This is a genomic window from Nocardioides sp. SRI_004 (genome assembly GCF_057586415.1).
Genome location: NZ_JBYCZV010000010.1, coordinates 1 through 55044 on the forward strand (window position 1 = coordinate 1; position 55044 = coordinate 55044).

At 73.4% G+C, this 55044-nt stretch carries 57 protein-coding genes and 1 tRNA gene (1 of these 58 only partly in view); 28 read left to right on the forward strand and 30 right to left on the reverse strand.

From position 1 onward, the window contains the following. The 3 genes from AC2YHB_RS14730 to AC2YHB_RS14740 all read right to left on the reverse strand — a co-directional run. A partial coding sequence (locus tag AC2YHB_RS14730; RefSeq protein ID WP_487354209.1) for an RDD family protein occupies positions 1-739 on the reverse strand: 739 nt, incomplete at its 3' end. A gap of 32 nt (positions 740-771) precedes the next feature. After that, on the reverse strand, positions 772-2400 hold the full coding sequence (locus AC2YHB_RS14735) for an FHA domain-containing protein (RefSeq protein ID WP_487354210.1): 1629 nt from the start codon (positions 2398-2400) through the stop codon (positions 772-774). Then, a complete protein-coding gene (locus tag AC2YHB_RS14740) occupies positions 2397-3290 on the reverse strand; it encodes a PP2C family protein-serine/threonine phosphatase (protein ID WP_242530332.1) in 894 nt (297 codons plus the stop codon). Before AC2YHB_RS14740 ends, AC2YHB_RS14735 begins: the two co-directional genes overlap by 4 nt. A gap of 267 nt (positions 3291-3557) precedes the next feature. On the opposite strand from AC2YHB_RS14740, the gene AC2YHB_RS14745 reads away from it, so the two are divergent. Then, positions 3558-5615: a helicase-associated domain-containing protein gene (locus AC2YHB_RS14745; RefSeq protein WP_308645483.1), complete on the forward strand. Its 2058-nt coding sequence runs from the start codon at positions 3558-3560 to the stop codon at positions 5613-5615. 9 nt (positions 5616-5624) lie between these two features. Further along, on the forward strand, positions 5625-7298 hold the full coding sequence (locus AC2YHB_RS14750; protein WP_207006712.1) for a DNA repair helicase XPB: 1674 nt from the start codon (positions 5625-5627) through the stop codon (positions 7296-7298). A gap of 77 nt (positions 7299-7375) precedes the next feature. Here AC2YHB_RS14750 and lon read toward each other — a convergent pair whose 3' ends face one another. From lon to AC2YHB_RS14770, 4 genes are all read right to left on the reverse strand, one after another. After that, entirely contained in the window at positions 7376-9712 is a 2337-nt protein-coding gene (gene lon, locus AC2YHB_RS14755) for an endopeptidase La (protein ID WP_487354211.1), read from the reverse strand. Between the two features lie 228 nt (positions 9713-9940). Further along, positions 9941-10627 carry a 3-oxoacid CoA-transferase subunit B gene (locus tag AC2YHB_RS14760; protein ID WP_179647983.1) on the reverse strand — a complete coding sequence of 229 codons (687 nt, stop codon included), beginning with the start codon at positions 10625-10627 and terminating at the stop codon, positions 9941-9943. Next, positions 10627-11322, reverse strand: coding sequence for a 3-oxoacid CoA-transferase subunit A (locus AC2YHB_RS14765; protein WP_207006714.1), 696 nt, complete (start codon positions 11320-11322; stop codon positions 10627-10629). The genes AC2YHB_RS14760 and AC2YHB_RS14765 overlap by 1 nt, the downstream gene beginning before the upstream one ends. Positions 11323-11484: 162 nt before the next feature. Further along, a complete protein-coding gene (locus AC2YHB_RS14770; RefSeq protein WP_487354212.1) occupies positions 11485-12672 on the reverse strand; it encodes a thiolase family protein in 1188 nt (395 codons plus the stop codon). Positions 12673-12744: 72 nt separating this feature from the next. On the opposite strand from AC2YHB_RS14770, the gene AC2YHB_RS14775 reads away from it, so the two are divergent. Then, on the forward strand, positions 12745-13635 hold the full coding sequence (locus AC2YHB_RS14775) for a LysR family transcriptional regulator (RefSeq protein ID WP_036551082.1): 891 nt from the start codon (positions 12745-12747) through the stop codon (positions 13633-13635). 1 nt (position 13636) lies between these two features. Here AC2YHB_RS14775 and AC2YHB_RS14780 read toward each other — a convergent pair whose 3' ends face one another. After that, a complete protein-coding gene (locus tag AC2YHB_RS14780; RefSeq protein WP_036551079.1) occupies positions 13637-14092 on the reverse strand; it encodes a MarR family transcriptional regulator in 456 nt (151 codons plus the stop codon). 63 nt (positions 14093-14155) lie between these two features. Between AC2YHB_RS14780 and AC2YHB_RS14785 the strand changes: the two genes are divergently transcribed. The 16 genes from AC2YHB_RS14785 to AC2YHB_RS14860 all read left to right on the forward strand — a co-directional run bounded on the left by AC2YHB_RS14785 (position 14156) and on the right by AC2YHB_RS14860 (position 28017). After that, positions 14156-14986, forward strand: coding sequence for a sulfurtransferase (locus tag AC2YHB_RS14785; protein ID WP_179647986.1), 831 nt, complete (start codon positions 14156-14158; stop codon positions 14984-14986). Between the two features lie 3 nt (positions 14987-14989). Then, the gene (locus tag AC2YHB_RS14790) at positions 14990-15331 is read left to right on the forward strand and encodes a hypothetical protein (protein ID WP_242530334.1); all 342 of its coding nucleotides are present in this window, start codon (positions 14990-14992) and stop codon (positions 15329-15331) included. Between the two features lie 100 nt (positions 15332-15431). Then, positions 15432-16259 (forward strand): amidohydrolase family protein, encoded by an 828-nt coding sequence (locus AC2YHB_RS14795; protein ID WP_036551072.1) that lies wholly within the window; start codon positions 15432-15434, stop codon positions 16257-16259. 58 nt (positions 16260-16317) lie between these two features. After that, positions 16318-16851, forward strand: coding sequence for an MSMEG_0572/Sll0783 family nitrogen starvation response protein (locus AC2YHB_RS14800; protein WP_051932988.1), 534 nt, complete (start codon positions 16318-16320; stop codon positions 16849-16851). Between the two features lie 20 nt (positions 16852-16871). Further along, entirely contained in the window at positions 16872-17948 is a 1077-nt protein-coding gene (locus tag AC2YHB_RS14805; RefSeq protein WP_487354213.1) for an MSMEG_0568 family radical SAM protein, read from the forward strand. 1 nt (position 17949) lies between these two features. Further along, positions 17950-19377 (forward strand): MSMEG_0567/sll0787 family protein, encoded by a 1428-nt coding sequence (locus tag AC2YHB_RS14810; protein WP_487354214.1) that lies wholly within the window; start codon positions 17950-17952, stop codon positions 19375-19377. After that, the gene (locus AC2YHB_RS14815; protein ID WP_487354215.1) at positions 19374-20276 is read left to right on the forward strand and encodes a carbon-nitrogen hydrolase family protein; all 903 of its coding nucleotides are present in this window, start codon (positions 19374-19376) and stop codon (positions 20274-20276) included. The genes AC2YHB_RS14810 and AC2YHB_RS14815 overlap by 4 nt, the downstream gene beginning before the upstream one ends. Further along, positions 20269-20574: an MSMEG_0570 family nitrogen starvation response protein gene (locus AC2YHB_RS14820; RefSeq protein ID WP_207006718.1), complete on the forward strand. Its 306-nt coding sequence runs from the start codon at positions 20269-20271 to the stop codon at positions 20572-20574. The genes AC2YHB_RS14815 and AC2YHB_RS14820 overlap by 8 nt, the downstream gene beginning before the upstream one ends. Further along, positions 20571-21905, forward strand: a complete 1335-nt coding sequence (locus tag AC2YHB_RS14825) for an MSMEG_0569 family flavin-dependent oxidoreductase (RefSeq protein ID WP_487354216.1) — start codon at positions 20571-20573, stop codon at positions 21903-21905. The genes AC2YHB_RS14820 and AC2YHB_RS14825 overlap by 4 nt, the downstream gene beginning before the upstream one ends. A gap of 10 nt (positions 21906-21915) precedes the next feature. After that, positions 21916-22788, forward strand: coding sequence for a carbon-nitrogen hydrolase family protein (locus AC2YHB_RS14830; RefSeq protein ID WP_036551063.1), 873 nt, complete (start codon positions 21916-21918; stop codon positions 22786-22788). 2 nt (positions 22789-22790) lie between these two features. Beyond that, the gene (locus AC2YHB_RS14835) at positions 22791-23882 is read left to right on the forward strand and encodes an MSMEG_0565 family glycosyltransferase (protein WP_487354217.1); all 1092 of its coding nucleotides are present in this window, start codon (positions 22791-22793) and stop codon (positions 23880-23882) included. A gap of 151 nt (positions 23883-24033) precedes the next feature. Beyond that, entirely contained in the window at positions 24034-24942 is a 909-nt protein-coding gene (locus AC2YHB_RS14840; protein WP_179647990.1) for a LysR substrate-binding domain-containing protein, read from the forward strand. Positions 24943-24949: 7 nt separating this feature from the next. Then, positions 24950-26053: a mandelate racemase/muconate lactonizing enzyme family protein gene (locus AC2YHB_RS14845; RefSeq protein WP_036551058.1), complete on the forward strand. Its 1104-nt coding sequence runs from the start codon at positions 24950-24952 to the stop codon at positions 26051-26053. 34 nt (positions 26054-26087) lie between these two features. Then, entirely contained in the window at positions 26088-26942 is an 855-nt protein-coding gene (gene catA / locus AC2YHB_RS14850; protein WP_487354218.1) for a catechol 1,2-dioxygenase, read from the forward strand. Positions 26943-26947: 5 nt separating this feature from the next. Beyond that, positions 26948-27223: a muconolactone Delta-isomerase gene (gene catC, locus AC2YHB_RS14855; RefSeq protein ID WP_036551053.1), complete on the forward strand. Its 276-nt coding sequence runs from the start codon at positions 26948-26950 to the stop codon at positions 27221-27223. After that, positions 27223-28017: an alpha/beta fold hydrolase gene (locus AC2YHB_RS14860; RefSeq protein WP_487354219.1), complete on the forward strand. Its 795-nt coding sequence runs from the start codon at positions 27223-27225 to the stop codon at positions 28015-28017. Before catC ends, AC2YHB_RS14860 begins: the two co-directional genes overlap by 1 nt. A gap of 25 nt (positions 28018-28042) precedes the next feature. On the opposite strand, the gene AC2YHB_RS14865 is transcribed toward AC2YHB_RS14860, so the two are convergent. Further along, a complete protein-coding gene (locus AC2YHB_RS14865; RefSeq protein WP_308645484.1) occupies positions 28043-28354 on the reverse strand; it encodes a chorismate mutase in 312 nt (103 codons plus the stop codon). A 378-nt stretch (positions 28355-28732) separates the two neighbouring features. Here AC2YHB_RS14865 and AC2YHB_RS14870 point away from each other — a divergent pair, with 378 nt between their 5' ends. Beyond that, on the forward strand, positions 28733-29914 hold the full coding sequence (locus AC2YHB_RS14870; protein WP_179647994.1) for an RtcB family protein: 1182 nt from the start codon (positions 28733-28735) through the stop codon (positions 29912-29914). Positions 29915-29974: 60 nt separating this feature from the next. After that, entirely contained in the window at positions 29975-30595 is a 621-nt protein-coding gene (locus AC2YHB_RS14875) for an HD domain-containing protein (RefSeq protein WP_242530338.1), read from the forward strand. 9 nt (positions 30596-30604) lie between these two features. On the opposite strand, the gene AC2YHB_RS14880 is transcribed toward AC2YHB_RS14875, so the two are convergent. Next, positions 30605-31360: a hypothetical protein gene (locus tag AC2YHB_RS14880; RefSeq protein ID WP_179647995.1), complete on the reverse strand. Its 756-nt coding sequence runs from the start codon at positions 31358-31360 to the stop codon at positions 30605-30607. Beyond that, entirely contained in the window at positions 31357-31680 is a 324-nt protein-coding gene (locus AC2YHB_RS14885) for a hypothetical protein (RefSeq protein WP_179647996.1), read from the reverse strand. The genes AC2YHB_RS14880 and AC2YHB_RS14885 overlap by 4 nt, the downstream gene beginning before the upstream one ends. 89 nt (positions 31681-31769) lie before the next feature. Here AC2YHB_RS14885 and AC2YHB_RS14890 point away from each other — a divergent pair, with 89 nt between their 5' ends. Beyond that, complete coding sequence (locus AC2YHB_RS14890; protein ID WP_036551040.1) at positions 31770-32138, forward strand: hypothetical protein; 369 nt, start codon at positions 31770-31772, stop codon at positions 32136-32138. Between the two features lie 33 nt (positions 32139-32171). Here AC2YHB_RS14890 and AC2YHB_RS14895 read toward each other — a convergent pair whose 3' ends face one another. After that, the gene (locus tag AC2YHB_RS14895) at positions 32172-32885 is read right to left on the reverse strand and encodes a GntR family transcriptional regulator (protein ID WP_308645485.1); all 714 of its coding nucleotides are present in this window, start codon (positions 32883-32885) and stop codon (positions 32172-32174) included. Positions 32886-33015: 130 nt separating this feature from the next. On the opposite strand from AC2YHB_RS14895, the gene AC2YHB_RS14900 reads away from it, so the two are divergent. After that, the gene (locus AC2YHB_RS14900) at positions 33016-33639 is read left to right on the forward strand and encodes an alpha-ketoglutarate-dependent dioxygenase AlkB (RefSeq protein WP_179647997.1); all 624 of its coding nucleotides are present in this window, start codon (positions 33016-33018) and stop codon (positions 33637-33639) included. Between the two features lie 99 nt (positions 33640-33738). On the opposite strand, the gene AC2YHB_RS14905 is transcribed toward AC2YHB_RS14900, so the two are convergent. The 6 genes from AC2YHB_RS14905 to AC2YHB_RS14930 all read right to left on the reverse strand — a co-directional run bounded on the left by AC2YHB_RS14905 (position 33739) and on the right by AC2YHB_RS14930 (position 37821). Continuing rightward, positions 33739-34137 (reverse strand): VOC family protein, encoded by a 399-nt coding sequence (locus tag AC2YHB_RS14905; RefSeq protein ID WP_179647998.1) that lies wholly within the window; start codon positions 34135-34137, stop codon positions 33739-33741. A gap of 52 nt (positions 34138-34189) precedes the next feature. Further along, the gene (locus AC2YHB_RS14910) at positions 34190-34921 is read right to left on the reverse strand and encodes a hypothetical protein (protein ID WP_179647999.1); all 732 of its coding nucleotides are present in this window, start codon (positions 34919-34921) and stop codon (positions 34190-34192) included. A 10-nt stretch (positions 34922-34931) separates the two neighbouring features. Beyond that, positions 34932-35723 carry a 3'(2'),5'-bisphosphate nucleotidase CysQ gene (locus tag AC2YHB_RS14915; RefSeq protein ID WP_179648000.1) on the reverse strand — a complete coding sequence of 264 codons (792 nt, stop codon included), beginning with the start codon at positions 35721-35723 and terminating at the stop codon, positions 34932-34934. Positions 35724-35809: 86 nt separating this feature from the next. Continuing rightward, positions 35810-36403 (reverse strand): aminoacyl-tRNA hydrolase, encoded by a 594-nt coding sequence (pth, locus tag AC2YHB_RS14920; RefSeq protein WP_179648001.1) that lies wholly within the window; start codon positions 36401-36403, stop codon positions 35810-35812. 125 nt (positions 36404-36528) lie between these two features. Continuing rightward, positions 36529-37176 (reverse strand): 50S ribosomal protein L25/general stress protein Ctc, encoded by a 648-nt coding sequence (locus AC2YHB_RS14925; protein WP_179648002.1) that lies wholly within the window; start codon positions 37174-37176, stop codon positions 36529-36531. A gap of 210 nt (positions 37177-37386) precedes the next feature. Continuing rightward, positions 37387-37821: a MarR family winged helix-turn-helix transcriptional regulator gene (locus tag AC2YHB_RS14930; protein ID WP_308645486.1), complete on the reverse strand. Its 435-nt coding sequence runs from the start codon at positions 37819-37821 to the stop codon at positions 37387-37389. Between the two features lie 93 nt (positions 37822-37914). Here AC2YHB_RS14930 and AC2YHB_RS14935 point away from each other — a divergent pair, with 93 nt between their 5' ends. Beyond that, positions 37915-38550: a maleylpyruvate isomerase family mycothiol-dependent enzyme gene (locus AC2YHB_RS14935; RefSeq protein ID WP_036551028.1), complete on the forward strand. Its 636-nt coding sequence runs from the start codon at positions 37915-37917 to the stop codon at positions 38548-38550. Positions 38551-38628: 78 nt separating this feature from the next. After that, complete coding sequence (locus tag AC2YHB_RS14940; RefSeq protein WP_179648003.1) at positions 38629-39795, forward strand: AAA family ATPase; 1167 nt, start codon at positions 38629-38631, stop codon at positions 39793-39795. A gap of 103 nt (positions 39796-39898) precedes the next feature. On the opposite strand, the gene AC2YHB_RS14945 is transcribed toward AC2YHB_RS14940, so the two are convergent. The 6 genes from AC2YHB_RS14945 to AC2YHB_RS14970 are packed head-to-tail and all read right to left on the reverse strand — an operon-like array spanning position 39899 to position 46401. After that, complete coding sequence (locus tag AC2YHB_RS14945) at positions 39899-40879, reverse strand: ribose-phosphate diphosphokinase (RefSeq protein ID WP_036551026.1); 981 nt, start codon at positions 40877-40879, stop codon at positions 39899-39901. A 33-nt stretch (positions 40880-40912) separates the two neighbouring features. Further along, positions 40913-42406: a bifunctional UDP-N-acetylglucosamine diphosphorylase/glucosamine-1-phosphate N-acetyltransferase GlmU gene (glmU, locus tag AC2YHB_RS14950; protein ID WP_487354220.1), complete on the reverse strand. Its 1494-nt coding sequence runs from the start codon at positions 42404-42406 to the stop codon at positions 40913-40915. 23 nt (positions 42407-42429) lie between these two features. Next, complete coding sequence (locus tag AC2YHB_RS14955; protein WP_179652001.1) at positions 42430-43071, reverse strand: LuxR C-terminal-related transcriptional regulator; 642 nt, start codon at positions 43069-43071, stop codon at positions 42430-42432. 11 nt (positions 43072-43082) lie between these two features. After that, positions 43083-44330 carry a sensor histidine kinase gene (locus AC2YHB_RS14960; RefSeq protein WP_036551023.1) on the reverse strand — a complete coding sequence of 416 codons (1248 nt, stop codon included), beginning with the start codon at positions 44328-44330 and terminating at the stop codon, positions 43083-43085. Then, the gene (locus AC2YHB_RS14965) at positions 44327-45649 is read right to left on the reverse strand and encodes an FtsX-like permease family protein (RefSeq protein WP_179648005.1); all 1323 of its coding nucleotides are present in this window, start codon (positions 45647-45649) and stop codon (positions 44327-44329) included. Before AC2YHB_RS14965 ends, AC2YHB_RS14960 begins: the two co-directional genes overlap by 4 nt. Continuing rightward, positions 45646-46401 (reverse strand): ABC transporter ATP-binding protein, encoded by a 756-nt coding sequence (locus AC2YHB_RS14970; protein ID WP_036551018.1) that lies wholly within the window; start codon positions 46399-46401, stop codon positions 45646-45648. The genes AC2YHB_RS14965 and AC2YHB_RS14970 overlap by 4 nt, the downstream gene beginning before the upstream one ends. Positions 46402-46621: 220 nt before the next feature. Here AC2YHB_RS14970 and AC2YHB_RS14975 point away from each other — a divergent pair, with 220 nt between their 5' ends. After that, a complete protein-coding gene (locus AC2YHB_RS14975; protein WP_179648006.1) occupies positions 46622-46801 on the forward strand; it encodes a DUF5999 family protein in 180 nt (59 codons plus the stop codon). A 3-nt stretch (positions 46802-46804) separates the two neighbouring features. Here AC2YHB_RS14975 and AC2YHB_RS14980 read toward each other — a convergent pair whose 3' ends face one another. Then, a complete protein-coding gene (locus tag AC2YHB_RS14980; protein ID WP_179648007.1) occupies positions 46805-47461 on the reverse strand; it encodes an enoyl-CoA hydratase-related protein in 657 nt (218 codons plus the stop codon). Between the two features lie 77 nt (positions 47462-47538). Here AC2YHB_RS14980 and AC2YHB_RS14985 point away from each other — a divergent pair, with 77 nt between their 5' ends. Then, on the forward strand, positions 47539-48555 hold the full coding sequence (locus tag AC2YHB_RS14985; RefSeq protein ID WP_487354221.1) for a hypothetical protein: 1017 nt from the start codon (positions 47539-47541) through the stop codon (positions 48553-48555). 32 nt (positions 48556-48587) lie between these two features. On the opposite strand, the gene AC2YHB_RS14990 is transcribed toward AC2YHB_RS14985, so the two are convergent. After that, positions 48588-49565: a hypothetical protein gene (locus AC2YHB_RS14990; RefSeq protein WP_179648009.1), complete on the reverse strand. Its 978-nt coding sequence runs from the start codon at positions 49563-49565 to the stop codon at positions 48588-48590. Between the two features lie 168 nt (positions 49566-49733). On the opposite strand from AC2YHB_RS14990, the gene AC2YHB_RS14995 reads away from it, so the two are divergent. Beyond that, entirely contained in the window at positions 49734-51689 is a 1956-nt protein-coding gene (locus AC2YHB_RS14995) for a fibronectin type III domain-containing protein (protein WP_487354222.1), read from the forward strand. A 61-nt stretch (positions 51690-51750) separates the two neighbouring features. Here the strand turns inward: AC2YHB_RS14995 and AC2YHB_RS15000 are convergent. The 4 genes from AC2YHB_RS15000 to AC2YHB_RS15015 all read right to left on the reverse strand — a co-directional run. After that, a tRNA-Gln gene (locus tag AC2YHB_RS15000) sits at positions 51751-51829 on the reverse strand. 98 nt (positions 51830-51927) lie between these two features. Continuing rightward, entirely contained in the window at positions 51928-52446 is a 519-nt protein-coding gene (locus AC2YHB_RS15005) for an LppU/SCO3897 family protein (RefSeq protein ID WP_487354223.1), read from the reverse strand. Positions 52447-52536: 90 nt separating this feature from the next. Continuing rightward, complete coding sequence (locus tag AC2YHB_RS15010; protein WP_487354224.1) at positions 52537-53685, reverse strand: acyl-CoA dehydrogenase family protein; 1149 nt, start codon at positions 53683-53685, stop codon at positions 52537-52539. A 9-nt stretch (positions 53686-53694) separates the two neighbouring features. Then, on the reverse strand, positions 53695-55044 hold the 3' portion of the coding sequence (locus AC2YHB_RS15015; RefSeq protein ID WP_487354225.1) for a metallophosphoesterase. 201 nt of this gene lie beyond the right edge of the window; only the last 1350 of its 1551 coding nucleotides appear in the window; the start codon falls outside the window, past its right edge; the stop codon is at positions 53695-53697.

The following is a 55044-nucleotide window of genomic DNA, read 5'->3' on the forward strand; positions in this document are numbered from 1 at the left end:
GAGCCGGCGTGGGTGCCGGAGCCGGTGCAGGAGCCGGAGCAGGGGCAGGGGCCGGAGCAGGGGCCGGAGCAGGGGCGGGCGCCGGCGCCGGGACGGGCGAGAGCACCGGCGTCGGCGCAGGAGCGGGAGCCGGGGCGGGAGCGGGGGTCGGCGCGGGGGTCGGCGCGGGGGTCGACGCCGGGTGCTGGACCGGCGGGACGGGCATCAGGCGCAGGGCGGTGAGGTTGACGATCTGCTGCGGCCGGTCGTCGGTCTCCTCCGGCGCCACCGGGACCGGACGGATGTCGACGACGACCGCGTCGCCGATCCGGTCGTGCAGGCCACGGCGCTGCCGGCTCGGGTCGGCGGCGGCCGTCCACGCGAGGGTCGCCAGGCCGAGGCCGAGGGTGGGGATGCCGGCGATGCCGAGGACGACGTACCGGCCGAGCGCGGCGAGGACCCCGATCGGCCGCCCGGTCTCACGGCGCACGACCCGCAGCCCGACGGCGGCCTTGCCGGGGGTGACGCCGGTCGTCCCGACCAGGACGGCCAGCACGATGCCGAGCACCAGGTCGGCGCCGACGGCGCTGACCAGCGCCACCGGGATGGAGGTGTCGAGCAGTGCCCACACGGCGAAGCCGACAGCGCCGGACAGGCCCCAGGCGACCACACGGTCCAGCACGAACGCCGAGAAGCGGCGGTCGAGCACGGCCGGCGGGAACATCACCGGCTCCGTGGTGGGCGGGGGGACGAGAGACATGGGCAGCGCTCCGAGTAGCGGCCGCCGGCCGGTCAGGGCCGGGTGACCTGGATGGTGATCCCGTCACCGAGGTTGATGATCGCGCCCGGGATCAGCTGGACGGCGATCCCCGGCTTGAGGTCCTCGGGACCGAGGCCGGGCTGGACCAGGACGGTGCCATTGGTCGAGCCCATGTCGGTGACGACGGCGGTGCCGTGGTCGGCACCCGTGCCGGGGCGGACCTCGACGTGCGTCGACGAGATCTCGTGGAGCCGGCTGGGGACGGTGACGAGCATCGGCTGCTCGGTCGAGGTGAAGCGGCGCGCCTCCGGGGCGCGGCCGATCAGCACCGCGCGATCGACCACGACCGTCTGGCCGTCGGAGATGAGCAGCTTCGCCACCGGCTGGGTGACCGCGGGCGCCGGCGGCTGGCCGGGGATCCCGGGCTGCGGGGGCGAGGGCACGTCCGGCCCCACGCCGGTGACGGTCTGGCCGTCGTGGTCCGGGTCGAAGGGAGCCGGCGCGGGAGGCGGCGGCGGCGTGCCTCCGACGGGCTCCCACGAGCCGATGCCCAGCGGCGGCGCGTCGACGGGGGCGTCGACCGACGGCGGCGGAGGCGGCACCCAGCCGACGGGGGCGACCTCGGTCTCGCCACCCATCGGCGGCAGCGGCGGCGACGGGACGGCGGGGGTGTCCGGCTCGGCGAGCGGGTCCGCGGACGCCGCCTCCCCGGCGGGCTCCTCGACGGGCTCCTCGACGGGCTCCTCGGCGGGCTCCTCGGCACCGCCCGTGGACGGCGTCGGCGAGGAGTCCCAAGGAGTGACCCAGCCGTCGGGTGCCGGGGCACCGGGGGGCGGAGGCAGCGGGTCGCTCAACGGGTCGGGGACCACGTCCATGACCTCGGTGGCAGGGCCCTCGTCCAGCGGCGACGGCTCGTCCTCGACCATCGCGTCGGCCTCCGCCATGGCGGCCTCGGCCATCACCTCGGGCTCGGCGGGTGCAGGCTCGTCGTCGACCGCCACGTCGTCGACCACGGCGTCCTCGACGGGCTCGTCGGTGGACTCGTCGGTGGGCGCCTCGACCATCGCGTCGGCCGGCGCCGGCTTCCCGAGGTCGAGCACCGGCGCCGCCTCGGGCTCGGCCTCGGCCCCAGCAGCGGCGTCGTCCGGTCCGTCGACGGCCGGTGCGGCGGCATGCGCCCCACCCGACACGGGTACGACGGCGGGCCGGTCGACCTGCCCGATCCGCACCAGCCCGGTGGCGATGGGGAAGTCGGCCTCGCCGCGTCCGGCCTCCTCGTCCGCGGGGACGCTGACCGACAGGGCCAGGACGCCGTCGACGCTCCGCTCGACCCAGGTGTGGCTGGCGGCGCCGTCGAGCGTGACCTCCTCGTCGGCGGTCGCCAGCGTCGCGGTCACGCCTTGGCCGCGGAGCAGGACCCGGGTCGGGCCGTCGTCGTCGCTCACCAGCACGAAGCCGGGGATCCGGCTCAGGCCGGAGGCGAGCAGGCCGTCGAGCACCTCGTCGAAGCCGGCTCCGCCGTCGACGAGCGCCCACAGCGCGACGACCTGGTCCTTCTGGGACGCGGGCAGCAGCACGGTCGCGTTGGCACCGAACACGGCGAACCAGTCACCGGTGCGGTAGGACCAGGCGCCGGTCGCGCCGGTTGCGGTCTCGCTCATGGGAGGGCTCCCAACTTCTGCTCCAGGCTCAGCCGCTGCGCGTCGGCGTCGTACGGCTCTGTGTGCACCAATCCCACCACATCGACCACGACGGCCGTTGCGTTGTCGTGACCACCGGCCTCGACGGCGGCCGCGACGACCTGCTCGGCGGCGTCGCGGGGGTCCTCGCAGGAGCCGAGGATGGAGCTGATCCGCTGGTCGTCGAGCATGCCGCTGACGCCGTCGGAGCAGAGCAGCAGCCGTTCGGCCGCGGCGAGCGGCAGGAGGAAGTAGTCGGCCTCCCCGCTCACCCCACCGGGCAGCGCCGATCCCCCCAGCGCGCGGGTGATCACGTTGCGGCTCGGGTGGACGGCCGCGGCCGCCTCGGTGATCTGGCCGGTGTCGACGAGCTCCTGGACCAGGCTGTGGTCGACGCTGACCTGCTCGAGCTCGCCGTCGTTGAAGCGGTAGGCGCGCGAGTCGCCGACGTTGGCGAGCAGCCAGACGGGGCCGGAGGACGAGTCGACGAGCAGGGCGATGACGGCGGTCGTGCCCGCGGAGAAGTTGGCGTCGGCACCGCTCGCGCGCTGCTCGGCGTCGAAGGCGAGGATCCGGTCCTGGACGGCCTGCAGGGTGGCGGCGACGGCCTCGGCGCCGCGCTCGGCGTCGTACCCGTCGCTGGCGAGGCGGGCGAACTCCTCGACGACGATCGCGCTCGCGACGTCGCCGCGGTCGTGCCCGCCCATGCCGTCGGCGACGACGAACACGGGTGGGTCGGCGAGGTAGGCGTCCTCGTTGGCCTGGCGGACCCGACCGACGTCGGTGGCCGCGCCGTGGTGGAGCTCGACGTGCTGCACTTCGGAGCGTCGTGCGGTGCTCATCCGGGGAAGGCCCCCGTGCGTGTCGGCCATGTCGGTAGTTTGGCCCTCGTGGGAGCAGGTCGGAGCGGGTACCGGTCGTTGGCCGACCAGCTGCGGTCGTGGCCCGACGAGCGGCTCGTCCGCCTGCTCACGGATCGTCCGGACCTGGCCACCCCTGCCCCTCACGACTTCGGTCAACTCGCCTCGCGCGCCGGGGTGAGGAACTCGATCGCACGCGCGCTCGACGGCCTCACCCGAGGCGAGCTTTCGGTGCTTGATGCCCTCGTCGTCGCCGGCCAAACCACCGAATCGGAACTCGTGGAGCTCGTCGACGCGGACCACGGCTTCGTCGTCGCGACGGTACGACGCCTGGTGGATCTCGCGCTCGCCTGGGAGTCACCCGAGGGCCTGCGCCCGCTGAGCGTCGTCGCCGACAGCTTGGTCGGTGGCGCGGACGCCGGAGTGAGCGGGCTGCGCCCCCGGTCGGCCCAGCCGCGACCGGCCGGCGAGCTGCTCGCGGTGATCGAGGCCCTGCCCCCGCAGGCCCGTGCGCTGCTCGACCACGTGGTCGCCGGAGGCAGCACGGCGAAGTCGGGGTCGGCGCGGATCGGGCTGCGCCCCGAGGACGCCGAGACGCCCGCCGAGCTGCTGATCGCGCACCGTCTGCTGGTGCCCGCGGGATCCCTGCAGCCCGGGCTGCTGGCGGTGCCCGGCGAGGTCGGCCTCGCCCTGCGGGGCGGCCGGACGACCACCTCCCCCGTGGACGTCCCTCCGGCCGTCGCGGGTGAGCCACGCTCGCCGCGCCTCGCGGGGAGTGCGGCCGTGGGTGCGGCCACCGACGTCGTACGACGGACGGCGATGCTGCTCGAGTGGTGGAGCACCCGACCGGCGGCGGCCCTGCGCACCACCGGCCTAGGAGTCCGCGAGCTTCGGGCGACCGCGGCCCACCTCCAGGTCCCCGAGCGTGACGCCGCCCTCGTCGTCGAGGTCGCCGCCGAGGCGGGCCTCGTCGGCACCCGGGCCGACGCCGACGGCAACCCGGTGTGGGTGCCGAGCGACGAGTTCGACCGGTGGCGCGACCTGCCACCCGCCGAGCAGTGGACGGTGCTGGCGCGGGCCTGGCTGGCCAGTCCGCGGCTGCCGTCGCTCGTCGGCGAGCGCGGGCCCGACCAGAAGCCGTGGAACGCGCTGACCCCCGAGCTCGCGGCGTCCGGGATGCCCGAGGCGAAGCAGATGGTGCTGGCGGCGCTGGCCGCGCTGCCGGACGGCGAGGGCCTGTCGGCCGGGACCGGGCTGCCGTCGCTGGTGGCCCGGATCGCGTGGGAGCGCCCGCGCCGGCCGCGGACCCGCCCCGACCTGGTCGCGTGGGCGGTGGCCGAGGCGGCCGTGCTCGGAGTGACCGGTGCCGACGTGCTGTCGCCCTACGGACGCGCCCTCGTCGACGGCGAGGACCCCGCCCCCGTGCTCGCGGCGCTGCTCCCCTCCCCCGTGGACCACGTGCTCCTCCAGGCCGACCTGACCGCGATCGCGCCCGGACCGCTCCAGCCCGACCTCGCCCGGCGGCTGCAGCAGGTCGCCGACGTCGAGTCGCACGGCGGCGCCACCGTCTACCGGTTCACCGCCGACTCGGTGCGGCGGACGCTCGACGCGGGCTGGACCGCCGCCGAGGTGCACGCCTTCCTCCTGGCCGCCTCGCGCACGCCGGTCCCGCAGCCGCTGACCTACCTGGTCGACGACGTCGCCCGCAGCTTCGGCCGGCTGCGGGTGGGCGCTGCGACCGCGTTCATCCGGTCCGAGGACGAGGTGGCGCTGGCCGAGCTCGTCAACCACCCGAAGGCCGGCGGGCTCGGCCTGCAGCGGCTCGCCCCGACCGTCCTCATCTCCTCGCTGCCGCTCGACCTGCTGCTCCCCCGGCTCCGCGAGATCGGCGCCGCCCCGGTCGTCGAGGGCCCCGACGGGATGGTGCGGGTCGGCACCGCCGAGGGCCTGCGCGCGCGTACGCCGCGCACCCGGGAGAGTGCCGACGCCGGACGGGCCGCCGCACGACAGGCGGCCCACGTCGCCTCCGCCGTGCGCAGCGTGCGCGAGGGCGACGAGGAGGCGCGCTCGCGACCCGCGTCGGCCTCCGCGCCCGGCGGGGGCGTGCTCTCGGCGCTGCGGGACGCGATCGAGCGGCGCGGCGTCGTACTGATCGGGTTCACGGACAACCAGGGCGTGGTGTCCGAGCGGTCCGTGCAGCCGCTCGCCGTCGACGGTGGCCAGCTGACGGCGCGCGACTCCGACGCGGCGGCCGACGACCCTGACGCCGAGCGTCGGTATGCGGTGCACCGGATCACCAGGGTCGTGCCGCTGGGGGCCGACTCGCCGGCCACGTAGACTCGTGCGGTGACAGACGGACCCCTGATCGTGCAGTCGGACAAGTCGCTGCTGCTGGAGGTCGACCACGAGCAGGCGGCCGAGTGCCGCAAGGCGATCGCCCCGTTCGCGGAGCTCGAGCGCTCGCCCGAGCACATCCACACCTACCGGCTGACCCCGCTCGGGCTGTGGAACGCCCGCGCGGCCGGGCACGACGCCGAGCAGGTGATCGACACGCTGCTGACCTGGTCGCGCTACCCGGTCCCCCACGCGCTGCTGGTCGACGTGGCCGAGACGATGTCGCGCTACGGCCGGCTGCGGCTGGAGAAGCACCCGACCCACGGCCTCGTCCTCGCGTCCAACGACCGGCCGGTGCTGGAGGAGGTGCTGCGGTCGAAGAAGGTCGCCGGCATGCTCGGCAACCGGATCGACGACCTGCCCGACGACGAGCAGGGCGTCGCCGTCCACCCCTCCGAGCGCGGCAACCTCAAGCAGGCCCTGCTCAAGCTCGGGTGGCCGGCCGAGGACTACGCCGGGTACGTCGACGGCGAGGCCCACCCGATCGCGCTGGCCGAGGACGGCTGGTCGCTGCGCGCCTACCAGGCCGAGGCGGCGGAGTCCTTCTGGCACGGCGGCTCCGGCGTCGTCGTCCTGCCCTGCGGCGCGGGCAAGACCATCGTCGGTGCCGCGGCGATGGCCGAGGCCGGCGCCACCACGCTGATCCTGGTGACCAACACCGTGAGCGCCCGCCAGTGGAAGGACGAGCTGGTCCGCCGTACCTCCCTCACGCCGGACGAGATCGGCGAGTACTCCGGCACCGTCAAGGAGGTCCGGCCGGTCACCATCGCGACCTACCAGGTCGTGACCACGAAGCGGAAGGGCGTCTACCCGCACCTCGAGCTGTTCGACGCCCGCGACTGGGGCCTCATCGTGTACGACGAGGTGCACCTCCTGCCGGCGCCGATCTTCCGGATGACGGCGGACCTGCAGGCCCGCCGCCGCCTGGGGCTCACCGCGACGCTGGTGCGCGAGGACGGCCGCGAGGGCGACGTCTTCTCGCTCATCGGCCCCAAGCGGTACGACGCCCCTTGGAAGGACATCGAGGCGCAGGGCTGGATCGCGCCCGCGGACTGCATCGAGGTCCGGATCTCGCTGCCCGACGCCTCGCGGATGGCCTACGCGACCTCCGACCCGGAGGAGCGCTACCGGCTCGCCGCCTGCACGCCGGAGAAGGTGAAGGTCGTGCGCGACCTCGTCGACCGGCACCGCGGCCAGCCGACTCTCGTGATCGGGCAGTACCTCGAGCAGCTCTCCGAGCTGAGCGAGGCCCTGGACGCCCCGGTGATCACCGGTCAGACGCCGGTCAAGGAGCGCCAGCGCCTCTTCGACGGGTTCCGCTCCGGCGAGATCGGCCTGCTGGTGGTCTCGAAGGTCGCGAACTTCTCCATCGACCTGCCCTCCGCCGAGGTGGCCATCCAGGTGTCCGGGTCGTTCGGCTCACGCCAGGAGGAGGCGCAGCGGCTCGGCCGCCTGCTCCGCCCCGGCGAGCCGGGGCCGGACGGCGAGCGGAAGGTGGCGCACTTCTACACGATCGTGTCGCGCGACACCGTGGACGCGGAGTTCGCGCAGAACCGGCAGCGGTTCCTCGCGGAGCAGGGCTATGCCTACCGGATCGTCGACGCCCAGGACCTCACCGGCGCCTGAGCGCGGACGCGCAACTACCGGATTCGTCGCGGACCGGGCGGTCCGACGACAAATCCGGTAGTTGAACCGCGACCAGATCAGGCCGCGGCCGTCCCCTCCTGCGCGACCACCAGCGCGCGCTCGAGGATCTCGGTGACCGCACCGACCGGGGTCACGGTCAGCGCCTCCAGGATCTCGGCCGGGACGTCGTCCAGGTCGGGCCGGTTGCGCTCGGGGATGAACACCTCGGCGACACCGGCGCGCTGGGCGGCGAGCAGCTTCTGCTTCACCCCACCGATCGGGAGCACCCGCCCGGACAGCGTGACCTCACCGGTCATCGCGATGTCGGAGCGCACCGGGCGCCCGGTCAGCAGCGACACCAGGGCGGTCACCATCGTGACGCCCGCCGACGGCCCGTCCTTGGGTACGGCGCCCGCCGGGAAGTGCACGTGCAGCGACTGCTCGAAGGCGCTGGCCGGGATGCCCAGCTCCGCGGCGTGCGAGCGCACCCACGAGAGCGCGATCCGGGCCGACTCCTTCATCACGTCACCGAGCTGGCCCGTCACGGTCAGGTCCGCCTTGCCCTCGGAGGCCGACGTCTCGACGTACAGGACGTCACCGCCCATGCCGGTCACGGCCAGGCCGGTCGCGACGCCGGGGACCGACGTGCGCTCCTCGACGTCGGGGGTGAACCGCGGCCGCCCGATCAGGTCCTTGAGCTCACCGACCCCGATGTCGACGCGGTCGACCTCTCCGGACGCCAGCCGGGCCGTGGCCTTGCGGAACGCCTTGGCGAGCAGCCGCTCGACCTGCCGCACGCCCGCCTCGCGGGTGTAGTTGGCGGCGATCTCGCGCAGCGCCTCGTCGGAGATGGTCACCTCGTCGGCGCCCAGCGCGGCCCGCTCCAGCTGGCGCGGGACCAGGAAGTCGCGGGCGATCGCGACCTTGTCCTCCTCGGTGTAGCCGTCGATCGAGACCAGCTCCATGCGGTCGAGCAGCGCGGCCGGGATCGAGCCGATGTCGTTGGCCGTCGCGATGAAGAGCACGTCGGACAGGTCGAGGTCGAGCTCGAGGTAGTGGTCGCGGAAGGTGTGGTTCTGTGCGGGGTCGAGGACCTCGAGCAGCGCCGCCGCCGGATCGCCGCGGTAGTCGGAGCCGACCTTGTCGACCTCGTCGAGCAGCACGACCGGGTTCATCGAGCCGGCCTCCTTGATGGCCCGCACGACGCGGCCGGGCAGCGCGCCGACGTACGTCCGGCGGTGGCCGCGGATCTCCGCCTCGTCGCGGACACCGCCGAGGGCGACGCGCACGAACTTGCGACCGAGGGCACGGGCGACGGACTCGCCGAGCGAGGTCTTGCCGACACCCGGAGGGCCCGCCAGCAGCACGACGGCGCCGGAGCCACGTCCGCCGACGAGCTCCAAGCCGCGCTCGGCGCGACGCGCGCGCACGGCGAGGTACTCGGTGATCCGGTCCTTCACCTCGTCGAGGCCGTGGTGGTCGGCGTCGAGGACGGCGCGGGCCGCGACGACGTCGGTGTCGTCCTCGGTCGTGACATTCCACGGCAGGTCGAGGACGGTGTCGAGCCAGGTGCGGATCCAGCCGGCCTCGGGGTTCTGGTCGCTGGCGCGCTCCAGCTTGTCGACCTCGCGCAGCAGCGCCTCGCGGACGTCGTCCGGGACGTCCGCAGCCTCGACCCGGGCGCGGTAGTCGTCGCCACCCTCGGGGTCGCCCTCGCCGAGCTCCTTGCGGATCGCGGCGAGCTGCTGGCGCAGCAGGAACTCGCGCTGGTTCCTCTCCAGCGACTCCCGCACGTCGGCGTCGATCTTGTCGCTGACCTCGGACTCCGCGACGTGGTCGCGGGTCCACTCGACCAGCAGCCGCAGCCGCTCCCGGACCTCCGGGGTCTCGAGCAGCTGGCGCTTGCGGTCGTCGGAGAGGTACGGCGCGTAGCCGGCCGTGTCGGCCAGCGCGGCAGGGTCCTCGATGCGGGTGACCTGGTCGGCGACCTGCCACGCCTCGCGGCGCTGGAGCAGGCCGACGACGAGCTTGCGGTAGTCCTCGGCCAGGATGCGCACCTCGTCGTCGACGACGTCGTGCTCGACCGGCTCGACCTCGACCCACAGGGCCGCGCCGGGACCGGTCACGCCACTGCCGATGCGGGCTCGGTCGCCGGCCTTGAGGACGGCCGCGGGCTCGCCACCGGCGAAGCGGCCCACCTTCTCGACGGTGGCCACGACGCCGTACGACGCGTAGCGGTCCTCGAGCCGGGGAGCGACGAGGACCTTGGCCTGCTCACCCGACTCGCGGGCAGCGAGCTGGGCGGCGTCGATGGCGGCTCGGGCGGGCTCGTCGAGCTCGACCCGCACCACCATCCCGGGAAGCACCACCACGTCGGAGAGGAAGAGCACAGGGAGGTTGATCGGGTTCGTCATGAACCTTCCAATGCGTTCCGGGTTTGTGGTGTTCCGGCGTTCGCGGCTGGCGAACGCGGGAACTTCCCCGGGGGTGGGGTCACTCGGCGGCTCGCGGGAGTTTCACCGGCCGGCCGGTGTTTCTCCCGCGCTTGGACGACGAAACTCACGCTTGGACGATGAAGTTTCGTCGTCCAAGCGTGAGTTTCTCCGGCCGGCCGGTGAAACTCCCAGAGGAGCGCCCGCCGCTCAGCCGGCGCGCACCACCAGCGGCACCTCGAGCCGCTCCCGCAGCTCCTCCACCGAGATCCCCCACGTGGCGGTCACGACGACCGACTCACCGCCGACCTCGAAGATGCCGTGGTCGGTGTAGACCCGGCTGACGCAGCCGACGCCGGTGAGGGGGTAGGTGCACGCCGGCACCAGTTTGGGTGAGCCGTCCTTGCCGAAGAGGCCCATCATCACGAGGACGTCCTTGGCGCCGATGGCCAGGTCCATCGCGCCGCCCACGGCCGGGATCGCGTCGGCGCGACCGGTGTGCCAGTTGGCGAGGTCGCCGTTGCCCGCGACCTGGTAGGCGCCGAGGACGCAGACGTCGAGGTGGCCGCCGCGCATCATGGCGAAGGAGTCGGCGTGGTGGAAGTACGACGCCCCCGGGAGCTCGGTGACGGGGACCTTGCCCGCGTTGGTGAGATCGGCGTCGACGTCGTCGCCGTGGGCGGCCGGGCCCATGCCGAGCATGCCGTTCTCGGTGTGGAGCACGACACCGAGCTCGGGCGGGAGGTGGTCGGCGATCTTCGTCGGCTGGCCGATGCCGAGGTTGACGAAGGAGCCCTCGGGGATGTCGCGGGCGATCACCTCGGCGAGCTCGTCCATGGAGAGCGGTCCACGGTCGAGGTGCTCGACGGTCGTCGTACCGGAGGCGAGAGAAGTCATCAGCGGGCTCCTTGCACGGTGTAGTGGCGGGCCTCGACCGCGACGACGCGGTCGACGTAGATGGAGGGGGTGACGACGGCCTCGGGGTCCAGCGACCCCGTCGGCACGATCTGGCTGACCTGGGCGATCGTGGTCGCCGCCGCCGTCGCCATCACCGGGCCGAAGTTGCGCGCGGTCTTGCGGTAGACGAGGTTGCCCATCCCGTCGGCGGCGTGCGCGGAGATGAGGGCGTAGTCGCCCTTGATCGGGTACTCCAGCAGGTAGGTGCGACCGTCGATCTCCCGCACCTCCTTGCCCTCGGCGAGCGGCGTGCCGACCGCGGTCGGGCAGTAGAAGGCGCCGATGCCGGCGCCGGCCGCGCGCATCCGCTCGGCGAGGTTGCCCTGCGGGACGACCTCGAGCTCGAGCTTGCCGGCGAGGTAGAGCTCGTCGAACACGTACGAGTCGACCTGGCGCGGGAAGGAGCAGATCACCTTGCGCACGCGCCCGGCCTTGAGCAGCGCGGCCAGGCCGACCTCGCCGTTGCCGGCGTTGTTGGCGACCACGGTGAGGTCCTTGGCACCCTGGCGGATCAGCGCGTCGATCAGGTCGAAGGGCATGCCGGCGAGGCCGAAGCCGCCCACCAGGACGGTGGAGCCGTCCTCGATGCCGGCGACCGCGGCGTCCGCCGTCTCCATCAGCTGGGTTCGCGACATGTCAGTGATCCTCCCTGGAGGCCCGTCGGGAGCGCCCCGTGCTCCGGGTGCGTGCATGGCAAGGCGGCGGCGCGAAGGCATGCCGGGCTGCACGTCGAGCGCTGCCAACGCAGCCAGGTGCGTGCCCGGCGTGTGGGGCGCGCGGTGGGGTTCCAGAGGGGATCACTTGGCCTCCTCGTTCTCCAGGACGACGGCCAGGCCCTGGCCGACGCCGATGCAGATGCCGGCGACGCCCCAGCGCTGGCCGGTCTCGCGAAGCACCTTGGCGAGCGTGCCGATCAGGCGACCGCCCGACGCGCCCAGCGGGTGCCCGATCGCGATGGCGCCGCCCTTTTGGTTGACGATCTCCGGGTCGATCGGCCAGGCGTCGACGCAGGCCAGCGACTGCACCGCGAACGCCTCGTTGAGCTCGACGGCGCCCACGTCGGACCAGTCGATGCCGGCGCGCTTCAGCGCCGCGTTCGCGGCCTCCACCGGCGCGTAGCCGAACGCCTGCGGCTCCAGCGCGTACGCCGCCCGGCCGGCCACCCGCGCGAGCGGCGTCGTACCGATCCTGTCGACAGCGGACTCCGCCCCGAGCAGGACGGCCGATGCGCCGTCGCTCAGCGGGGAGGCGTTGCCGGCCGTGATCGTGCCGTCCTTGCGGAAGACCGGCTTGAGGCCGGCGAGCGCCTCGGGGGTGCTGCCGGCGCGGATGCCCTCGTCGCGGACCAGGTCGGTGCCCTCGACGGGGACCACGAGGTCGTCGTAGAAGCCGTCGGCCCAGGCCTGCTCGGCGAGCTGGTGCGAGCGCGCGGCGAAGGCGTCCTGGCGCTCACGGGAGATGCCGAAGCGCTCCTGCAGCTGCTCGTTGGCCTCGCCGAGGCTGACCGTCCACTCCTTCGGCATCGCCGGGTTGACCAGCCGCCAGCCGAGCGCGGTCGAGACCGCGGTGACGTCGCCGATCGGGAAGGCACGGTCCGGCTTCGGCAGCACCCACGGGGCCCGGGTCATCGACTCCACCCCGCCGGTGAGCACGATGTCGGCGTCGCCGGTCTCGATCGCGCGGGCACCGCCGATGAGCGACTCCAGGCTCGAGCCGCAGAGGCGGTTGACGGTGACGGCCGGGACGCTGACCGGCACGCCCGCGAGGAGGGCGGCCATCCGGCCCACGTTGCGGTTGTCCTCGCCGGCGCCGTTGGCGTTGCCCCAGACGATGTCGCCGATCGAGGCGGGGTCGAGGTCCGGGGTCCGGGCGAGGACCGATGACACCACGGCGGCTCCGAGGTCGTCGGTCCGGACGCCGGAGAGCCCGCCGTTGAACCGGCCGAACGGGGTACGGACCGCTGCGTACACGTAGGAGCTGCTCATGGCATCGACGGTAGGTCGACCACTTGATATTGTGAAGTATCAATATCTGACCCATTTGAGTCGAGTTGAGATATGGATCTGCTGCGCCATCTGCGCTACTTCGTGACCGTCGCCGAGGAGCGGCACTTCGGCCGCGCCGCGGAGCGGCTGCACATGGCCCAACCGCCCCTCTCCCAGCAGATCCGCCGCCTCGAGGCCGAGCTCGGCGTCGAGCTCCTCGTGCGCACGACCCGCCGGGTCGACCTCACTGCGGCCGGTGCCGCCTACCTGGAGCGCGCCCGGGCGATCCTGGCGTCCGTCGACGGTGCCGCCGACGAGGCCCGCCGCGTCGCCGCCGGCGCGGTCGGCCACGTGGCGATCGGCTGCGTCGGCTCGGCGACCTACAGCCTCCTGCCCGCACTCTCCCGGCGCCTGGCCGACGAGCTGCCGGGCGTCGAGTTCTCGTTCCGCGGCGAGATGCTCGTCGCCGACCAGCTCGACGCCCTGCGCGAGGGGACCATCGACCTCGCCCTCCTCCGGCCGCCGGTCGCCGACGGCTCCCTCACCGTGACCTCGCTGCGCAAGGAGCGGCTCGTGGTCGCCGTACCCTCCGGGCACCCGCTGGCCGCCCGGCACCGGGTGCGGGTCGCCGACCTGGCCCGTACCGACCTGATCGTGCACTCCGCCGGCCGCCGATCCGCGATGTACGACGTCGTGCGGCGGCTCTTCGCGGATGCCGGCGAGGCCCCGCGGATCCGGCACGAGGTCGGCGAGACCTCGACGCTGGTCACCCTCGTCGCGGGCGGCCTGGGCGTGGCCGTCGTACCGGAGCCGGTGAGCGCACTCGCCCTGGCCGGCGTCGCCTACGTGCCGCTCGTCCGTCCCGCCGCGAGCGTCGAGCTCGCGGTCGCGCACCGCACCGACCGCTCCGAGCCGCACCTGCTGCGCACGCTCGAGGTGCTGGGCGAGCTGGTCGGCGACTGACTCACGCCGTGGCCGCGGCGATCACCGCGGTGAGCCGCCGGTGCAGCTCGAGCAGCTCGTCGACGGGCATCCCGAGGCGCTCGACGATGGCCGGCGGGATGGCCTCGGCGTCGTCGCGCAGCGCGCGCCCCTTCTCGGTGAGTACGACGGCGAGCGCCCGCTCGTCACGGGGATCGCGCTCCCGTCGCAGGTAGCCGGCCGCCTCCAGCCGCTTCAGCAGCGGGGACAGCGTGCCGGGGTCGAGCTCGAGCAGGCGGGCCAGGTCGGCGACGCGCAGCGGCTCCTCCTCCCAGAGCGCGAGCATCACGAGGTACTGCGGGTGGGTCAGCCCCATCGGCTCCAGCAGCGGCCGGTAGAGCGCGATCACGCTGCGCGAGGCGATGGCCAGCGCGAAGCAGACCTGCTGGTCGAGGGCGAGCGGGTTCTCGATCCCCTCGAGGGCGTCGGACTTCGGCATGTTGTCAGCGTACCAATGATTGGTGTAAAAATTGTTAGTACACCAACTAATTGGAGGAGCACCATGGCCCGCACCGATGTCCTCGTCGACGGCGACTGGCTCGAGGAGCGCCTCGGCGCACCGGGCGTCGTCGTGATCGAGGTCGACGAGAACACCGCCGCCCACGCGACCAACCACATCCCCGGCTCGACGAGCCTCGACTGGTCCACCGACCTGCGCGAGGTGCCGCGACGCGACGTCGTCGGCCAGGCCCGCTTCGCCGCGCTGCTCGGCCGCCACGGCGTGACCAACGACGACACCGTCGTGCTCTACGGCGGCGACAACAACTGGTTCGCGGCGTACGCGTACTGGGTGTTCAAGCTCTACGGCCACACCGACGTCCGGCTGCTCGACGGCGGCCGGAAGAAGTGGGAGCTCGAGGGCAGGCCCCTCGACAACCTGGTCACCCATCGCCCCGAGACGACCTACACCGCGGGCCCCGCGGACCCCGCGCTGCGCGCCTTCCGCGACGACGTCGTCGCCGGCATCGGCGTCCGCCAGGTCGTCGACGTGCGCTCCCCCGCCGAGTTCTCCGGCGAGATCCTCGCACCGGCCCACTTCCCCCAGGAGCAGCCGCAGGTCCCCGGCCACGTCCCGACCGCGGTCAACGTCCCCTGGTCCCAGGCCGCGGCCGAGGACGGCAGCTTCCGCAGCGACGACGAGCTGCGCGCCCTGTACGGCGCCGCCGGGCTCAGCCTCGACGACAGCCCGGTCACGGTCTACTGCCGCGTGGGCGAGCGCAGCGCCCACACCTGGTTCGTGCTGCACGAGCTGCTCGACCTGCCCGACGTGCGCAACTACGACGGGTCCTGGGTGGAGTACGGCTCGCTCGTCGGCGTCCCGGTCGAGGTCTGAGCCGTGACCGCCGAGGCCGCTCCGCGTCGCCGACGCCACCTGATGGACCCGGCCAACCCGGTCCGGCCGGTCGACGACCGGTCCCTGACCCACGTGCAGCGCTGGGTGACGTCCACGCTGGCGGTGCTGACCATCGCGCACCTGGCGGCCGGCCTGGTGCTCGCCGCGCTCGAGACACCCACGTCGGCCACGGCCGCGCGGATCGGCCTCACCGTCATCGCGGGGGCGTTCGGCGTCCTCGCGGTGACGGCCGGGCTGGCCATCCACCGCCGGAGGGTGCTGAGCCCCTGGCTGCTGCTCGGCCTGCTGCCCACGGTCGTCGGGCTGTGGCTGGCCTTCGCATGACGCGAGCCCGGTCCGGGGTAACAGGAAACTTACGGACCGGGTAGCACCCCGCATTCCGGGCGAAACCAATCCGAAACACCCTGCCGGTGGACTTCTGGGCATGGACAAGCCCACCCACGACGCCCACCGGCACATCGGCCGACTGCCGTCGTACGGCTTCTACGGCGGCCCGCCGATCAGCCCGGACACCACGGCCCGGGCCACCGTGAAGGAGTTCTTCGCCGACCTCGACGCCGAGCGCACCGAGCGGGCGCTGGTGCTCCCCAACTACGGCGTCCCGGACCCGGACGTCGCCTTCGAGCTCAACAAGCTCGCCCTCGACGCCGCCCAGGCCGACGACCGGGTCCGCTGCGGCCTGTGGGTCTCCCCGAAGGCCTCCGACAGCGCCCGCAACGACAAGGCGCTCGGCCTCGCCGTCGAGGAGGGTGTGGTCGCCCTCAAGACCAGCTTCCTGCTCGGCGGCTCGGTGGACGACCCCGACTCCGCCGAGGAGCTGCACAAGGTCTTCACGACCGCGGCCGAGCACGACCTCGTCGTCCACGTGCACACCTCGCCGGGCGCCGCCTCCGACGTCGACCAGATCGGCAAGCTCGTCGAGCGCTACGGCGCCGACGCCCGCATCCACCTCGTCCACCTGGGCGGCGGCATGAGCGGGCACCTCAAGCTGATCGGCGGGCGCTTCTTCGACTGGATCGAGCGCGGCCTCAAGGTCTACACCGACACCAGCTGGGCGATCGGCTTCGCGCCCGCCTGGCTGTGCCAGGAGATCGAGCGCCGCGGGATCGGCCACGACCGCGTCCTCTTCGCCACCGACACCCCCTGGGGCGACCACGCCGGCGAGTACGCCCGCCTGGCCGCCGCCACCGACGACCCCGAGCTCATCGACGCGCTCTTCAGGGGCAACTTCGAGGCCCTCTACGGGGCCTGACCGCACCACTCCCCGCCCGACCCACCACCGCGCCGTACCCACCGCCAAGGAGCACCCGATGACCGACACCGCCGCAATCGACGCCCAGATCAAGGCCAACATGGAGGCCTCGCTTGCCGAGATCCCCCACCCGTCGCAGCCGAAGGGCACCAACCTCTACGGCTCGACGAAGGTGTTCCCCGACTTCCAGGCGGAGGAGGGCGAGACCTACTTCACCCTCGTCCACGGCATCCCGCACGAGTCGTCGGTCAGCTTCGTCGCGATCCTGCAGGCCACCCGTGCCCTGCGCAAGGGCTTCGAGTCCGCCATCTACTTCTACGGCCCCGGCACCCTCGCCTGCATGTCGACCCGCGGCTTCCCGACCGTCGGCGACGCCGGCTTCCCCGGGGAGCTGAACACGAACGGGTCGCTCGAGACGTTCATCCAGGAGGGCGGCACCGTCTACTGCTGCCGGTTCGGGATGGCGCTGCACGGCCTGCGCGAGGAGGACCTGATCGAGGGCGTGGTGCCGACCCACCCGCTCGACGTCCAGGACGCCCTCATCCACTACGCCCGCAAGGGCGCCATCATCAACTCGACCTACCAGCTCTGAGCGCGGACGGGACCTGAGCCATGGCCGCGCCGACCACCACCGCCAGCTCCACCCGTGTGGACCTGGCCATCCAGGGCATCCGGCTCGCCGACGCGCCGGTCTCCCGCCGTGCGGGGGCCGGACCGAGCGACGACGGGCACCTGCTGCTCGACGGCGTCGGCGCGGCCATCCCGCTCAACCCCCGCAGCCCCTACACCGTGCAGGGCGGCAAGCTGCTGCTCGACGGCGCCGACACCGGCATGGGCGTCGAGACCATCGAGCGTCCGCGCTTCTACGACCTCACCACCGCGGACGGCGTCGCCTACGAGAAGATCGCCCGCCTCCACTCCGCGCGGGTGCTCGCCACGACCGTCGTGCAGACCTGCGTGCGCTACGACGAGTCGGAGCGCTGCCGGTTCTGCGCGATCGAGGAGTCCCTGCGCCAGGGCTCGACGATCGCGGTGAAGAGCCCGGCCCAGATCGCCGAGGTCGCCAAGGCCGCCCACGACCTCGACGGCATCACCCAGATGGTGATGACGACGGGGACGTCGAACGGTCGCGACCGCGGCGCGGTCCACCTCGCGCGCTGCGTCCGCGCGGTCCGCGAGGTGCTGCCCGACCTGCCGATCCAGGTCCAGTGCGAGCCGCCCGGCGACCTCTCCGTCATCCAGGACCTGTACGACGCCGGGGCCCGCTCGATCGGGATCCACGTCGAGTCCCTCGACGACGACGCGCGCCGGCGCTGGATGCCGGGCAAGGGCTCGGTGCCGATGAGCGAGTACCGCGCGGCCTGGGCCGAGGCGGTGCGCGTGTTCGGCTGGAACGAGGTGTCCACCTACCTCCTCGTCGGCCTCGGCGAGGACCCCGACGAGATGATCGCCGGCGCGGAGGAGCTGATCGCGATGGGCGTCTACCCGTTCGTCGTCCCGTTCCGGCCGCTCGCCGGCACCCTCGCCACCGACGTCGACCACGTGCCCGCACCGAACCCGCGGACGGTCGCGAAGGTGACCGGCCGGGTCGCCGCCGCCCTGCGCCGGGCGGGCATGCTCGGCGCGGCCCAGTCCGCCGGGTGCGCCGCCTGCGGTGCCTGCTCGGCGCTCGCCTGCGAGGGGGCCTGACATGACCCTCGACGTCTCCGTGCTGACCGGCCTGGCACCCCAGCCCGCACCGGACCGGCTCCGCGACCCGTCGTACGTCGTCGTGGAGGCGGACGCTGCCGACCGGCTCGCCTACGGGCGCCTGCGCGACGAGGTGTTCGTCCGCGAGCAGGAGCTCTTCGCCGGGACCGATGCCGACGCGGTCGACGACGACCCGCGGGCCGTCGTCCTGGTCGCCCGCAGCGGTGACGGCGAGGTGCTCGGAGGGGTCCGCATCCACCCGGCCCCGGGCCCGGACGGGCTGCCGCCCGCACGGGACCTCGGCTGGTGGCGCGGCAGCCGACTCGCCGTCGCCGCCGACGCCCGCCTGCACCTCGGGGTGGGCGCGGCGCTGGTCCGCGCCGCGTGCGCCCGCGCCGAGGCGGAGGGCGCGCTGCGCTTCGACGCCGAGATCCAGGCCCAGCACCGGCGCCTCTTCGAGCGGCTGGGCTGGCAGGTCCGCGCCGAGCGGCTGCTGCACGGTCGCCCGCACCTGCTCGTCGACTTCCCCGTCACCCGGATCCAGCGGCTCGCCGACGCGACCAAGGCGCCGCTCGGCGGCCTGCTCACCGAGCTCGCCGCCGGCGTACCGGCCGGCTTCCTGGGCGACGACGGCTCACCCGTCCCGGGCAGCGACCTGGTCGCCGCGTGCGACGCGATCCTGCCCGCCATGGTGGAGCGCGACCCCGAGTGGGCCGGCTGGTGCAGCGTCCTGGTGAACCTCAACGACCTCGCGGCCATGGGCGCGACGCCCGTCGGTCTGCTGGACGCCGTCGGCGCCCGTGACGCGTCCTTCGCACGCCGGGTGCTCCGCGGCCTGACCGACGCGGCGCGCGCCTGGGGCGTGCCCGTGCTCGGTGGGCACACCCAGCTCGGCGTCCCCGGGCAGCTCGCCGTGACGGCCCTCGGCCGCACCACCTCGCCCGTGCCGGGCGGCGGGGGCCGTGCCGGGCAGCGCCTGCGCCTCACTGCCGACCTCGGGGGTGGCTGGCGACGCGGCTACACGGGAGCGCAGTGGGACTCGACGTCGCACCGCACTCCGGAGCAGCTGCGCAGCCAGGCACTCGTCGTACCCGCGCTGGCACCGGCCGCCGCCAAGGACGTCAGCATGAGCGGCCTGGTCGGCACCACCGGGATGCTCGCCGAGGCCAGCGGGTGCCGCGCGGTGCTCGACGTGGCGGCGATCCCCACGCCCGCCGCAGCCGGCACCGCCGACTGGCTGACCTGCTTCCCCGGCTTCGCCATCGTCTCGGCCGAGGACCACCCCCACGCCGGCGACCTGCCGGACCACCTCGACACCGCCGTCTGCGGCGAGCTCGTCCCCGGGACCGGGGTCGGGCTGCGCTGGCCCGACGGCACCGTCACCGACGCCATCACGCACACCGTCACCGGATTGGGAACAGCCTCATGACCCTGATGAACCCACCGCTCGGCTCCGCCGTCGCCGCCGTCTGCGCGGGCTTCGGGCGCGACGTCGACGAGAACCTCGCCCAGATCGCCGACCTCATCGAGCAGGCCCGCGCCGAGGGCGTCAGCCTGCTCGCCCTGCCCGAGGCCTGCCTCGGCGGGTACCTGTCGGTGCTCGGCGCCGGCCGCGACGGCAGCCACGACGAGCAGCCCGAGGACCTGCCGCCCGTCATGGACATCGACGGGCCCGAGCTGCGCCGCGTCGCGGCGCTCGCGGGCGACATGACCGTCGTGGTCGGGCTCTGCGAGTCGGACGGCAGCGATCGCTACAACACCGCGGCCATCGTCTCGGGCGACGGCGTCCTCGGTCTGCACCGGAAGGTGCACCAGCCGCTGGGCGAGTCGATGTTCTACGCCGCCGGCAGCGAGTTCGGCTGCGTGGACACGCCGGCCGGCCGCGTGGGCGCCCTGATCTGCTACGACAAGGCCTTCCCCGAGGCGGCCCGGTCCCTCGCCGTCGACGGCGCCGAGGTGATCGCCTGCATCTCGGCCTGGCCCGCCTCCCGGACCGCGACGGGCGAGTCCATTGCCGAGGACCGCTGGACCAAGCGGTTCAACCTCTTCGACGCCGCCAGGGCGCTGGAGAACCAGGTCGTGTGGCTGGCCGCCAACCAGCACGGCACGTTCGGCAAGCTGCGCTTCGTCGCCAACGCCAAGGTCGTCGGGCCCGGTGGGGACGTCCTGGCCACCACCGGCATCCACCCGGGGATGGCGGTCGCCGAGATCGACGTGCCCAGCGCCCTCGAGACCGCTCGCCGCGCGATGTTCCACCTGCGCGACCGCCGGCCGGACGCCTACGGCGCGGTCACGGCCGCGACGCTGCAGGAGCCGGCCCATGCCTGAGATGACCTTCACCGTGCGCTGGCCCGACGGCCGCGTCCTCGACCACTACTCGCCGTCGCTCGTCGTCCACGACCACCTGGCCGAGGGAGCGTCGTACGACGTCGCCGACTTCCGCGAGCGGTCCGCGACCGCGCTCGGCCTGGCCGCCGAACGGGTCCGCGAGCGCTTCGGATTCACCTGCAGCTCGGCCGCGGACAGCCTCCACGGCATCGACCGGCTCGCGGCGTCGTACCCCTCCGACGGCGTCGTCACCGTCCTCCGCCTCCACCCGCCCCTGCCCGAGGAGAACCCCTCATGACCGAGCCCACCACCCACCGGACCGAGGTCGTCGTCGTCGGCGGCGGCCAGGCGGGGCTGGCGACCAGCTGGCACCTCGTCCGCGACGGCGTCGACCACGTCGTCCTCGAGGCCCACACGCTCGGCCACGAGTGGGCCGACACCCGCTGGGACAACTTCACCCTGGTCACCCCCAACTGGCACTGCCGCCTCCCCGGCTACGAGTACGACGGCCCCGACCCCGACGGCTTCATGACCCGCGACGAGGTCGTCGCCTGGCTGGCCGGCTACGCACCGACCTTCGGGCCGCCGGTGCGCGAGCACACCCGGGTCACCTCGCTCACCGAGCGCGCCGAGGGCGGCTTCCGCGTCGAGGCGACCGGCCCGGACGGTCCCGAGGTCTGGGAGGCCGGCAGCGTCGTGGTCGCGACCGGCGGCTACCACGTGCCGATCGTCCCCTCGTGGGCGCCGGCGCTCGACCCGTCGATCACCCAGCTGCACTCCGCCGACTACCGCAACGCGGCCCAGCTGCCCGAGGGCGGCGTCCTCGTGGTCGGCTCCGGCCAGTCGGGCGCCCAGATCGCGGAGGACCTGCACCTCGAGGGCCGCACGGTCCACCTCGCCCTCGGCGATGCGCCCCGGGTCGCCCGCTTCCACCGGGGCCGTGACTGCATGACCTGGCTGGCCGAGATGGGGCTCTACGACACCGGTGTCGCGCAGTACCCGGGCGGCCTCGCGGCCCGCGAGAAGACCAACCACTACGTCACCGGGCGCGACGGTGGGCGCGACATCGACCTGCGCGCCTTCGCGGCCGAGGGGATGCGGCTCTACGGGATGCTCGAGGGCGGCGCCGGCACGGAGCTCACCTTCCTGCCCACCCTGACCGCGGCCCTCGATGGCGCGGACGACGTCTACCGCTCGATCTGCCGCGACATCGACCGCTACATCGACGCCCAGGGCATCGAGGCTCCCCCTGCCGCGCCGTACACGGCGGTCTGGGAGCCGGACACCGACCCGACCTCGCTCGACCTGGCCGCCGCCGGGATCAGCACCGTGATCTGGGCGATCGGCTACCGCCCGGACTACCGCTGGGTCGGCGCCGGTGTCTTCGACGGCACCGGCCGGCCCACCCACAGCCGGGGCGTGACCGCCCTTCCCGGCCTGTACTTCCTCGGCCTGCCGTGGCTGCACACGTGGGGCTCGGGCCGCTTCCTCGGCATCGCCGCGGACGCCGAGCACGTCACGGGCGTGATCACCGGCCGCAAGGGCGGCGCGCGGACCGAGCCCGCGGCCGACCTCGCCCGGCGCCGCTCGCCGGGCGAGATCGCGAGCGACGTGGCGCTGGCCGGATAGGTTGCTGCCCGTGGGAGTCCTGCGCATCGGAGCCGTCGCGGCCCACTTCGGCCGCGACGTCCCCCGGGCGCTGGCGAAGATCGAGGGGATCATCGCGGACGCGCGTGCGGTCGGCGTCGGACTGCTGGTGCTGCCGGACGCGACGCTCGGCGGCTACCTCTCCGACCTGCGGCGGCCCGACCCGGCTGCGCTGCCGCCCGGCCTCACCGAGGACTCCCCCGAGGTGCAGCGGGTCGCCGCCATGGCCGGCGACATGGTCGTGTGCCTGGGCTACACCGAGGAGGCGCTCGTCGACGGCGAGCCCCGCCTCTTCAACACCGCGCTGTGCGTCACCGGCTCCGGTGTGCTCGGACGGCACCGCAAGGTCCACCGGCCGGCCGGCGAGTCCCTCGTGTACGACGCCGGCGAGGCCTTCGCCGCGTTCGACACCCCGGTCGGACGGCTCGGCCTGCTCATCGACTACGACAAGACCTTCCCCGAGGCGGCGCGCTCCCTGGCCCTCGACGGCGCGACCACGCTCGTCTGCCTCTCGGCGTGGCCCGCGTCGATCACCGACCGGGCCTCGCGCCTGCCGCAGGACCGGCAGTCGCGGCTGTTCGACCTCTACGACTGCGCCCGCGCCGCCGAGAACCAGGTCGTGTGGGTGTCGTCCAACCAGACCGGCGTGATGGGCGGGCTGCGCTTCCTCGGCCAGGCCAAGGTGGTCGGTCCGGGTGGCGACATCCTCGCCCGCACCTCGTCGAAGGGCGGCCTCGCCGTCGCGGAGATCGACATCGCCGTGGAGGTCGCGCGGGCCCGCCGGGTGCTGCACCACCTGCGCGAGCGCACCCCGTCGGCGTACCGGGCGATGCGGGCCGCCGACTGCGGCACCCCTCCGGAGTGACCATGCGGATCGCCCTGCTCACCTACTCCACCAAGCCCCGCGGCGGCGTCGTCCACACCCTCGCCCTCGCCGAGGCGCTGGTCGACCTCGACGTCGAGGTCGACGTGTGGACCCTCGCCCGCGACGGCGACACCGCCTTCTTCCGGGCCGTCGACCCGCGAGTCGGCATCCGTGCCGTCCCGTTCCCGCCCGACGACGCCGAGGACGTGGGAGCGCGGATCGTGCGGTCCATCGCGGTGCTGCGCTCTGCCTTCGAGCCCGCCCGGGCGTCGTACGACGTCGTGCACGCGCAGGACTGCATCAGCGCCAACGCCGCGCTGCCGTGCGTGCGCACCATCCACCACCTCGACCAGTTCACGACCCCGGAGCTGGCGGCCTGCCACGAGCGGGCGGTCGTCGAGCCGGTCGCCCGGATCTGCGTGTCGGCCGCCGTCGCGGCCGAGGTCGAGGCGGGCTGGGGGCTGACGCCGACGGTCATCCCCAACGGCGTCGCCGCCGAACGCTTCGCGGCCGGCGCCGCCGACCACGCGGGCAGGGCGCGGTGGCGCGACCGGATCGGCAGCCGCTACGTGCTCGCCCTCGGCGGCATCGAGCCCCGCAAGGGCAGCATCGACCTGCTCGAGGCGCACGCCCTGCTCGTCGCCTCCGACCCCGCCCTCGCCGACGTCCGGCTGGTGTTCGGTGGCGGCGAGACGCTGTTCGACTACCAGGACTACCGGGCCGCCTTCGAGCAGCGCGCCGCCGCGCTGGGCACCGACCCGGTCGTGCTCGGCCCGGTCCCCGACGACGAGCTCCCGGCCCTCGTCGGCGAGGCCGCGGCCCTCGGCTTCGTGTCCACGAAGGAGGGCTTCGGGCTCGCGGCCATGGAGGCGCTGGCCGCCGGCGTGCCCGTGGTGGCGCGCGACCTCCCCGTCCTGCGCGAGGTCTTCGGCGAGGTGGTGGCCTACGCCGCGGACGTGCCGGGGATCGCGGCCGCCCTGGGGACGGTCCTCCACGCCCCGCCGCCTCCCGTGGCCGGCGAGGAGCTCGCGGCGTCGTACACCTGGCGGGCGGCGGCCGAGGCACACCTCGACTTCTACGCCGCGCTCGGCTGACGAACCCCTGCTTCCGGCACGACCGAGGATTCATAATGTGGAGTTATGAATCCACGAATTATTCGTCTTTGTGCTTCTGGATCACCTCGATCTAGCGTGGTGGGACCGCGTGACGCCCGCCACAGCGGACCTGCCGAGGGGAGGTGACCCGATGGATCTCAAGCAGCTGCGCTACTTCGACGCCGTGGCCGAGACCTGTCACTTCGGCCAGGCGGCCGAGCGCCTCCACCTCGCCCAGCCCGCCCTCTCCCAGGCCGTACGACGCCTCGAGGCCGAGCTCGGCGTCCTGCTCCTCGCGCGGACCACCCGGCAGGTCGCCCTGACCCCCGCCGGTGAGTTCTTCCACCGTGAGGTCCGCCGGATCCTCGGCGACCTGGACGCGTCGGTGCTCGGCGCCCGCAGCATCGCCGACGGCAGCCGCGGGCTGCTGCGCGTGGGCTTCACGGGCACCAGCGCGTTCACCCAGCTCGCCCGTCTCTCGCGGATGGTGCGCTCGGCGCTGCCCGGCGTCGCCCTCGAGGTGCAGGCCGACCTGCTCACCCCGGCCCAGGTCGAGCGGCTGCTCGACGGACGGCTCGACCTCGGCGTGCTCCGCGGCCCGGTCGCCGAGCCCGGCATCGAGACCCGCACCCTCCTGCGCGAGCCGCTGGTGCTGGCCCTCCCGGCCGACCACCGCCTCGTGCCGGAGGCCGCGCTCGAGGTCGTCGACGTCTCCGCCGACGAGTTCGTCGCCTACGCCGACACCCGCTCGGCGGTCAACGAGGCGATGGTCTCCAGCTGCCTGCGCGCCGGCTTCTCCCCCAACATCACCCACCGCGCGCCCGGCACCGCGGCGCTGCTCGCGCTCGTCGCCGCCAACCTCGGCGTCGCGCTCGTGCCCGAGTCGGTGCGCAGCATGCAGCTCAACGGCGTCGTGTTCCGCGACGTCGCCGACGTGAGCACCATCGACCTCTCCCTCGCCTGGCGCGCCGACGAGCCGTCGGCGCTCGTCTCGGGCGCGCTCGACGTTCTCGACCGCCAGGGCTTCTACGCCGCCGAGCCCGCCCCGAACCCCCGCTGAGGACCCCATGAAGATCACCGCGATCGAGGCGATCCCGTTCCGGATCCCCTACGCCAAGCCGCTGAAGTTCGCCAGCGGCGAGGTACACGTCGCCGACCACGTGCTCGTCCGCGTGCACACCGACGACGGCGTGGTCGGGGTCGCCGAGGCGCCGCCGCGGCCGTTCACCTACGGCGAGACGCAGCGCGGCATCATCGCGGTGATCGAGACGATCTTCTCCCCCCAGCTGGTGGGCCTCGAGCTCACCGACCGCGAGCGGATGGCCGCCCTGATGGGCCGCACGGTCGGCAACCCGACGGCGAAGGCCGCGATCGACATGGCGGTCTGGGACGCGCTCGGCCGCACCCTCGGCCTGGGCGTCTCCGAGCTGCTCGGCGGCTACACCGACCGGATGCGGGTCTCACACATGCTCGGCTTCGACCAGCCGGCCGCGATGGTCGACGAGGCCGAGCGGATGCGCGAGGTCCACGGCATCACCACCTTCAAGGTCAAGGTGGGCCGACGGCCGGCCGCCCTCGACGTCGCCGTCGTCCGCGCGCTGCGCGAGGGACTGGGCCCCGACGTCGTCCTGTACGTCGACGGGAACCGCGGCTGGACCGCGTCGGAGTCGGCGCGGGCGATGCGGCAGATGGCCGACCTCGACCTGGCGTTCGCCGAGGAGCTGAGCCCCGCCGACGACGTCCTCGGGCGGCGCTGGCTCGTCAGCCAGCTCGACGTCCCGTTCATCGCCGACGAGTCGGCCACCACGCCCGCCGAGGTCACCCGCGAGGTCCTCGGCGGCTCCGCGACCGCGATCTCGATCAAGACCGCCCGCACCGGCTTCACCGGCTCCCAGCGGGTGCTCCACCTCGCCGAGGGGCTCGGCCTCGAGGTGGTGATGGGCAACCAGATCGACGGCCAGCTCGGCTCGATCTGCTCCGTCGCGTTCGGCGCCGCCCACCAGCGCACCAGCCAGTACGCCGGCGAGCTGTCCAACTTCCTCGACATGAGCGACGACCTGCTCACCGAGCCGCTCCGCATCGAGAACGGCGAGCTCGCCCTCCGACCCGGCGCCGGCCTCGGCGTCGAGGTCGACGAGGAGAAGCTCCGCCGCTACCGCACCGATCTCTGACCGCTTCGCACCACAACCCCGAGAGGAACCACCCATGAGCATCGACACCGCCACCGCCGCCGCCTCCGGCGCCAGCGCCACCGAGCGCTTCCACGCCGACAAGTCCCCCTTCGCCGCCGTCGCCGGCACCGCGCCGGAGCGCGTCGACCGGCTCGCGCGCCGGGTGCTCGACGCCGTCCACCAGACCATCCGCGACGAGAAGGTGACCTACGACGAGTACAACGCCCTCAAGGCATGGCTGATCAACGTCGGCGAGGACGGCGAGTGGCCGCTCTTCCTCGACGTGTGGGTCGAGCACGTCGTCGAGGAGGTCGCCACCGACCACCGCGAGGGCAGCAAGGGCACCATCGAGGGCCCCTACTACGTGCCGAACGCCCCCGAGCACGGCAGCAAGGGCACGATCGACATGCGCGAGGGCGAGTCCGGCACGCCGCTGGTGTGGATCGGCACGGTCACCTCGACCGACGGCACCGCCCTCGAGGGCGCGCTCGTCGAGCTCTGGCACGCCGACGCCGACGGCTTCTACTCGCAGTTCGCCCCCGGCATCCCGGAGTGGAACCTGCGCGGCAACTTCCGCACCGACGCCGCGGGCGGCTTCGAGATCACGACGATCCAGCCGGCGCCGTACCAGATCCCGACGGACGGCTCCTGCGGCAAGCTGATCGCCGCCGCCGGCTGGCACGCCTGGCGTCCCGCCCACCTGCACGTGAAGGTCTCCGCTCCCGGCCACGAGCTGCTCACCGCCCAGCTCTACTTCCCCGGCGACGAGCACAACGACGACGACATCGCCTCGGCCGTGAAGCCCGAGCTGGTGCTGGCGCCGGTCGCCCAGCCCGACGGCAGCGTGACGGTCGACTACGGCTTCGTGCTGGACCCCGCGAAGGCCTGAGCCTGATGCTCTTCCAGGTCCGGATGGACGTCGACATCCCGCGCGACCTCGACCCTGCCGAGAGGGAGGACGTGGTCGCGCGGGAGAGGGCGTACTCCCAGGAGCTCCAGCGCGGCGGCGAGTGGCCGCACATCTGGCGGATCGTGGGGCACTACTCGAACATCAGCATCTTCGACGTCGCCTCCAACGCGCGGCTGCACGAGATCCTGTCCAACCTGCCGCTCTTCCCGTACATGCGGATCGAGGTCACCGCGCTGACCGAGCACCCGTCGGCGATCTGATGCTGCCCCCGATCGCGCTGCGCCACCTGTCCGGCGTCCCCAGCCGGCCCCTCCTGGTCGTCGGCCCCTCGCTCGGTACGACGGTCGACCGGATCTGGGGGCCGGTCGCCGGCCTGCTCACGGGCTGGAACGTCATCGGCTGGGACCTCCCCGGCCACGGGCACAGCCCGGTGGCCGACCGGCTGACCCCGGGCTTCTCGATGGCCGAGCTGGCGGCCGCCGTGCTCGCCGCGGTCACCGACGCGGCCGGGCCCGACACCGTCTTCGCCCACGCCGGCGACTCGATCGGCGGCGCCGTCGGGGTCCAGCTCGCGCTCGACGCCCCGGAGCGGCTCACCGGCGTCGCGTCGCTGTGCAGCGCCGCCGTCTTCGGCACGCCGGCACCCTGGCACGAGCGCGCGGCACTGGTCCGGGCCGAGGGCATGGCGCCGATGGTCGCGTCGTCACCGGCCCGCTGGTTCGGCCCCGCGATCACCGCGGCGGCCGACGGGCGGGTCCAGGACGCCCTGCGCGACCTGGCCGCGGTCGACCCCGAGGGCTACGCCCGCTGCTGCGAGGCGCTCGCCGGCTTCGACGCGCGCGACCGCCTCGGCGCGGTGGACGTCCCCCTGCTCGCCGTCGCCGGCGCCGACGACGTGGCGACACCTCCGCCGGTCCTGGCCGAGCTCGCGGCCGGCGTACCGGACGGGCGGCTGGAGGTCCTCCCGGGCGTGGGCCACCTGGCGCCGTACGAGGACCCGGCGGCGGTCGCCGCCCTGCTGCGCGCCTTCCTCGGCGTGAGCGTGCCGGCCTGAGCCCAGGCCACGTCGCGGCCGGGGGTCAGACCTCGGCGCCCTCGGCGTCCTCGGCGAACTGCTCGTGGTTGCGGATGACCTCCGCGATGATCACGTTGAGGATCTTCTCGGCGAAGTGCGGGTCGAGGCCGGAGCTCTCCGCCATCGACCGCAGGCGGGCGATCTGCACGGCCTCGCGGGCCGGGTCGGCGGGCGGCATGCCGGCGCTCGCCTTGAGTCGGCCGACCTGCTCGGTGCACTTGAAGCGCTCCGCCAGCAGGTGCACGAGGGCGGCGTCGAGGTTGTCGATGCTCGACCGGAGTCGGTGGAGCTCGGCCCGGGCGTCGTCAGCACTCACGTGTTCCATCCTGCCCTACGATCCGGCCAACCCCCCGATGCCAACCGAAGGACGAGAGCGAGGAGCGACCGGGTGATGTCCACCCTGGGTCGCACGCGTTCGCGCAGGTACGCCGGGACGTGGGCGGTGGGAGTTTCACCGGCCGGCCGGTGAAACTCATGGTTGGACGACGAAGTTTCATCGTCCAAGCGTGAGTTTCGTCGTCCAAGCGCGGGAGAATCACCGGCCGGCCGGTGAAACTCCCGCGAGCGGGCACCCCGAAGCCACCACCCAGGAAATGCCTAGGTCAGGCCCTTCCCCGACCCGTACCGTTCTCCGCCGGCCGCGACCGCGGCCACCACGGAACGAACGAGAAGGGCCACGACGCAGGACACCACGATGGAGAAGATCACCCCGAAGCTCCTCAACTGGGCTTCGATCCTCGAGCAGGGCACGCGCGACCAGGCGGTGACGACGGCGAGCATGCCGTTCATCCACCCGCACCTCGCGCTGATGCCCGACGCGCACCTCGGCCTGGGCGCGACGGTGGGTTCGGTCATCCCGACCCTCGGCGCGATCATCCCTGCCGCGGTGGGCGTCGACATCGGCTGCGGCATGATCGCCGTGCGCACCCGGTTCACCACCGACGAGTTGCCGACCGACCGGCGACCGCTCCGCGAGGCCATCGAGCGGGCCGTCCCGCTGTCGGCCGGTGCGGCGAACAGCCGGATCTCCCGCGCGCACACCGAGCGCCGGCTCGAGGAGCTCACCGCCGCCGCGGCCGAGGCCGGCTTCGAGCCGGGTCGCTACGCGAAGCGCTGGGACCTGCAGCTGGGCACCCTCGGGTCCGGCAACCACTTCATCGAGGTGACCGTGGACGAGGCGCGACGCGTGTGGCTCTTCCTGCACTCGGGGTCGCGCGGTGTCGGCAACAAGATCGCGCAGCACCACATCAAGGTCGCGCGTGACCTGTGCGAGAAGTGGTGGATCCCGCTGCCCGACAAGGACCTCGCCTACCTCGCCGAGGGCACCGACGAGTTCTGGGCCTACATCCGCGAGATGCGGTGGGCGCAGCGCTACGCCCTGCTCAACCGCGAGGAGATGATGGACCGGGTCGTGCGCCAGTTCGCCGAGTGGGTGGGCCTGGGCTCCGCCGACGACGTGGAGCGCGTCGAGGAGATCAACTGCCACCACAACTACACCGAGCAGGAGCACCACTTCGGCCGCGACGTGTGGCTGTCCCGCAAGGGCGCGATCAACGCCGAGCGCGGGCGTGCGGGGCTCATCCCGGGCTCGATGGGGACGGCGTCGTACGTCGTCAGCGGGCTCGGCAACGCGCTGGCGCTCAACTCGGCGCCGCACGGCGCGGGGCGGGAGTACTCGCGCTCCAAGGCCCGTCGCACGTTCACCCGTGAGCAGCTGCGGGAGGCGATGGCGGGGATCGAGTACCGCGACACCGACGCGTTCATCGACGAGATCCCGGCGGCGTACAAGGACATCGACCGGGTGATGGCCGACGCGGCCGAGCTCGTCGAGGTCCGGCACACGCTGCGCCAGATCGTGAACGTCAAGGGCGACTGAGCCTGCTGGATTGCCGACCCCTCGATGACAGGGGCTGGGGCGGTCGGTTTGAATGTCCGCATGGAGGACGACCATCCCGACCTGCCCTGGCCCCTGACCGGCGCGGACGCGCTGCGCGACGAGGTGCTGGCGGCGTACGCCGACCCGAGCCGCGGCCACCACGGGACCGGCCACCTGCGCGACGTGCTCGCACGGCTGGACGAGCTGGCCGCCGCCGGCACGCCCTTCGAACGGGTCCCGGTGCAGCTGGCCGCGTGGTTCCACGACGCCGTGTACGACGGCGAGCGGGACGCCGAGGAGCGCTCGGCCACGTGGGCCGAGGAGGCACTGGCGCCCCACGTCGACGAGGCGTCGCTGGCGGAGGTCGTCCGCCTCGTGCGGCTGACCGAGCACCACCGGCCCCAGGACGGTGACGCCAACGGCTGCGCGCTCACCGACGCCGACCTCTCGATCCTGGCCGCGCCGCAGGAGCGCTACGACCAGTACGTCGCCGCCGTGCGCAAGGAGTACGCCCACCTTCCCGACGAGGTCTTCGCCGCCGGGCGCGCCGACGTGCTGCGCGCGCTGGCTGCCAAGCCACAGCTCTTCCACACCGCCCACGGCATCGCTGCCTGGGAGGCCGCCGCGCGCAACAACATCGCGCGCGAGCTGGAGGGTCTGCCGGCCGCCGACACCGACTGACCGCCGAGGTCAGGCGAGCCGCGCCCGCGCGACGTCCCCCACCTCCCGGAGCAGCTCCAGCCGCTCCCGCTGCTCCTCGACCCACGTCGCGAGCTCACCCTTCATCTCGGTGAGCCGGTCGATGATCGCGAGCAGGCGGCGCGCGTCGTCGACGAGGTCGGTGACGGCGTCGATCCCGTGGAGCGCGACGTCCGCAGCGAGCACGCCCCAGCCGAGCGGCCCGGCCACCCGCGCGAGCAGGCGGGCCATCAACCGGCGCCCCTTCTCGACCAGCTCGACGACGAGCTCCTCGACCTCGACCGCCGTCCGCTCGGCGACCTCAGCCACCTCGCCCAGCACCGGGATGGCGACGGTCACGACCTCCGCGCACCCGCGGGCGACGCCGGCGTGCACCCCCAGCCGCAGGAGGTACGCCGCCGCCGCGTCGCCACCCCACCGGGGGTCGGCCGCGACGGCGAGCCGCGCCGTGCTGGCGGCGTACTGCACCAGGGCGGTCTCGACGTGCCGCACGGCATCGGCGTTCTGCCGGATCCGGTGGTGGTCGCCGCTGAGCGGGAGGACGAGCAACTCCTCCAGGCTCCCCTCCGGCAGCCGGCGCAGGCCGAACCCGAGGTCGTCGAGCGCGTCGATGCCGAGGTTGACGACGTCGCGGACCTCGCCGAAGGTCGCGTCGAGCGCGCGGAAGTCGGCGTCGTGCACGAGCGCGGACTCCCCCAGCGCGGGCTCGGGGAGCTCCGGCGGCTCGGGAGCCAGCAGCCCGCTCATGCGACCACCGGCATCCGCCCGCGCACCCGGAGGTCGAGCTCGCGCAGGTCACCTCCGGTGCCGGCGACACCCTCGCGGAGGTCGGCCCAGTCGGCGAGGGCCAGGCGCTCGAGCTCGAGGAAGCCGTCGGCCACCAGGTCAAGGAGCGGCGCCAGCGGCCGCAGCAGGCACAGCGGGCTCGGCTCGAAGCCGGCGCGCTGGCACACCCACGTGCGGGCGTAGCGGGTGATCGACCGGAGCTGGTCGGCGAGGAGCGCCATGTCCTCGTCGAGGCGGTCGAGGTCGGTCCAGGCAGGGATGTCGATGTCACGCTCGGCCACGGTGAGTCCTCTCGTCGGGGTGCCGTACGGCGGGTGCCGCACCCCGTGCCCGTCGCGACCGGGTTGGGAAACCCCCGCACAATGGACCTGTGGACGACAGCGTGATCTATGTGGCACGAGCACAGGTGCTGGCCGACCTGGCGGCCCGTTCGCTCGACACGCCCACGTCCGTGAACCTGCTCGAGGAGGCCTGCTCCGAGCGCCGCTGGTGGCTCGAGCAGTGGGCCGAGGGGGCGCCGTACATCGCCGGCCTGATCGCCCAGGACCTGCAGGACGCGCTGGCCGACGAGTTCGGCCGCGACCAGCGCGGCGGCCTGTGGCCGGTCTGCTCGCACTGCGCGGAGGGCCCGGTCCACGCGCTGCACGTCGACCCCGACCTCGGCGGCCCGGACCCGCAGTGGGTGTGCGAGGAGACCGGCGAGGCGGTCGCCCCGCTGGGTCGGCTGGCCGACGCCTGAGCGTGGCGCCGGGCTGAGCGGACGGACCGACCGTCAGTCGCGCAGCTGCAGGTGCAGCGTGTAGTCCTCGCCGCGCAGCACGGAGCGTGACATCTCGACGACCGTCTCGCCGTCCAGCGCGCGGCGCGTCAACCGCAGCACCGGCGACCCCTGGGGGAGCTCCAGCAAGGTCGCCTCCTCGTCCGTCGCGAGGCCGGCACTCACGGCGTCCTCGGCCCAGGTCGGCCGGTGGCCGCGGGCCGCCAGCTCGTCGTACAGGCTGGCGGGGAGGTGGTCGAGCAGGTCCCCGGCGAAGGCCGCCGGCAGGTAGGTCTCGGAGAGGCAGACCGGGCGGCCGTCGCCGACCCGCAGCCGGACCCAGCGCACCAGCGGCTCCTCCGGGTGGACCCGGAAGGCGCCGGCCATCGCCTCCCCCGCGGGGACGCTCTCGGCGACCAGGGTGCGGGTCTCGACGGCCACGCCCCGGAGGGCGAGCTCGTCGGTCAGGCCCCGCACGCCCGTGGCGGTACGACGTGGGCCGGCCACGAACGTCCCCCGGCCCGGGTGCCGCTCCAGCACGCCCTCGCCGACGAGCGCGTCGAGCGCCTGGCGAACGGTCATCCGGGCGACGCCGAAGCGGTCGACCAGCTCGCGCTCGGACGGAGCCGGCGTGCCGGGGGCCCGGTCACCGACCAGGCTGCGCACGTACTCGCGGATGGCCACGTGCTTGAGCGACCGCCCCGTCGTGCTGCCCTGAACTGCTGCCACGGTGCGAGGCTAGGGATCCGGCGCGACGGTCGTCCCGCGAATGGCGAATCCTTTGCCCCTGCGCGACACCACGCTTGCGATGGTCGAGGCAATGCGAACACCTGTTCGAAGAGCGGCGTACGCTGTCCCCATGTCGGTGGACTTCCAGAGCAGCCTCTTCGACACCGCCACCACTCCCGAGGTGGCCCGCATCGAGCGCCGGGCGCTGAGCAACGGCGCCTGGGTCGACGTCGCCCGCAACTGGCTCGCCGACGCCGACGACGTGTTCGCGACGCTCGTGCGCGACGTGCCGTGGCGCGCCGAGCGCCGGGCGATGTACGACCGCGTGGTCGACGTCCCCCGCCTCGTCTACACCTACATGATCGGCGAGGAGCTGCCGCACCCACGGCTGACGACCGCCCGTGACCAGCTGACGGCGCGCTACCGACCCGAGCTCGGCGAGCCGTTCCGCACCGCCGGCTGCTGCTTCTACCGCGACGGCCGTGACAGCGTCGCGTGGCACGGCGACACCATCGGCCGCGGCTCGACCGACGACACCATGGTCGCGATCGTCTCGCTCGGCGACCCCCGCCGGCTCCACCTGCGCCCGCGCGACCCGGAGCGCCGCGAGGAGGCCTTCGCCGTCGAGATGGGCCACGGCGACCTCGTCGTCATGGGCGGGTCGTGCCAGCGGACCTGGGAGCACGCGGTGCCGAAGGTGGCCTCGGCGGGGCCGCGGATCTCCGTGCAGTTCCGCCCCCTCAACGTCTTCTGACTCGTCGGGCCGAGCGTGTCTCCGGCGAAGGGCGGCGAGCAAGCTCGCAGGGCGACGCCTCCCGCCACGCTGCCGGCCTGTCCCGCGGCCCAGCCAGCTTCAGGCTTGGGAGGCCAGCTCCGCCGGTGAACGGACGACGCAGAACTCGTTGCCCTCCGGGTCCGCGAACGTCATCCAGCCGGATCCGGGGCCGTGGATGCCGCGGTGGTCGGCGATCGGCGTGGCGCCGTACTCGATCAGCCAGTCGATCTCCTCGTCGCGGGTGCGCTCGCGCGGGCGGAGGTCGAAGTGGACGCGGTTCTTCACCGTCTTCGCCTCGGGCACCTCGATGAACAGCACCTGGTGGCCGGTCTCGGGGTCGCGGATCATGCACTCCTCGTGGCCGGGCAGGTTGGGGTCGCCGTCGAGGTCGACATAGCCGAGGACCGGCTTCCACCACTCCGAGAGCTCGTAGGCGTTGGCGCAGTCGACCGTGGTGTGCGAGATGTACGACGTCATGGCGCCACTCTCACGAACAGCGGCGGCCGCCCACAACCGGATATCGGCAGGATCAGGGGGTCGTGGCGTCGGTGGGTGCCGCGGACTCGCCGGTCGACGGCTCGGCCGTCTGCGTCACCGTCTCGGTGACGGTCGCCGTGGCGCTCGGGGTCGCCGACCCCGAGGGCGTCGCGGAGGTCGTCGCGCCGGTCGGCTCGACGGTGGCGCTCGCGGTGTCGTTGGGCGTCGGGGTCGCCGTGTCGCTGGGCGTCACGCCCTTCTTCCGACGGTCGTCGTCGCTGTCGTCCTCACCGAGGACGCCGCCGATCGACGTACGGTCCTTGCCGTCCGTGCCGCCGGTGATGCTGGAGACGCTCTTGCCGGCGATGAGCTCGATCGCACTGATCACGACGACGGCGATGAGGAAGACGACGGCCGCCAGCACCGCCAGCCGCTTCCAGGGCAGCGCCGCCCAGCGGTTGCCCGCCGGCGCCGGCGGGACCGGGATCTCGCCGGTGGAGACCTCGCTGCTCTCGCTGTGCCGGTGGGCCCGCGCCGCCTCGCGTTCGAGGGCGGCGGCCTGCACCTCGGCGACGCGGCGTCGGCTGGACTCGATGCCCTGCTTGTAGAGGGCGGTGCTGACGGTCGCGACGACGCTGCCGAGCGCGGCGCCGATCAGGGTGCCCGCGGCGCCGAGCGTGGAGAGCAGGACGGCGACGGTGACCGCCGCACCGGCGCCCGCGAACGTCGCGGGCCAGTCGATGCCCGGTCCGCGCCGCTCGGTCGCCTCCCTGTCCGCTGCCATGGGCTGGCGGTCAGTCGGTGCCGTTCGCGGCGATGAAGGACAGGATCTTCTCGGAGAGCTCGGGACGGCACACGATCACGTCGGGCAGGTAGACGTCGGCCTGGTTGTAGACCAGCTCGCTGCCGTCGACGCGCGAGGTGAACAGCCCGGCCGCCCGGGCGACGGCGACCGGCGCCGCCGAGTCCCACTCGTACTGCCCGCCCGCGTGCACGTAGGCGTCGGCGACGTCGCGCACGACGGACATCATCTTCACGCCGGCGGACCCCATCGGGACCAGCTCGGCGTCGAGCTCGGCCGCGAGCGCCTCGACGAACGCCGGCGGGCGCGTGCGCGACACGGCGATGCGCGGACGCGTCGACGTGCGCGGGGGTACGACGGGAGGCTGGCCGGTGTTGAAGGTCTCCCCCAGCGCGGGCTGGGCCACGGCACCGGCGACGAGCTCGCCGTCCTGCCACAGAGCGACGTGGACCGCCCAGTCGTCGCGCGGCGGCTCGGAGAACTCACGGGTGCCGTCGAGCGGGTCGACGATCCAGACCTTGGTCGCCGTCAACCGGGCGTCCTTGTCGGCGGCGCTCTCCAGGGCCTCCTCGGACAGCACGGCGTCGTCGGGCCGGTGCTGCGCGAGCAGGTCCATGAGCAGCAGGTGCGCGGCCCGGTCGCCGGCGTCCTTGAGCTCCTTGCCCTCCAGCCCCTCACCACGCACCTCGAGGAGGCGGCGGCCGGCCTCCTCGGCCAGCCAGGCAGCGAACAGGTGGTCGTCGGCGACGACCTCGGGGGCGGGGGTTCCGGGCTCGAAAGTCACCGGGCCAGACTAGCGATGCCCGCCGAGTTGCCGGATTGGGCGGTCGGCGGAAACCGGCAACTCGGTGCTCGGCGACGCGCTCGCGCCTACGAGTTGAACTTCTGCTGCGTCTTCTCGAGGCCGTCGGTGATGAGCGACTCGACGGCGTCGGCGGCCGTGTCGATCTGGAACGGCAGCTCCTTGCGCTCCGTGGTCGAGTAGTTCGACAGCACGAAGTCGGCCACCTCCTGGCGGCCCGGCGGGCGGCCGATGCCGGCGCGCACCCGGTAGAAGTCGCCGGTGCCGAGGGAGGAGCGCATGGACTTCAGGCCGTTGTGGCCGTTGTCGCCGCCGCCCAGCTTGGAGCGCAGCGTGCCGAAGTCGATGTCGAGCTCGTCGTGGATCGCGATGATCCGGCTGGGCGGCACCTTGTAGAAGGTGGCCAGCGCCTTGACCGGGCCACCCGACTCGTTCATGTACGAGCGGGACTTGGCGAGGACGACGCGCGGCGAACCGGCGCCGGGGCCGCCGATCCGGCCCTCGACGACGTCGGCGCGGCCGGTCTTGTGGGCGCGGAAGCCGCTGCCCAGCCGGCGAGCCAGCTCGTCGACGACCATGTAGCCGATGTTGTGCCGGTGACCGGCGTACGACGGTCCGGGGTTGCCGAGGCCGACGACCAGCCAGACGTCGGTGTCGCTCACGTCATCGCTCCAGGTCTCGGTGTCGTCGGTCGCGGCGGATGCGTCCGGAGACGCGGAACTCCCCGGCACGGACGACCGTGCCGGGGAGATCAGTCGGCCCAGGAACCACCTGAGCCGGCCGAAGGTCACTCGCTGTCGCCACCCTCGGCGGCGTCGGCGGCCTCGGGCTCGTCCTTCTCGATGCCGGCCTCGGCCTCGGCCTGCTCCAGCTCGGCCTCGGCGGCCTCGGCGGTCTGCGCGGCGGTCACGTTGACGACCAGCGTCTCGGCGTCGGTGAGCAGGGTGGTGCCGGACGGCAGCGCGATCTGGCTGGCGAGGAACTGGGTGCCGGCCTCGGCGTCGGTGACGTCGACCTCGAACTGCTCGGGGATGTGGGTGGCCTCGGCCTCGACCTGGATGGTCGCGTTCTCGGTGACCACGAGGGTCTCGGCGGCGGCCTCGCCGACGACGATGACGGGGACGTCGACGGTGACCTTCTCGCCGCGCTTCACGGCGACGAAGTCGACGTGCTCGAGGACGCGGCGGACCGGGTCGACCTGGACCTGCTTGGTCAGCGCGAGCTGGCTCTCGCCGTTGATGTCGAGCTCGAGCAGCGCGTTGGCGCCACCGTGCTTGATCGCCATCATCGTGTCGTGGCCCGGAAGGGTGACGTGGATCGGGTCGTTGCCGTGGCCGTAGACGACGGCCGGGATCTTGTGCTCGCGGCGGATGCGGCGGGCGGCGCCCTTGCCGAACTCGGTGCGCAGCTCGGCGGTGATCTTCTCGGTGCTCATGGGGAAACTCCTCGGTCGTCCTTGTCGGGTGTGATCACCCCGGAGACAGGAGCGCCGCGCTTCCCTGGCCCGATGATCGGCAGGGCGCGCGGCGTCGTGGGACGAGCCGGCCCAGTCGATCACGGAGTCACAGAAGCGGGTGCTCCCTCGCCGAGGCAACCGGAAGAGGCTACCCAACGACGGCGGACGGGGCGAAATCCGCGCACCGGCCTACGGGGCGTAGGGGTCGGTGATCTCCCGCAGCGCGACCAGCGCGTCCTGCAGGGCCGCCATCCGCTCCGCGCCGAGGTGGCGCCGCCACTCGCGCTCGATGGCCCGCTCCTCCTTCCGCGCGAGCCGCTGCACCTCCCGGCCGCGGGGCGCGATGACGACGAGGCGGGCGCGGGCGTCCGACGGGTCGGGCACCCGTTCGACGTACCCGCACCGCTCGAGCTGGTCGACGAGCACGCTCGCACTCTGCTTGGTGATCCGCGCCTGCTCGGCGAGCTCGGTGACCCGGATGCCGTCGTCGCCGAGCCGCGCGGCGGCGCGGGCCATCGCGGGCGTCAGGTCGTCGTACCCGGCAGCGAGGACGGCGTCGGCGACGCGCTGCTCGACGTAGCGGGCACCGATGAACATCAGCAGACCCGGATGTGGTCCGGCCACGACTCCCCCTCACGAATTGCCTTGACGAACTGGTCAACAAGACTGACCATATCAGTCAGGAAGACTGACCAGTTCGGATCGAGGGAGCGCGCGATGGACAAGGCCACGCTATGGACCTGGATCCACGCCGAGCGCGCGGCACTCGCCGCCACCCTGGCCGAGATCACGCCGGAGGAGTGGGCGCACGACACGCTCTGCCCCGGCTGGACCGTGCACGACATCGCGGCGCACGTCATCTCCAACCCGCAGATCGGCTGGGGCGAGATGGGCGGCCTGATGGCCCGCAACCTCGGCCGCAGCTACAACGCCATGATCTTCCGCGAGGTGAAGCGGCTGGGCGCGCGCGAGACGCGGGAGAGCATCCTCGCCGACTTCGACCGCTTCGCCACGAGCACCCGCCACGTGCCGACGACGACCACCGTGGAGCCGCTCATCGACGCGCTGCTCCACCACCAGGACATCGTCCGCCCGCTGGGGCGACCCCACGAGATGCCACCAGAGGCGGCGGCCGTCGCCGCCGACCGGGTACGACGCCTCGCTCCGCTGATGGGCACGCGGAGGCTCGTGCGGAGCGTGCGGATGGTCGCGACCGACGTGGCGTGGACCCGCGGCGAGGGGCCGACCATCGAGGGGCCGATGCAGGAGCTGCTCATGATCGCGTCCGGGCGCCGCCCGGACCCCGCCCTGGTCTCCGGGGAGGGCACGGCCCTGGTGCCGGCACTGGCCTGACCCTCGCGACTCGCGCTCCCCCCCGGCCCGGTCGATACCCGGCTATACTTCCGGAAAGTATCGGAAGGTATCGACGCCATGGCTCCTTCGCCCGCCAATCCCTTCACACCCGGCCAGTCGCCCCGCTTCCTGGCCGGGCGCACAGCCGAGCGCCGTCGTATCCAGGACCGCCTCGCCCGGGTGTCGACGTACGGCGAGCTCGCCGGCCCGCTGCTCGTCTTCCACGCCCCGCGCGGGCTCGGCAAGACGTCCCTGCTGCGCGCGGCCGAGGCCGAGGCCGCCAGCCTGGGATTCGTGTCCGTGTGGGTCGCCTGCGCCCGCGACCAGCGGCTCCTCCCGGAGCTGGCCGAGCGCGTCCGTGGCGCGCTCGCCCGGCACGACGCGCTGGGCGACCCGGGCCGGGCCACCCGGCTCGAGGGCCTCACGATCGAGCTCGGCGTACCGGGCGCCAAGGTCCAGGCCGAGCTCGGCCGCCGCGAGACGGCCGCCGTGTCGACGCCGATCCTGGCCCTCGAGGAGTTGCTGGGCGAGGCCGCCCGCCTGGTCCGCGCACATGGCGGAGCCGGCCTGCTCGTGTTCCTCGACGAGCTCCACGCCGCCGACCCGGGCGAGCTCGCCGTACTCCTCAACGCGTGGCAGAACCTCGACGGGGCGCCGGACGCGGTCCCGCTGAGCATCATCACCGCGGGCCTCCCGGTCACACCGGAGGCGATCACCCGCGCGGCGACCTTCGGGGAGCGCAGCTCGTTCATCCCGCTCGACCTCCTCGCCCCCACCGACGCCCGCGCCGCCCTGGTCCGCACCGCCGAGGCCGAGGGCGTCAGCTGGGCCGAGGACGCACTCACCCTCGTGACCGACGAGGCCCGCGGCCATCCCTACCTGCTGCAGCTGCTGGGCAACACGACCTGGGACGCCGCCTCCCCCGCCGCCGGCGCCGTCCTGACCGCCGACGACGTACGCCGCGGCGTCCCGCACGCCCGGACCCAGCTGAACGCGATGCATCGCGCCCGCTGGGGAGCGGCCACGCCGACCGAGCAGGCCTTCCTCGTCGCGATGGCGTCAGCGGGCGAGGGCAACGTGACCCGGGCGCAGATCGCGGCGGCGATGGGCAGGGACAGCCGCGCCATCAGCGACCCGCGCGAGCGCCTCATCGAGAAGGGCGTGATCGAGCCCGTCGGCCACGGTCTGGTGCGGTTCACGCTGCCGGGGTTCGGGGCGTTCGTGAGGTCGCTCGACGAGGCGTGAGGCCAGGCCCGCAGGGTGCGCCGGTTGGGCACGAACTGCAGGCCCCAGCCCCGAAATGTTGCGGATTGGTCCCAAACCGCAGCAATTCGGAACGGCGATTCCGCTACGCGTGCCCGTCGAACATGCTCGTGACGGACCCGTCCTCGAACACCTCGCGGATGGCCCGCGCGACGAGCGGCGCGATCGACAGCGTGGTCAGCTTGTCGAACTGCTTCTCCGGCGCGACCGGCAGCGTGTTGGTGATGACGACCTCGGTGGCGACGCTGTTCTTCAGCCGGTCGACGGCGGGGTCGGACAGGATCGCGTGGGTCGCGGCGATGATCACGCCCGCGGCACCGTCGGCCATGAGGGCGTCGGCGGCCTTCACGATCGTGCCGCCGGTGTCGATCATGTCGTCGGTGAGGACGCAGATCTTGCCCTTCACGTCACCGACGACGCGGTTGGCGACGACCTCGTTGGCGACGTCGGTACGCCGCGTCTTGTGGATGAACGCCAGCGGGGCGCCGCCGAGGCGGGCCGCCCAGCGCTCGGCGACCTTGATCCGGCCGGCGTCCGGGGAGACGACGGCGAGCTCCTGGTCGCCGTACTTCTCCTTGATGTAGTCCGTCAGCACCGGCAGCGCCATCAGGTGGTCGACGGGGCCGTCGAAGAAGCCCTGGAGCTGGTCGGCGTGCAGGTCGACGGTGATGATCCGGTCGGCCCCGGCGGTCTTGAAGAGGTCGGCCATGAGGCGGGCCGAGATCGGCTCGCGGCCGCGGTGCTTCTTGTCCTGGCGGCTGTAGCCCCAGAACGGCATGACCACGGTGATCCGCTTGGCGGAGGCGCGCTTGAGCGCGTCGACCATGATCAGGTGCTCCATGATCCACTCGTTGATCGGAGTGGTGTGGCTCTGGATGACGAAGGCGTCGCAGCCGCGGACCGACTCCTCGTAGCGGATGTAGATCTCGCCGTTGGCGAACTCGCGCGCGTCGGTCGGGACCAGCTGCTGGCCCAGGATCGTCGCGACCTCGGCCGCCAGCTCGGGGTGTGCCCGGCCGGAGAAGACCATCAGGTTCTTCTCTGTCGTCTTCTTCAGACCGCTCACGCGCGTGACTCCCCTGGTCGGCGAAGGTGCTGCCTAGGATTCTGCCTGCTCGGCGGGGTCGTCCCCAAGTCCCTGCGTGTTTTCGGACTGTTCACCGGTCTGGGCGGCCAGCGCGGCGGCCGCGGCGTCCCCCTGGGCGGTGCCGGCCCGCCGGCTCAGCACCCAGCCCTCGAGGTTGCGCTGGGGTGAGGTGCTGACCGCGAGCGCCCCGGCGGGGACGTTGCGGCGCACGACGGTCCCGCCGCCGGTGGAGGCGCCGTCGCCGATCTCGATCGGGGCGACGAAGGTGTTGTTGGAGCCGGTCTTCGCGTGCCGGCCGACCTTGGTGCGGTGCTTGTTGACGCCGTCGTAGTTGGCGAAGATCGTGCCGGCGCCGATGTTGCTGCCCTCGCCGATCTCCGCGTCGCCGACGTAGGAGAGGTGCGGGACCTTCGCTCCCTCGCCGATCTTCGCGTTCTTGGTCTCGACGAAGGTGCCGATCTTGCCCTTGGCACCGAGCTCGGTGCCGGGGCGCAGGTAGGCGAACGGGCCGACGGTCGCGCCGGCGCCGATGACCGCGAGCTGCCCGTGGGTCCGTACGACCCGCGCGCCGGCGCCGATCTCACAGTCCTCGAGGGTGGTGTCGGGGCCGATGACCGCGTCCTCGGCGACGACGGTCGCGCCGAGCAGCTGGGTGCCGGGCAGGATCGTCACGTCCTGCGCCAGTACGACGTCGGCGTCGATCCACGTGGTCGCCGGATCCATGACGGTGACGCCCTCGCGCATCCAGCGGGTGACGATGCGGCGGTTGAGCTCGCGGCCGAGCTCGGCGAGCTGGGCGCGGTCGTTGGCGCCCTCGGTCTGCAGGGCGTCCTCGACGGCGTGCGCGGCGACGGTCAGGTCGGCCTCGCGGGCCAGCGCGATCGCGTCGGTGAGGTAGTACTCGCCCTTCGCGTTGTCGTTACCGATCCGGCCGATCGCGTCGGCGAGGAAGGCGGCGTCGAAGGCGAGGATGCCGGAGTTGATCTCCGTGATCGCCCGCTGCTCCTCGGTCGCGTCCTTCTCCTCGACGATCGCCTGCACGGTGCCGGCCTCGTCGCGCACGATCCGGCCGTAGCCGTGGGGGTTCGCGACGATGCCGCTGAGGATGCTGACGGCCGCGCCGGCCGCCCGGTGGAAGTCGGCGAACGCCCGGAGCGTCTCGCCCGCGAGGAGCGGCGTGTCGCCGTACGCGATGAGGACTGTGCCCTCGCTCGGCGGCGCGTCGAGGGCCTCGAGGGCGACGCGCACGGCGTGGCCGGTGCCGAGCTGCTCCTCCTGCACCGCCAGGACGGTGTCGGAGCGGACCTCGGTGACGTGCGGGGCGACCAGCTCGCGCTGGTGGCCGACGACGGTGACCACGCGGGTCGGCTCGAGCGAGCCGACCGCGGTGAGCACGTGGCCGATCATGGAGCGCCCCGCGATGCGGTGGAGCACCTTCGGGGTCTTCGACTTCATCCGGGTGCCCCCGCCGGCGGCGAGGACGATGACGGTCAGCTGCTCAGTCACCCCGTCACAGTAATCGGACCCGGTCAGCGGCCGTCCAACCAGGCCAGCACCGCCAGCACGCGGCGGTTGTCGTCGGACGCCTGCGGCAGGTCGAGCTTGGCGAAGATGTTGTTGGTGTGCTTGCCGACGGCCTTCTCGGTGACGACCAGCCGGGCCGCGATCGCCGCGTTGGAGCGGCCCTCGGCCATCAGCGTGAGCACCTCGCGCTCCCGGTCGGTGAGCCGGTCGAGGGGGCGGCTGCGCGCGGAGACGAGGGCGGCGACGACCTCCGGGTCGAGCACGGTGCCGCCATCGGCGACCTGCCGCACGGCCGCGAGGAAGGCGTCGACGTCGGCGACCCGGTCCTTGAGGAGGTAGCCGATCGAGCCCTCTCCCCCGGCCAGCAGCTGTCGGGCGTAGAGCGGCTCCACCCACTGGCTCAGCACCAGCACCGGGAACGCCGGGCGGGCCTCGCGGACGGCGGTCGCCGCCTCGAGGCCCTCGGTCGTGTGCGTCGGCGGGAGCCGTACGTCGACCACCGCGATGTCGATGTCCTCGCGGGCCAGCGCCCGGGCCAGCGAGGGTGCGTTGTCCACCGCCTCGACGACCTCGATGCCGCCGGCCTCGAGGATCCGGGTCAGGCCCACCCGCAGGAGGGCCTGGTCCTCGGCGAGCACCGCCCGCAACGGCTGCTCCGTCAGGCTGTCCGGCACGGCACCTCCAGCTCCACCAGGGTCGGTCCCCCGGCCGGGCTCAGCACCCGGACGTCGCCGTCGAAGGCGTCCAGCCGCCGCGCGACACCGGCGAGCCCGGAGCCCGTGGCGTCGGCGCCCCCGCGGCCGTCGTCGCCGACCGTGATCCGGAGCCGGTCGCCGTCGTACCTGCCGGTGACCCAGGCCCGGCTCGCAGCCGCGTGCTTGACGGTGTTGGCGAGGCACTCCGCGACCGCGAAGTACGCCGCCGACTCGACCGGCGCCGGCAGCCGCGGGACCTCGACGGCCACCGACGTGGGGACGGGCAGGGCGAGCGCGAGCGCCTGGACCGCGCCGGCGAGGCCCCGGTCGGCCAGCACCGGGGGGTGGATGCCGCGGACCACGCTGCGCAGGTCGTCGAGCGCGTCCATGGTCGTCTCGCGGGCCTCGCGCAGCAGGGCCGCCGCGGCGTCGGGGTCGGTGCGGACGAGCTTCTCGGCGAGGCCGACGTTCATGCCGACCGACGCGATCCGGGCCTGGGCGCCGTCGTGGAGGTCGCGCTCGATGCGTCGCACCTCGGCGGCGTTGTGGTCGAGCGTCTCCGCCCGCGACTCCTCGACCTGCTCGACGCGCTGCTCGAGCCGGGTGACCCGCGAGTCGCCGAGCATCGCCCGCTCGGCCAGCGCCCGTGCCCGGACGAGCGGCGGGGTGACGAACCACCACGCCACGAGGGCCGGGCCGCTGAGGACCAGCAGGAGCAGCCAGATCCAGCCGGAGGCGGTGACGGCGAGGATCAGCCAGGTGACCGGCAGGGTCAGCAGCGCCACCGGCAGCAGCGACATCGCGAAGCCGCCCGACGCCGAGAACCACAGGAAGCCGACATTGCGCCACCGCGCCGGGTCGCGCATCCAGCGCACCGGTCGCACCAGGGCGGCGACCTCGCCGGAGCGGGCGTAGCCGGGGGTGATCTCCTCGTCCAGCAGGCGACCGCTGACCCGGCGGTGCAGGGCCGTGAGCCCCGCCGTCGCCGGTACGACGGCCTGGGCGAGCAGGATCCCCAGCCCCAGCGCCGGCCCGAGCGCCAGGCAGAGGACGGTCAGGATCGCGAGGGCCAGGCTCGGGACGAAGGAGGCGGCGTACGCCGCGGAGACCAGGGTCAGGCGCAGCCGGTCGAGGAGGCCGTCGGCGGTGAGCTCGAACGGCCGCCCGAGTCGGACCGGCGCGAGGATCTGCATCGTCGTGAAGTCTGTCATCGTCCGACCACCTGTGCGCGCACGGACGTGCGGGCGGCGCAGAGGGTGAGCGCCACGACGCCCGCCACGACGGCCGGGACCAGCCACAGCCCGCCGTCCGGGACCGCGCCCTCGTGCCGGGCGATCGCGAAGGGCACGACCGTCGTCAGGGCGGCGAGGGTGCCGAGCACGACGCCGATCGCCGCGACGATCGCCGCCTCGGCCACGACGGACCGCTCGACCTGGCGCGGGGTGGCGCCGATCAGGCGCAGCCGCTGCAGCTCGTCGCGACGGTGCGCGATCGCCGCGACGAACGCGTTGACCACCATGATCGCGGCGAACAGCGACAGCATGCCGACGACGACGTTGTTGAGCAGCGTGATCGTGTCGCTGTCGGGGTTGCCGGCCGGGAGGGTGCGGGCGTCGATGTCCACCAGCAGCAGCGTCCCGACGGCGGCCGAGGTCAGCACCAGCACCGGCGCGAGCACGCCGGCGAGCAGGTGCGCCCTCCGGGCCGTGTTGTACGACGCCAGGTGCCCGCTCGCGCCCGCCCGGCCGACCAGCAGGCCGGCCGGAGCGGCGAACCACCGCAGCAGCACCGGTGCCAGCACGGCGAGCCCGACGCCGACGAGGATCGAGCTCGACCCGCTCGTGGACATCGCGGCGTAGGGGTCCTCGTCGTGCGCGGTCACCGCGACGGTGATCACGGCCATCGCGATGCCGTAGCCGACGAGGACGACGGCGGCGAGGACCCGCCACCAGCGCATCCGGCCCTGCTCCGCGGCCGCCTCCCGGAGGAGGACGCCCGCGGGGCCGCGGGTCGCGCGCCGGGCCGCCACCCAGGTGGCCACGCCGGCGGCGACCAGCACCAGCACGGCGGCGGCGCCGACGGAGGCCGGGCCGGCGTCGTACACGGTGGCGTCGGCGACGAGCCCGCCGGATCGGACCAGGTCGAACAGGGCGTGGCCGGTGACGCTCGCGACGAGCGCGCCGAGCAGCGCGGCGAGGGTCGTCACGGCGGCCGTCTCGCGGACCACGAGCCGCCGGGCCTGGCGCGGGGTGGCCCCGACCGTGCGGAGCAGGCCGATCTCGCCGGCCCGCTGGTGGGTGGTGATGCCGACCGTCGAGGCGACGGAGAAGAGCACGATCATCGAGCCCCAGCCACCGACCACGGCGCCCAGGATGACGAGGGTGTCGGCGTCGGTGCCGCTCGCGGCGGAGGACGACTCGGCCAGCGTGGCGAAGGAGCCGATGAGGACCGTGCCGAGCAGGACCGCGAGGAAGGTGGCGGTCGCCGCGAACGGCCGCTGGCGCAGGCTGCGCAGGGCCAGGGAGTTCATCGGGCCACCACCAGGTCGTCGAGGTGCGCCATCTGGCCGGCGACCGCGTCGGCGGTGGGGTGGGTCATCCGTCCCGCGACGCGGCCGTCGACGAGGAAGACCACTTCGTCGGCGTACGACGCCGCGACGGGGTCGTGCGTCACCATCACCACGGTCTGGCCCATCTCCGTCACGCTGGAGCGCAGCAGGGCGAGGATCTGGCGGGCGGTGGCGCTGTCGAGGGCGCCGGTCGGCTCGTCGGCGAGGACCACCTCGGGGTCGGTCACCAGCGCCCGCGCGATCGCGACCCGCTGCTGCTGGCCGCCGGACATGCTGCCCGGCAGGTGGTGCGCGCGGTCGCCGAGGCCGACCCGCTCGAGCAGGTGGCGGACCTTGGCGCGGTCGGGCCGGTGGCCGGCGAGCCGGGCCGGCAGCGCGACGTTCTGGGTGGCCGAGAGGTAGGGCAGCAGGTGGAAGCCCTGGAAGACGAAGCCGATCCGCTCCCGGCGCAGGCGGGTACGACGGTCCTCGTCCCAGTCGGTGACGTCCTCGTCGCCGATGAGGACCCGGCCGGAGGTGGGCCGGTCGAGGCCGGCCGCGCAGGACAGGAAGGTGGACTTGCCGGAGCCGGACGGGCCCATCACCGCGGTGAAGGTGCCGCGGCGGAACTCGAGGTCGATGCCAGCGAGGGCGGAGATCGTGGCGTCGCCGGTGCCGTAGGTGCGGGTGAGGCCGTGCACGGCGAGGGCCGTGGCGGTGGGGCTGGTGGTCATGCGGTGCTCCTGGGAGTCGTCGGATCGGATGACTCCGACGCTAGGAACGCCGCGCCCCGGCCACGATGGGCCTGCACCGCCAGTGCGGGGTGGGGTTTTCCCCACCCCGGGACCACATCCGGCCACACGCTTTCCACAGTTCGGCGAAAGCGGGTGCGATCCCGGCCGATCAGGCGTATCACGGAAGAGAGACAACCGACCGACCGAAGGGAGCACGACGATGTGCGACCACAGCCCGCAGTGCCCGTCCGCAGGCGACGCCGACTGCTGCACCGCCCACGTGACGTCCGACCACAGCGAGCAGGGCTGGTGCCGCCTGTGCAACGGGGTGATCCTGTTCGACGACGGCGCCTACCTGACGCCCGACGGGCGCCCGATGGAGCTGCGCCGCTCGGCCTGACGGCTAGGCCGAGGTCCCCCGGAGCAGCTCGAGCACCGGCGCGAACATCGTCGACTTGATCGACTCGAGCGTCGCGACGTCCTTGCCCTGGAGAGGGGCGACCCGCGCGACGGCGTCGGCCAGCAGGCCCTCCTCGGCGGCCGTCGCGTCGACGATCCCGGCAGCCTCGGCCTCGGGCCCGCCGAAGCGCGCGCCGGTCGTCATCGCGTCGACCGCGGACCGCGGCGTGAGGCGGGCCTGGATCAGCGCCGCCATGCCGGGCGTGAACGGGATCCGGATGTCCACCTCGGGCAGGCAGAAGAAGCCGCGGTCCGCCCGCATCACCCGCCAGTCGTGCGCGAGCGCGAGCATCGCGCCGGCACCGAACGCGTGCCCGTTGACGGCCGCCACGGTCGGGACCGGCAGCGCGAGGAAGCGCGCGAGCAGGCGCTCGACCCGCTGCGCGTAGCCGCCGAACTCCTCGGGGTTCGCCATCGCCCAGTCGAGGTCGAGCCCGTTGGAGAAGAACTTGCCCCCGCCGGTGGTCACCAGCGGCGTCCCTGCCTCGACGACCCGGTCGAGCGCCGCCTCGACCTCGTCCAGCCAGGCGAGGGTGAACCGGTTCTCGTCGTCGCCGATCGTGAGCACCGCGATGCCGTCGGTGATGTCCAGCGTGGTCATGTCATTGCCTCCTGTGGCCTCCGGTCGGGCTGGCCCAGTGTGGCGGCAACGGCCCGGGAGCGCACTACCCTCGCCCCATGACGAACGCCCCGCTGGCCGATCGCCTCCTCGACGCCCAGGTGGCCTGGCTGGTCGGCCGGCTCACCGGCGACGAGCTGCCCGGCATGGTCGAGCGCGACCTCCGGGCCCTCCTCGACCTGGAGTCCCGGATCACCCTGGCCGACCTCGTCGACGCCGCGCGGGCGAAGCAGATCGTCCGTGAGGCCCTCGCCACCGTCCCGGCCAGCACGGGCGCCAGCACGATCGTCACGATGGTCGCCGACGTCGTGTACGACGGCCCCGAGGCGTCGTACACGCTGGGCGAGGTGGTCTCCCGCGAGGACGTCGAACGGATCGCCGCGGAGGTCCTCTCGCGCACCGACCTCCTGGCGCGACTGCTCGACGACGTGAGCGCCAGCCCGCTCGCCTCGAGCCTTGCCTCGCGCTTCGTCGGCCGCCTCGTCGGCGAGGTGCTGCAGTCGAACCGGGCCGCGGCGGAGAGGATCCCGGGCCTCGGCGCCTTGGTGGCGCTGGGCGTGGGGGCGGCCGGTGTGGTCGCCGGTGCCGCCGACAAGCAGATCGAGGGCGTCCTCGGGATGGGCGCGACCTTCGCGACGCGGCGCCTCAACCGCGTCCTCGTCGAGACCCTCAAGGACCCGGCGGCACGGGCCGCCGTCCTCGAGGTCTACGACCTGTACGCCGACCGCCCGATCCCCCACCTGCGCGACGCCGCGAAGCGCACGGACGTCCACCAGACCGCCGGCCTGCTGCAGGACGTCGCCATCTCGGGCGCCACCAGCGAGCCGGTGCTGGCGCTGGCCGACGCCCTCGTCGAGGCGTTCTGGCGGATCTACGGCGACCACCCCGCCACCGCGTTCGCCACCGACCTCGGCCTCGACCGCGACGCGCTCGTCGCCCAGGCCACCTCGATGGCATCGGTCGCCGTCGCGGTCGCCCACGACAACGGCGACCTGGAGCGCCTCGTGCGGGAGCGGCTCGCGCCGTTCTACGCGTCCCCGGAGGTCGCGGCGATCCTCGACGAGTCCGTCGGGTAGGCACCGGCCGGCCACCGGTTCGAGCCTCGGGCTCAGTCGGGTCGAGCGGTCGCCCAGGCGACGCCCAGCTCGAGCATCGAGCCCACGCCGTAGTGCGACATCGCCTCGGAGAGGCGGCGGCGGCCCGTGCGCTCGGACAGGCCCAGCGCCCGCGAGGCCGCCTCGAGCGTCGCGCCGCTGCTCATCAGGGCGAGCAGCGCGTGCCAACCGGCGCCACCACTGTGCACCGGGACCGCGCGCTCCCACATCCGCTCGAACAGCCAGTCCGCCATGGCCGCGACCGAGCGGTCGCGCACCGCCATGACCGACGTCGGCCACCGCTCGCCCCACACCACCGGGAGCGCGACCGTCGTGGCGTCGGCCACCCAGAACCAGCTGGGCGGGTCGGCGAGGAGCCGGATCTGGACGCCGCCGGCCAACTCCTGCGCGAGCCGCTCCTGGGCGTCGGGGTGGGTCGCGTCCGCGATCGAGGCGATCACGCGGGCGTGCCGGCCCTCGCCCCGGCTGGCCTCGTGCCAGACCTCCTGCATCGCCCGATCCGCGACGAAGAGGCCCGTGGCGTCGGGCAGCACGACATCGGTGCGCCTGAGGACCTCGCGCGCCTGCCGCGCGTGCCACAGGTCGACGACCGCCTCGGGACCGTGGAAGAGCTCGACGTCCCACGCGGGGTGGCCGGGATTCGCGGTCTCCCACTCCTCGGCCAGCGAGGGCAGGCGTCCGACGATCTCGGCCAGGTCCGCGAGCCCCGCGACGAGGTCGCCGGCGAGGCCGTCCGCCCGGCGCCGTACCACCTCCGCGACCACGGCGGCGGGAGCCGCGCACCGCAGGTGGTCCCCCCGCAGGACGACATACCCCTCGGCCTCGAGCTGCGCGAGGTCGTGCCGAACGACCGCCTCCTCGCGCACCGCCAGGGCAGCCAGCTCCGGCACCGTGCCCGCCCGGGTCCGCAGCGCGACGGCGAGCAGGTCCAGGGCGGACTGTCCGACCTGCCCGAACCGGTCGTGAGACATGGGTCGATCGTGGCACGGAGGTGGTGGCGGCGCCGTGCCCCACCCGGTCGATCCGGATCCGGGCTGGCCACTTCCTGCCATGGCCGGATAAGGACACACATTCCGGCGTCCGCGCCGAAAGAGTCGGTGCACGGGCCCACGACAGCGCCCTCGGACGAAGGAACACACATGCACGTACCTCGGGCACACCTGCCTCGCACCCGACGGGTCGGCGCGGGCATCGCCACCGCCGCCGTCGTCACCGCCGGCCTCGCCTGCCTCGGGCCGGCCCACGCCGCCGACCTCGCCGACTTCCCCCGGACGGTCGACTTCACCCCGACCGACCTCGTCGCCACCGCCGACGACCTGTACGCCGTCGGCTACGTCGGTGTCGACCTCGATGGCGACTACCAGTTCGACCAGCTCGACGGCTACGTCGAGGCAGCGGGCTCGGGCGAGAAGATCTCCCTCGGCTCCGGCGCCTGGCCCACCGCCGTCAGCGCCAGCCCCGACGGCAGCACGCTCCAGGTGATCGGCACCCGTACGGACCAGGAGGCCCCCGAGAACGGGGCCGGCGGCCACCGCTGGACGATCGACACCGCGACCATGACGGTGACCGCCTCGGCCGGCCTCGGCCCCGGCAACGTCTTCGACGTCGCCTCGGACGGCGCGGACACCTACGTCACCACCTCGCTGAACGACACCGCGACCCTGCGGCTGCTCGGCGGCGGCGAGGTCTCCCTCGGCGACTCGATCTCTCCGGAGCGTCTCGGACTCCTCCCCGACGGCGAGTCGAGCCAGGTCGTCGTCGCCGGCTCGGACTACGTCGGGCAGGGGACGCAGGCGACCCTGCGCATGGTCGACGGCGACGTCGTCGGCCCGAAGGTGGTGCTCGGCCCCGACGGTGGCGCCGACGAGGGCGTCACCGGGATGGACGTCGACGAGGTCAACGGACTGGTCTACGTGACCACCTTCCGCAACGTCGAGGACGGCCCGCAGGAGTACGGCCTCAACGTCATCGGCCCCGACACCGATCTCTACGTCCCGATCGACTACCCGGTCTTCTCCGTCGCGGTCTCGCCCGACGGCGGGACGGTCTACCTCCCCGGCACCGGCGTCTCGGCCTACGACGTCGACCGGCTCACGTCGTACACGGAGGACGACCCGGCTCCGGCCGCCAGCCTCGGGGGAAGCGGCTGGGTCTCCCTCGCCACCGTCGATCCCAGCGGGCGTCTCTACGCCGCCATGGACCACGACGTCACCGACCCCGACACGGGCGAGACGCTGTCGACCACCAAGAAGCTGCACGCCCTCGAGGCTCCGCCCGCGCCGACCGGACTCGCGGCCACGACCTCCGAGTGGGACGCCGGCACCCTCCTGGCCTCCTGGACCGCGGCTGCCGGCACCGGGGGCGCCACGGAGGACTCGGTGACCTACCGGATCTCCCTCCAGGACCAGGCCGGCGGTGAGCCGGTCACCAGCGAGACCTTCCTGACCGAGGAGGAGCTCAGCGGCCTGCTGCCCGGGCACACCTACACCCTGAGCGTGGCGACCACGAACGGCGCCTTCACCAGCGCCCCGGCGACCACGACCTGGACCGCCCCGACGGCCGTGGCCGCTCCGAGCGCCGTGTCGGTGTCCGGCAACGTCGCGGTCGGGTCGCGGCTCTCGGTGCGGACCACTGGCGCCTGGCCGGCGGGCACGACGCTCTCGTACGAGTGGCGCAACAGTGCCGGCCAGGTGCTCGGCCGGTCCTCCACCCTGACGGTCGGCGCGGCCCAGGCCGGTCGGCGGATCAAGGTGTCCGTCACGGGTGAGCTGAGCGGCGCCGTACCGGCCACGGTGACCAGCGCCTTCAGCACCACAGTGGCCCTCGGCACCCTCGCCGGCCGCACCCCGGTGATCAGTGGCACGGCCAAGGTGGGCCGCACGCTGAGCGCCGCGGTGGGCACCTGGACCGCCGGCACCCGGCTCACCTACCGCTGGACGGCCAACGGTCGCACCATCCCGGGCGCGACGGCCCGGTCCTACCGACCGACCCGCGCCGTGGTCGGCCAGCGGATCCGCGTCGTGGTCACCGGCTCGAAGGCCGGCTACCGCACGCTGTCGAGGACGAGTGCCCCGACCGGTGCCGTCAAGCGCTGACCTGACCGAGGCGACGAGACGTGGCCCCCCACCCGGGGGCCACGTCCGGCCAGGAGCCGAGCTCCCCGGGTAGGAGTCGAACCTACGTCGCTTGTCCTGATTCAAAGTCAGGCGGGCCCTGCCGGCAGACCAACCGGGGATTGCAGGAGCCCAGCCTAGGGTGCTCGCGTCGTACCAGACCAAGTGGTTCCGGATCACCCGGATCCACGGCCATTGCGTCCGGTACGACGCGAGCCCGTCAGGCGTTCGGCGCCAGGCAGAGCAGGATGTTGCGCTTCTCGAACTCCCACGGCTGAGCGGGGTTGGCGCACTTGCCGCCGGACTTGCCGACACTCGCCACCTTGACCGTTGACGCCTCGCCCTTGGTGGCGGCGCATTCGACCTTCTTGGCGGGACTGGTCACGCCGCTCTCCTGGAAGCAGTCGCCCTTGGCCGCGTTGAGGGCCAGGCAGAGGTCGGCGACGTTGCCCGTGTCCTCGGTACCGAGCGAGATCGTGTAGTTCAGCTCGGTCTCACCACACTTGCCGTCGTCACTGACGATCTTGTACGTCGCCAGCGCGTCGTCGCAGCTGATCTCCTCGTGGTTGGCGCTCACGCTCGAGCCCGTCATGTTCACGCATTCGCCGACCTTGGGCGCGTCGCCCTCGGCGTCCTTCTCCTGGACCTTGTTCACCACGAGACCGATGCCGACCGCGACGAGGATCGCAACGCCCGCTCCGACGAGACGGCCGAGAAGGCCCTTCCCGAGCTGTGCCATGAGATTCCCTTTCAGGGGATGGTGGGGAGGTCCCGAGTCACCCTCAGCGAATTTTCAGGATCACCCTCCCACGGAGAGGGCTCGCCAAACTCACTTGAGGAGATCACGTCCGATAACCATGCGCTGGATCTGGTTGGTCCCCTCGAAGATCTGGGTGACCTTGGCGTCGCGCATCATCCGCTCGACGGGGTACTCGCGGGTGTAGCCGTTGCCGCCGAGCACCTGCACGGCGTCGGTCGTGACCCGCATCGCGGCGTCGGTGGCGGTGAGCTTGGCGATCGAGGCCTGCCGGGAGAACGGGCGGCCGGCGTCCTTGAGCCGCGCCGCGTGGAGGTACGACGCCCGCGCGCGCTCCACCTCCGCCGCCATGTCGGCCAGCAGGAACTGCATGCCCTGGAACTCGCCGATCGGCCGGCCGAACTGCTCGCGCTCCTTGGCGTACTCCACCGCGTAGGCGAGCGCGCCCTGGGCGATCCCGGTGGCGACGGCGGCGATGCCGAGCCGGCCCGCGTCGAGCGCCGACAGGGCCACCCGCATGCCCGCGCCCTCCTCGCCGACGAGCTGGCCGGCGGGGACCCGGGCGCCGCCGAAGAGGACCTGCGTGGTGACGTCGCAGTGCAGGCCCATCTTCTTCTCGGGGGCACCGAAGCTCATCCCGGCGGTGCCGTCGGGCACGACGAATGCGGACAGGCCGCGCTTCGGGTCCTCGGACGTGCGGGCGAAGAGGATGTAGTAGTCGGCGCAGGACCCGTTGGAGATCCACTGCTTGGTGCCCTTGAGGACGTAGTCGTCGCCGTCGCGGACGGCGGCCGTGCGGATGCCGCTCACGTCGGAGCCGGCCTGCGGCTCGGACAGGCAGTAGGCGCCGAGCCAGTCGCCGGACAGCATCCGCGGCAGCCAGGCGTCGCGCACCTCGGCCGAGGCGTTGGCCGCGACGACGGTCGCGGTCAGGGCGTGCACGCTGGTGCCGACGCCCACGCTCGGCCAGGCCGTGGCGATCTCCTCGACGACCTGGAGGTAGACCTCGTAGGGCTGGCCCCCGCCGCCGTACTCCTCGTCGAAGGGCAGGCTCAGCAGGCCCGACTTGCCCAGCAGCCGGTAGGCCGCCTCGGGGAACACCGCGGCCTCCTCGGCCTCCGCGACCTGCGGCGCGAGCTCCTTCGTGGCGATCTCCCGGGCGAGGGCGAGCAGCTCCTCGGCCTCCTCGGTGGGCAGCAGACGGTCGACGGTGGTGGCCATGCGAGCAACCTAGTCGCGCTGGCTGGGGGCGGCACCCTCGTCCGTGGGTGACCCGTAGGTGAGCTCGGTCCACTCCCCCACGTCGTAGCGGCCGTTGGTCTGGAGGGTGACCGACTGGATGCCGGCGGGACGGCCGTCGCGATAGGTGATCAGGGCGAGGTTCGCGGCCCGCCGCAGCTTGCTGCCGATGGCGATGGCGTACGCCGCCCCGCCCGTCGTACCGACCGTGTAGGTCCAGCCCACCCGCCCGTCGGTCGCGGTGACGGCGGTGGGTCCCTCCTCGACGTGGACGTGGCCACCGACGACGAGGTCGACGCACCCCCGCTCGAGGGCCTGGTCGCCGAAGTCGGCGTCGTGGACGAGCAGGGTGTTCACCCGGTCGCCGTCCTCGTCGGCGGCGCACACGGCGTCGGTGAGCCGCTCGGCGACCTCGGCCGAGGTCAGGCCCTTCTCGTCGCGCCAGTTGCCCAGTCCGCTGGAGCGCGGGTCGTCGACGCCGAGGATCCGCGACCCACCGGGGCCGTCGAGGACCTCGCCGTCGAAGTAGCGCCAGCCGAGCTGGCTCATGTGGCTGCGGACGAAGGTGCCGTTGTCGTGGTTGCCCGCGACCGCCCAGCGCTCGTCGAGGTCGTCGAAGGCGGCCGAGACGGAGTCGAGGGAAAAGGCCTCCCAGCGCTCCCCCGTCGAGGTGTCGTCGCCCGCGTCGAGGACCGCCGTCGCGCCCGCCCGGTCCGCGATCGCGCGCGCCACGGCGTCCATGCCGACGTTGAGGTGGCGGTCGGAGACCAGCACGGCGACGCTCTCGTCGTCCCCCGGCTCGCGCAGGTCGAGGTCGGCGGCGTCGTCCGCGGCCTTCGAGTAGAACGCCTGCCCCTGCTGGTAGCTGCTGACCGCGCTGGCGACCAGGCGCTTGGTCTCCTCCGTCGTGGCGTCGCCCATGATCTCGACGTCACGGGCCTCGTCGGGGAGGGGGATCTCGTCGCCGACGTACTCGGACAGCGAGATCCACCGCTCGGGCAGTGGGTCGTGGCGACCCCAGGTGAGTGGCGCGACGAGCACCACGAGGAGCAGCAGTACGACGAGCACCGCGATGACGCCCCGCGCCGACGGCAGCTGCGCGACCAGGGCCCGGCGCCGCTCCCCACCGACCAGGAGCCACAGCGCGAACGGCAGGGCCGCCAGCACGGCGCCCTGGAGGAGGGCGGCCACTGCCATCGTGCGCACCGAGCGCACCACCACCGCGACCTGGCCCTCCGGCTGGGACGCGATGGCGGCGTACCGCGCGGTGAGCTCCTGGAGCGACGTCGTGTCGGTCTTGCCGAGCTCGATGTCCAGGCCGAGGCGCGATCCCGACGGGGC

What these genes read in the sequence shown, in the direction of transcription:
- AC2YHB_RS14735 (WP_487354210.1), bottom strand. Translation starts at nt 2,400, where the DNA reads ATGAGCGAGACCGCAACCGGCGCGACCGGCGCCTGGTCCTACCGCACC.
- AC2YHB_RS14740 (WP_242530332.1), bottom strand. Translation starts at nt 3,290, where the DNA reads ATGGCCGACACGCACGGGGGCCTTCCCCGGATGAGCACCGCACGACGC.
- lon (WP_487354211.1), bottom strand. Translation starts at nt 9,712, where the DNA reads ATGACGAACCCGATCAACCTCCCTGTGCTCTTCCTCTCCGACGTGGTG.
- AC2YHB_RS14760 (WP_179647983.1), bottom strand. Translation starts at nt 10,627, where the DNA reads ATGACTTCTCTCGCCTCCGGTACGACGACCGTCGAGCACCTCGACCGT.
- AC2YHB_RS14765 (WP_207006714.1), bottom strand. Translation starts at nt 11,322, where the DNA reads ATGTCGCGAACCCAGCTGATGGAGACGGCGGACGCCGCGGTCGCCGGC.
- AC2YHB_RS14770 (WP_487354212.1), bottom strand. Translation starts at nt 12,672, where the DNA reads ATGAGCAGCTCCTACGTGTACGCAGCGGTCCGTACCCCGTTCGGCCGG.
- AC2YHB_RS14775 (WP_036551082.1), top strand. Translation starts at nt 12,745, where the DNA reads ATGGATCTGCTGCGCCATCTGCGCTACTTCGTGACCGTCGCCGAGGAG.
- AC2YHB_RS14780 (WP_036551079.1), bottom strand. Translation starts at nt 14,092, where the DNA reads ATGCCGAAGTCCGACGCCCTCGAGGGGATCGAGAACCCGCTCGCCCTC.
- AC2YHB_RS14785 (WP_179647986.1), top strand. Translation starts at nt 14,156, where the DNA reads ATGGCCCGCACCGATGTCCTCGTCGACGGCGACTGGCTCGAGGAGCGC.
- AC2YHB_RS14795 (WP_036551072.1), top strand. Translation starts at nt 15,432, where the DNA reads ATGGACAAGCCCACCCACGACGCCCACCGGCACATCGGCCGACTGCCG.
- AC2YHB_RS14800 (WP_051932988.1), top strand. Translation starts at nt 16,318, where the DNA reads ATGACCGACACCGCCGCAATCGACGCCCAGATCAAGGCCAACATGGAG.
- AC2YHB_RS14805 (WP_487354213.1), top strand. Translation starts at nt 16,872, where the DNA reads ATGGCCGCGCCGACCACCACCGCCAGCTCCACCCGTGTGGACCTGGCC.
- AC2YHB_RS14810 (WP_487354214.1), top strand. Translation starts at nt 17,950, where the DNA reads ATGACCCTCGACGTCTCCGTGCTGACCGGCCTGGCACCCCAGCCCGCA.
- AC2YHB_RS14815 (WP_487354215.1), top strand. Translation starts at nt 19,374, where the DNA reads ATGACCCTGATGAACCCACCGCTCGGCTCCGCCGTCGCCGCCGTCTGC.
- AC2YHB_RS14820 (WP_207006718.1), top strand. Translation starts at nt 20,269, where the DNA reads ATGCCTGAGATGACCTTCACCGTGCGCTGGCCCGACGGCCGCGTCCTC.
- AC2YHB_RS14825 (WP_487354216.1), top strand. Translation starts at nt 20,571, where the DNA reads ATGACCGAGCCCACCACCCACCGGACCGAGGTCGTCGTCGTCGGCGGC.
- AC2YHB_RS14835 (WP_487354217.1), top strand. Translation starts at nt 22,791, where the DNA reads ATGCGGATCGCCCTGCTCACCTACTCCACCAAGCCCCGCGGCGGCGTC.
- AC2YHB_RS14840 (WP_179647990.1), top strand. Translation starts at nt 24,034, where the DNA reads ATGGATCTCAAGCAGCTGCGCTACTTCGACGCCGTGGCCGAGACCTGT.
- AC2YHB_RS14845 (WP_036551058.1), top strand. Translation starts at nt 24,950, where the DNA reads ATGAAGATCACCGCGATCGAGGCGATCCCGTTCCGGATCCCCTACGCC.
- catA (WP_487354218.1), top strand. Translation starts at nt 26,088, where the DNA reads ATGAGCATCGACACCGCCACCGCCGCCGCCTCCGGCGCCAGCGCCACC.
- catC (WP_036551053.1), top strand. Translation starts at nt 26,948, where the DNA reads ATGCTCTTCCAGGTCCGGATGGACGTCGACATCCCGCGCGACCTCGAC.
- AC2YHB_RS14860 (WP_487354219.1), top strand. Translation starts at nt 27,223, where the DNA reads ATGCTGCCCCCGATCGCGCTGCGCCACCTGTCCGGCGTCCCCAGCCGG.
- AC2YHB_RS14870 (WP_179647994.1), top strand. Translation starts at nt 28,733, where the DNA reads ATGGAGAAGATCACCCCGAAGCTCCTCAACTGGGCTTCGATCCTCGAG.
- AC2YHB_RS14875 (WP_242530338.1), top strand. Translation starts at nt 29,975, where the DNA reads ATGGAGGACGACCATCCCGACCTGCCCTGGCCCCTGACCGGCGCGGAC.
- AC2YHB_RS14880 (WP_179647995.1), bottom strand. Translation starts at nt 31,360, where the DNA reads ATGAGCGGGCTGCTGGCTCCCGAGCCGCCGGAGCTCCCCGAGCCCGCG.
- AC2YHB_RS14900 (WP_179647997.1), top strand. Translation starts at nt 33,016, where the DNA reads ATGTCGGTGGACTTCCAGAGCAGCCTCTTCGACACCGCCACCACTCCC.
- AC2YHB_RS14905 (WP_179647998.1), bottom strand. Translation starts at nt 34,137, where the DNA reads ATGACGTCGTACATCTCGCACACCACGGTCGACTGCGCCAACGCCTAC.
- AC2YHB_RS14910 (WP_179647999.1), bottom strand. Translation starts at nt 34,921, where the DNA reads ATGGCAGCGGACAGGGAGGCGACCGAGCGGCGCGGACCGGGCATCGAC.
- AC2YHB_RS14925 (WP_179648002.1), bottom strand. Translation starts at nt 37,176, where the DNA reads ATGAGCACCGAGAAGATCACCGCCGAGCTGCGCACCGAGTTCGGCAAG.
- AC2YHB_RS14935 (WP_036551028.1), top strand. Translation starts at nt 37,915, where the DNA reads ATGGACAAGGCCACGCTATGGACCTGGATCCACGCCGAGCGCGCGGCA.
- AC2YHB_RS14940 (WP_179648003.1), top strand. Translation starts at nt 38,629, where the DNA reads ATGGCTCCTTCGCCCGCCAATCCCTTCACACCCGGCCAGTCGCCCCGC.
- AC2YHB_RS14960 (WP_036551023.1), bottom strand. Translation starts at nt 44,330, where the DNA reads ATGACAGACTTCACGACGATGCAGATCCTCGCGCCGGTCCGACTCGGG.
- AC2YHB_RS14965 (WP_179648005.1), bottom strand. Translation starts at nt 45,649, where the DNA reads ATGAACTCCCTGGCCCTGCGCAGCCTGCGCCAGCGGCCGTTCGCGGCG.
- AC2YHB_RS14970 (WP_036551018.1), bottom strand. Translation starts at nt 46,401, where the DNA reads ATGACCACCAGCCCCACCGCCACGGCCCTCGCCGTGCACGGCCTCACC.
- AC2YHB_RS14975 (WP_179648006.1), top strand. Translation starts at nt 46,622, where the DNA reads ATGTGCGACCACAGCCCGCAGTGCCCGTCCGCAGGCGACGCCGACTGC.
- AC2YHB_RS14980 (WP_179648007.1), bottom strand. Translation starts at nt 47,461, where the DNA reads ATGACCACGCTGGACATCACCGACGGCATCGCGGTGCTCACGATCGGC.
- AC2YHB_RS14985 (WP_487354221.1), top strand. Translation starts at nt 47,539, where the DNA reads ATGACGAACGCCCCGCTGGCCGATCGCCTCCTCGACGCCCAGGTGGCC.
- AC2YHB_RS14990 (WP_179648009.1), bottom strand. Translation starts at nt 49,565, where the DNA reads ATGTCTCACGACCGGTTCGGGCAGGTCGGACAGTCCGCCCTGGACCTG.
- AC2YHB_RS14995 (WP_487354222.1), top strand. Translation starts at nt 49,734, where the DNA reads ATGCACGTACCTCGGGCACACCTGCCTCGCACCCGACGGGTCGGCGCG.
- AC2YHB_RS15005 (WP_487354223.1), bottom strand. Translation starts at nt 52,446, where the DNA reads ATGGCACAGCTCGGGAAGGGCCTTCTCGGCCGTCTCGTCGGAGCGGGC.
- AC2YHB_RS15010 (WP_487354224.1), bottom strand. Translation starts at nt 53,685, where the DNA reads ATGGCCACCACCGTCGACCGTCTGCTGCCCACCGAGGAGGCCGAGGAG.